The following is a 57,464-nucleotide window of genomic DNA, read 5'->3' on the forward strand; positions in this document are numbered from 1 at the left end:
GTAAATGTCCGGCCGCTCATATAATCACCTCATTAGTTATGTCAGTTATAACCTCTGAGCGTGTCTAAATCTATTAAGCCACTACACAGACACGCTCCCGGCGTGGCTGCGACTCTCACGGGCATCCATGCCCGTTCGCCCGGCCCTTCGTCTCCACTCGGCAATGATTTTTACGCCCCCACCACCTCTGCAAACCATCAAGTATGTGAGGAAATAGTAGGTGGGGGATTCTTTTAGGCGTTCAATGTGCTCACGCGATCTTACGGTTCCATGTGGCAGCAATTTTCATGACTGTTTCAAAACCTAAAAAGAGCCTATCTATTCTTTCCTTACATAGCAGAGCGTTTGCAGAGGAGGCGGGGGCATTAAATTATTGCCGACGAGGGCGCAGGGCCGGGCGAGCACACAGGGATGTGTGCGAGAGGTACAGCCACGCCGGGAGCGTGTCTGTACCGGCCCGATTAGCCCGGAGAACGAAGGAGGGAACCCGCTGCGCGGGCAATAATTCTGCCGGATCACCCAAAAGCGCGGGGATGCAAGGGGCGCGCGCTTACGCGCCCCTTGCGCGGTGGCGGCAGCGGAGCCGCAGAAAGAATGCAGGCGTTTGCCAACGCAACAAACCTCGATCCCCATTAAACTCGGCTGTATAAGCAGACATGAACAACCGAAACATGCCACTTAACCACTTAACCACTTAACCACTTAACCATTAACCATTAACCATTAACGGCAAGGAGTCCGCTGCTTAAGCGGCCTCCTCCTTCTTCCCAAACACCTTCTTCCCCAATAACACCCCCCCGAGAACAATCGCCCCGGCAATCAACCCCACCACCAGGTCAACCGCGCCGGTGATAAGCGTACTGACAAACCCGGTGCTGCCGTGGTTCAGCACATCCACCAGGCTGTGCATAAACGGCAAGCCGTGGGTCAGGATGCTGCCGCCCACCAGAAACATCGCAATGGTGCCGACAATCGACAGCGTTTTCATCAGCAGCGGGGCGGTGTGCAAAATGCCGGTGCCCAGCCCGCGCAGCAGGCGCGTGAACAGGCCGTTGCCTTCCCGCTTGCGCAGGTAAAACCCAACGTCATCCATCCGCACAATACCGGCGACCAGCCCGTAGACGCCCGCTGTCATCACCACGGCAATCAACACCATCACCATCACCTGATCCACAAAGCGCACGTGGGCCACGGTGTTCAGGGAAATCACGATAATCTCAGCAGAAAGAATAAAGTCAGTGCGCACCGCGCCTTTGACCTTCTTCTTCTCCAGTGCCAGCAGCTCTTCCTGGGTTTTTGGCACGTTGGCGCGTGGCGCGGCCTCATGGGCGGCCTCTTTCCCATGGAAAAACTTTTCCGCTATTTTCTCAAAACCTTCGTAACAGAGGTATGCACCGCCAATCATCAGCAACGGCGTGATAGCCCAGGGGATGAAGGCACTGATCAGCAACGCCAGCGGCACCAGAATCGCCTTATTGAGCAGCGAGCCTTTCGCCACGGCCCAGACAACCGGCAGTTCACGGTCAGCTTTCACGCCGCTTACCTGCTGGGCATTCAGCGCAAGGTCATCCCCCAGTACGCTGGCGGTTTTCCGGGCGGCGACCTTACTCATCGCGGCTACATCGTCCAAAATAGAGGCAATATCATCAATCAATGCCAACAGGCTGCTTCCCGCCATGGTGTTCTTCCTTTTCGGTTAATTTGTTCAATATGCCGGATAGTAACAAAAACAGGGTGTAACAAGAAATTACCCGGCGCGTCAGTGTGCCGCTCGCCCTGTGACCGGGCGTCCTTTTAAAGATAGGCGCTGACACCGCTTTCGCCCAGCCGTTACCGGGTAAAGAGATGTTATGGGAAAAAGCGGCAGCCGGACGCAAAATAACCAGAAAATAATATAAGGTTTTTGTGCCCTTTGCCGGTAGCGACAAAATAATCGCGTAATCGATGACGGTTTCACCAAAATAATTGAACAGACCAGTGGGTAAAAAAGTTTTTTTACTCAAGCTCCTTATTTCCTCCACGATACTTGAATTTCTTTACACCGGAGGGGAGGTTTTTTTTGGTAGGTGAACCATAATTACTGCTCTGGAATAACACGCCATAACGAAAAACGTGTAGTAAACGTGTAGTACATATCCGTGCCGGGGAATTCCCTGTCCCGCTCTATACCCTGTGTGCGAAATACATTCTTTGTAAGAAAATCATCTGCAAAAGTATGAGGAGAGTGTCATGAAACTGTTACCTGTCATTACGGCTGCGCTGTTGACGGCCGCCTCGTTCTCTGCCCTGGCGGCGACCGAAGTCAACCGCAGTGAGGCCAGCGGCCTGCAAAGCATGGGCACCGTCACCGTCAGCGGGATCACCGGCTCGCCGGAAGATGCCATCAGCGCCGTACAGCAAAAAGCGATGGACGAAGGTGCCAGCCATTACCGTATCATCGGCATCGATACGCCCAGTGATTCCAGCCAGCAACGCGTTAATGCAGAAATTTACCGCTGAGTCTCTGTTTATTACCGGTTATCCTGACTCTCACACGCCTATTAAGGGTATGAACCTCCCTTAAATAAAAAATCAGGTGGCCATGGGTAAATAAAAAATGCCGTTGCTTGTTTATAAAGGCTATTTTTTATTACGGTTATTTTTTTTATAAAATAGCGGTTGAACCGGTGTAAATAATAACGGGCCGGCGCATTGCATGGAGATAATAAACGGGAAAGTAAGGCGATTCCGGTGTTATTAGAAAGTTCTGAAAAAACAGAGAGGGCCGGGCGTGCTGTCAAAGTGCGCCCGGCCCTCTCTGTTTGGCTTTTGCTGCCGCGCCGCGTGCTGCGATCAATCATTGCGTCTGTGCAGGTAACAGGTATGATTCCGCCTTTCTGAAGATAATGAGAACTGCCCGGCGTAGTGGCAGAAAAGGACAGCAATGACACAACCTATTTTTATGGTCGGTGCCCGGGGGGCAGGCAAAACCACGGTCGGTAATGCCCTGGCGCGTGCACTTGGCTATCAGTTCACGGATACGGATGTGTTTATGCAACAGACCACCGGCCTGAGCGTGGCAGACGTGGTGGCGCGTGAAGGGTGGGTGGGGTTCCGCCGCCGAGAGAGCGACGCACTGAAAGCGGTCACCGCCCCGCATACCGTGGTCGCCACCGGCGGCGGTGCCGTGCTGGCCGCGGAAAACCGTGCCTTTATGCGCGACGCCGGGCGGGTGATTTACCTGCGTGCGCCGGCCACCACCCTGGCCCACCGGCTGGAAGAGTACCCGCTGGATGCCCAGCGCCCGACGCTGACCGGCAAGCCGATCAATGAAGAGATGGTGGAAGTGCTGGCCGCCCGCGAGGCGCTCTATCAGGAGGTGGCCCATCATGTGCTGGACGCCACCGCCAGCCCGGCGGAGATCGTCGCCGCCATCCAGCGCGTGTTACAAACCGAACCCATAAAATAAGCCGCTGCCGGGCCGCCTTCGGCCCGGTTTTCAGAGACTTCCGACCCGCCGCGGCCCACGCCTTCCCGGAATCCTGTCTATACTTACCTTTCGGTGCATAACGAAAGGAATTAACCATGCCTGGACATCCTCCCTATCCGCGCGAAGCGCGCATCGTCCCTGTTGAAAAGGGCGAAGCCGGTAAAACCGTCACCTGGTACGAGCTGCGGGCCGATCACCCGAAACCGGACACCCTGATCAGTGAGCATGAAACGGAATCGGAAGCCCTTGATTCCAAGCGGCGTTACGAAGACGAAAAGATTGACTAGCGGTCATCCGCAATGTGAAAAAAGCCGGCGCTGATGCCGGCTTTTTCATATCACGTTCTTGTGCCGGGAACATCACGGCAGGCGGGTTTGCGCGCCGGATCGCGTAATAGGGCAATAATCTGTGCCGGGCACGAATAATCAGTGACAGCATGCGCTCCCTGATCCTACTATGGCACTTCTATTTTCCAGCCGTGGGGCCAGACTATGTTGAAAGTTAACGACTATTTTTCAGGGAAAGTGAAGTCTATCGGGTACGAGAGCGGCACCATCGGCGATGCCAGCGTGGGCGTGATGGAAGTGGGCGAGTACACGTTCGGCACCAAACAGCCGGAAGAGATGACGGTGATCACCGGCGCATTGCGCGTGCTGATCCCCGGCTCGCCGGACTGGCAGGTATTTATGCCGGGGGAAACCTTCTACGTGCCGGGCCACAGCGAGTTTAACCTGCAGGTCTCTGACACCACCGCCTATCTGTGTAAATACCTGAGCAAATAAGCCGGTTGCCGCAGAAAAAAGCCGCCCACCGGGCGGCTTTTTCATGGCGGACAGGGCGCGGGATCAGCGCTGGGCTTCTCCGCCGAGCGCCTCAACCACGTTGGCAATCAGGGCGGTGAGTTCGCTGGTCATCAGGATGAAGTCCGCGTCAAAGCGGGCGGCCGGGTCATCCCGGTCGATGTCATCATTCTGGTCACGCAGCGCATCCGCGAACTTCAGGCGCTTCAGGCTGCCGTCATCGGCCAGCAGCAATTGCACGCGCTCCTGCCAGTCCAGCGCCAGTTTGGTCACTACTTTCCCGGCTTCGATATGCACGGCGATTTCATCCGTCACCAGGTCCTGCTTCTTGCAGCGGATCACGCCGCCATCTTCCAGCAGCGCCTTCAGCTCCGCCTCTTCCATCAGCGTGAACCCGGCCGGCAACTCCCCGGCGCGTACCCACTCGGTCAGCGTCAGCTCAATCGGTTTTTCCAGGGTCAGCGGCACCACCGGCAGCGAGCCGAGGCTTTTGCGCAGCAGCGCCAGCGTATCTTCGGCTTTCTTGGCGCTGGCGCAGTCGATCATGATCAGGCCGTTCACGGTGTCGATCCACAGGAAGGTCTGGTTGAACCGGCTGAAGGCGCGCGGCAGCAGGGTGTGCAGCACCTCATCTTTCAGGGAGTCTTTTTCGGTCTTCTTCAGCTTGCGGTGCTGTTCCGCTTCCAGCTTGCTGATTTTGGCTTCCAGCGCCTGCTTCACCACCGGCGTCGGCAGGATTTTTTCCTCTTTGCGGGCGCAGATCAGGATCTGGCCATTGGCGCTGTGGGTCAGATCCTCGCTGTGGCCGCCCATCGGCGAAACCCAGCCGGTTTTGGCCATGTCCTGGCTGCCGCACGGGGTAAAGGTGAAGGCACTGAGCTGTTTTTCCATCTCGTCCGCAGAGAGGGTCACCTCACGGCTTAAACGATAAACCATCAAATTCTTAAACCACAACATCGTCTTATCCCTGTCCGGGCGCACAACGGGCGCGCGGTTAATCACAAGCAGGGCGGCATGATACCCAATTGGCAGCCCCCAGTCCTTAAGAAAAATCCCGCGCCGCGGCCGCCGTGAGGGCGGTGTCAGTGCGCCTGCCAGGCGAGGCGCAGCGCGGCCGCCAGCTGGCGCTGGGTATAGGGTTTGCGTAACAGCACGCCGTCAGGCGGGGGGCCGTCGCCGGGCTGCCGCTGGTCCTGCCCGCTGACCAGCAGGGTTGCCAGCGTTGGGTGGTGCGCCCGCGCCCGGCGCACCACCTCCGCGCCGCTTTCACCGGGCAGCATCAGGTCACTTATCAGCAGGCTGATATCCGGGGTTTGCGCCAGCAGCGCCAGCGCCTGCTCACCGTCGCTGCACGCCAGCGTCAGGTAGCCAAGCTGGTGGAGCTGCTCGCACAGCGTCTGGCGCACATCCTCCTCATCCTCCAGCACCAGGATCAGCCGGTCATCCGGCGGGCTGTCCCGCTCGTCGGCCACCGGGGCGGGCGGCGCGGCGGCTTCCGGCGCGCGCGGCAGTTGCAGCCGCACCCGCGTGCCCTCGCCGGGGCGGCTCTCAATCTGCACCCGGCCGCCCGACTGGCGGATAAAGCCATACACCATCGACAGCCCCAGCCCGCTGCCCTGGCCGACGCCTTTGGTGGTGAAGAACGGCTCGAACACCTGCGCCTGCACCTCCTCAGACATGCCGCAGCCGCTGTCTTCCACCTCCAGCGCCACCATCGCCTGCACCCGCCCGCCGGTGCGTTCCACCTGCTGGTTAGCGAGGCGGATCAGGATCTCGCCGCCGCGCCCCTCCATGGCGTCACGCGCATTCATCACCAGATTGAGCAGCGCGTTCTCCAGCTGGTTGGCGTCAATCCACACCGGCCAGAGCGCCGGGGCCGCCTCCACCCGCAGCGCCAGCCCGGCGGGCAGGGCGTGTTGCAGCAACTCGTGCAGGTTCTCCACCAGTTGCACCATGTCGATCGCCTGCGGTTGCAGCGACTGTTTGCGCGAGAAGGCCAGCAGCCGCTGGGTGAGCTGTGCGCCGCGCTCCGCCGCCTTGAGCGAACGGCCGATGCGGGCGGCGGTTTGCGCCGCCAGCGGCTGCTGTTGCGCCAGCTCCAGGCTGCCGATGATCACCGCCAGCAGGTTGTTGAAATCGTGCGCCAGCCCGCCGGTGAGCTGGCCGACCGCCTTCATTTTCTGGCTGTGGACCAGCGCCTGCTCCAGCGCCTTGCGCTCGGTGCGCTCCAGCACCACGTTGACCATGCCGCGATCCGGCAGCGGGCTGAAGCGCAACTCAATCACCCGGCCATCGTTCAGGCGCACCTCCTGCGGGGCGGGCAGGCGGCGGGTCAGCCCGGCGAGCGCCGCCTCCCACGGATGATCCGAGGCCGGGCCGACGCGTCGCAGCAGGGTGCGGTAGTGCTGGCCGCGATGCAGTACGTGCTCATCCAGCCCCAGCAGCAGCGGGTATTGCGGGTTCCACACCACCAGGTGGCCGGTGTTGTCAAAGAGGGCAAAGCCGTCGCGCATCGCCAGAAAGGTGGTTTCCAGTTGGGTGCTTTTCTCTTTCAGCAGGCGCGAGGTGTGCTCCAGCGAGGCGGTATTGCGTGCAAAAACGTTGAACGCCCGCGCCAGATCGCCCAGTTCATCGCGCCGTTGCAGCGCCGGGACGCTGACCTCCCGCTCCCCGTTTGCCAGCCGCGTCATCGCCCCGGCGATCGCCGTGAGGTGGGAGCCGAGGTTTCGGTAGATATAGAGCCCGGCAAACCCGGTGATCACCAGCGCCAGCAGCGCAATCACGCTGATAAACCCGCTGGCGGAATTCAGCTCCTGATGGTTCTGGTGGGTGCGCTGCGCTGAGGCGTCCGCCACGTTCTGCACGTAGTGATTGATGTCCTCATTGAGCATCGCCACCAGCGCCTTAATTTGGTAGGTGTAATAGGCGATCGCCAGGTCGCTCTGTGCCAAATCGGCCGCCAGCGGCGTCAGGCGTGCTGCGGTGTGTTGGAACTGCGCCATCTTTTCCGCCAGCAGCGCATCCGCCGGGGCCGCCGGCCACTGGGCCATCACGCGGTCGATCTGCTCCGTCACCGCCTGCGGGGCCGGGATCTGGATGGCGAGGGTCAGCAGCCGGTTCAATTCAATCGCCAGCTCAGCCGGCAGCGGCGAGGGCGGGCGGCGCACGGCAATCTCAATAATGTGATGCAGCGTGGACTGATCCTGATAGAGCGCACTCAGCAACTGGTTGCGCTGCATATGCCGCTGGTGGCCGAGCAGCAGCAACCGGCTGACGCTCTGTTGCAGCGTGGTGCTGCGGTCGGTGAGGCGCGCCACCAGCGCCGGGTCACGCTGTGCTAACGGGGCAACGGCCAGCCCGCGCAGGGAGTGCTGCAGGGCGAGTTGCGTCTGCTTCAGCCGTGCCGATTCGCTCTGGTACTCCAGCGCGCCCACCACCTGCGACAGCCGCACGGCGGCGGTGGCGACGTTCGCCGTGTCGCGCGCCAGCGCCATGCTGCCGTTCATCTCCGCCAGCGTTTGCGCCTGCGCCTGTTCCTGAATCTTCCCGGCATGGTGGAAGCCAAAGATCGCCACGGCGCTGACCGTGAGTGTCAGCGCCATCACCAGCAGGTTAAACATCAGCAAGCGCCCGCGGGCACCCGCCAGCAAACGGGGGGAGGAGATGGCCATACGGCTCCTGAGGCAGAGAAAGGGACTCGCGCGATAATAAAAGCCCCGGCCGGAAAGATTATGACAAAAATGAACGGCGGCTGACATGCAGCGTTTATCTGGCGGTGGTGAACTGCACTTATCCCGACCTGACAGGAGAGGCCGATGGCCGCCACCCCGATTCTGGAAATGCAACATATCTCACGGCGCTTCGGGCAGTTCTACGCACTGAAGGATGTCAGCCTGACGGTCTACCCCGGCGAAGTTCATGCGCTGATGGGCGAGAACGGCGCGGGCAAAAGTACCCTGATGAAAATCCTGGCCGGGGCCTATACCGCCAGCAGCGGCACCATCCTGATTGACGGCCGGCCGCACCCGATCCGCGGGCCGAAAGATGCGCTGGCCGCCGGTATTACCCTGATCTACCAGGAGATTAACCTCGCGCCTAACCTCACGGTGGCGGAAAACATCTTCCTCGGCAGCGAGCTGCACCGGGGCGGGCTGGTGCGGCGCACGCAGATGGCCGACGAGGCGCAAAAGGTGATTGACCGGCTGGGCGCGCAGTTCCGCGCCACCGACCGGGTGATGACGCTGAGCATCGCCGAGCAGCAGCAGGTAGAGATCGCCCGTGCGCTGCACCGCAACAGCCGCATCCTGGTGATGGACGAACCCACCGCCGCGCTCTCCAGCCGCGAGACCGATCACCTGTTCGGCCTGATCAAACGGCTGCGCGGCGAGGGGATGGCGATCATCTACATCAGCCACCGCATGGCCGAGATTTATGCGCTCTCTGACCGGGTCAGCGTGCTGCGTGACGGGGAGTATGTCGGCAGCCTGACGCGTGACAACCTCAACGCCACCGAGCTGGTGCGGATGATGGTGGGCCGCCCGCTGAGTGACCTGTTCAACAAGGAGGCGCAGCCGGGCACACCGGGGGCGGTGCGGCTGGCGGCAGAGGCGCTGACCGACGGCGGCAAGGTGCACCCCTGCACGCTGAACGTGCGCGCCGGGGAGATCGTCGGGCTGGCCGGGCTGGTGGGGGCGGGGCGCTCCGAGCTCGCCTCGCTGATCTTCGGCGTTCACCCGGCCACCGGCGGCCGGATCCTGATTGATGGCAAACCGGTCAGCATCCGTTCACCGCGTGACGCCATTGCGCTCGGCATCGGCTTTTTGACCGAAAACCGCAAAGAGCAGGGGCTGTTTCTGGAACTGGCCGCGCATGAAAACATCGTGATGGCGACCCTCGGGCGCGACGCCCGTTACGGCCTGCTCAACCGCAGCAAGGGGCGTGACATCGCAGGCGAGGCGATCCGCGCACTGAACATCCGTGTGCCCCATGCGCAGGTGCGCGCCGGGGGGCTGTCGGGCGGCAACCAGCAAAAATTGCTGATCTCACGCTGGGTGGCGATCGGCCCGCGCATCCTGCTGCTGGATGAGCCGACGCGCGGCGTGGATGTCGGCGCCAAGAGTGAAATCTACCGGATGATGAACCAGATGGCCCAACAGGGCGTGGCGATTCTGATGATCTCCAGCGAGCTGCCGGAGATTGTCGGTATGAGTGACCGGGTCTATGTGATGCGCGAGGGCGCATTGGCCGGGGAGCTGGCGGCGCATGAGATCTCGCAGGAGAACATTATGACGCTGGCTACCGGCGTCGCCCTTCCCCAGGAAACCTCCACGTAAGGAATCATGATGATGAGCAAAACAGAGACCGCCGGGGCGAAATCCCCGGCGCTGAAACGGGCACTGCTGGGCGACCTGATGCAAACCGTCGGCATTCTGCCGATTTTGATCCTGATCGTGGCGGTATTCGGCTTTCTCGCCCCTAACTTCTTCACCGATGCCAACCTGCTGAACATTACCCGGCAGGCGTCGATCAACATCGTGCTGGCGGCGGGCATGACCTTTATCATTCTGACCGGCGGCATTGACCTGTCGGTGGGGTCGATGCTCGGGGCCACGGCGGTGGTGGCGATGGTGACCTCGCTGAATCCGGCGCTGGCCACGTTCACCATCCCGCTGGCGCTGCTGGCCGGGCTGCTGATGGGGCTGTTCAACGGCGTGCTGGTGGCCTGGGCCGGGCTGCCGCCGTTTATCGTCACGCTCGGCACCTATACCGCGCTGCGCGGGGCGGCTTACCTGTTCGCCGACGGCACCACGGTGATTAACTCCGATATCAATTTCGAATGGATCGGCAACGGCTACCTGGGGCCGATCCCGTGGCTGATCATCATCGCTTTCGCGGTGATCGCGATTTGCTGGTTCATCCTGCGGCGCACCACCCTCGGCGTACACATCTACGCGGTGGGCGGCAACATGCAGGCGGCGCGGCTGACCGGCATCAAGGTCGGGGTGGTGCTGCTGTTCGTCTATGCGATGAGCGGGCTGCTCTCCGGGCTGGGCGGGCTGATGAGCGCCTCGCGCCTCTACAGCGCCAACGGCAACCTCGGCGTCGGCTATGAGCTGGACGCCATTGCGGCGGTGATCCTCGGCGGCACCAGCTTTGTCGGCGGCATCGGCACCATTACCGGCACGCTGGTGGGTGCGCTGATCATCGCCACGCTCAACAACGGCATGACGCTGATGGGCGTCTCCTACTTCTGGCAACTGGTGATCAAGGGCGCGGTGATCATCATCGCGGTGCTGATCGACAAATACCGCACGCGCCACCACCAGACGGCCTGATGTTTACCCTGAACCCTGTGTACCCTACAAAAACAAGGAAAACCCGATGAAAATCCGCTTCAACGCTGTGATGGGCGCGCTGCTGACCGCAGGCGTGCTGCTCTCTGCGCCGCTGGCGCAGGCAAAAGAACTGAAATCGATTGGGGTGACGGTCGGCGACCTCGCCAACCCGTTCTTTGTGCAGATCACCAAAGGCGCAGAGAAAAAGGCGCGTGAACTGGCGGGCGACGGCGTGAACGTGACGCTGGTCTCCAGCGGTTACGATCTCGGCCAGCAGGTCGGCCAGATCGACAACTTTATCGCGGCGAAAGTGGACATGATCATCCTGAACGCGGCGGACTCCAAAGGCATCGGCCCGGCGGTGAAACGCGCCAAAGAGGCGGGGATCGTGGTGGTGGCGGTGGACGTCGCGGCCGAAGGGGCGGACGCCACCATCACCTCGGACAACACCCAGGCGGGGCAGATCGCCTGTAAATACATCGCAGACCGCCTGAAAGAGAAGGGCAATGTGGTGATCATCAACGGGCCGCCGGTCTCGGCGGTGCAGAACCGGGTTGAAGGCTGTATGACGGAGCTGAAACAGCACCCCGGCATCAAGCTGCTCTCCCATAACCAGAACGCCAAAGGCAGCCGCGAAGGCGGGCTGGAAGTCATGACCTCGCTGCTCTCTGCCAACCCGCACATTGACGGCGTGTTCGCCATCAACGATCCCACCGCGATCGGTGCCGATCTGGCGGCCAAACAGGCGCAACGCAGCGAATTCTTCATCGTGGGCGTGGATGGATCGCCGGACGGCGAAGAGGCGCTGAAACGCAAGAACTCGCTGTTTGTCGCTACCCCGGCGCAAGACCCGCAGGTGATGGCATCGAAAGCGGTGGAGATAGGCTATGACATTCTCCAGGGCAAACCCGCGCCCACCGCGCCGGTGCTGATCCCGGTCACGATGATCGACCGTAACAGCGTCAGCGGCTACAAAGGCTGGACCGTCAGATAACCCGACGCCGGTACGCACGTACCGGCCCTTTCCACCGGCAGGAGGTGCCCACCATGCCTGACCAGAATACCGGGGGCCGCATGGCCCGCTCGCAGGTTAACCAGATCCTGCATGAGACCCGGCAGTTTTTCGCCCGGCAGGATCTGCACCTGCCGCCGTTTGCCCACTTCAGCCCCGAGGCCTGGGCGCAGCAGCCGCAGGAGGCCTGGCAGGAGGTGTTTGATCTGGGCCTCGGCTGGGACGTCACCTGTTTCGGCTCCACCGATTTTTACCAGCGCGGCCTGACGCTGTTCACCCTGCGCAACGGCTCCCCCTCGGGGCAGCCCTATGCCAAATGTTACGCGGAAAAGGTGATGCACTGCCGCGAAGGGCAGGTGACACCGATGCATTTCCATTGGCGCAAGCGCGAGGACATCATCAACCGCAGCGGCGGCAACCTGATTATTGAGCTGTATAACGCGGACGATCCGGCGGGCACGACGATCGATACGCCGCCGGGGCTGGCAAACACGCCGGTGGAGGTGGTCACTGACGGCTACCGCCAGACGCTGCCGCCCGGCAGCCGCATCCGGCTGTCGCCCGGTGAGAGCGTGACGCTGCCGCCGGGCATGTACCACAGCTTTTGGGGCGAAGAAGGGTTCGGCGATGTGCTGGTGGGCGAGGTGTCGATGACCAACGACGACCAGCATGACAACTGTTTCCTGACGCCGCTGGCGCGTTTCACCGCGCTGGAGGAGGATGAGCCGCCGCGCTGGCTGCTCTGCACCGAGTACCGGCGCGGCCTTGACCCGGCCTGACTCTCAGGCAATGTGGCGTGGCGCAACCGCCCGCGCCGGGCGCTGCACGTCAGCGGCAAACACATAGCCCAGCCCGCGGATCGTGCGGATCAGCATCGGCTGGTGGGGATTTGCCTCGATCTTGCGGCGCAGGCGCATGATCAGCACATCCACGGTGCGATCAAACACGTCCAGCGTTTCGCTGTGGGTCAGCTCCAGCAATTGATCGCGGGTCAGTACCTGGCGGGCGTGGGCGATCATCGCCAGCAGCAGCGTATATTCGCCCTGGGTCAGGAAGACTTCCTCCCGTTGCGGGTTGTGCAGGGTGCAACGCTGCTCGTCGAGCCACCAGCCGTTGAACCCCCAGCCACAGGCGGGTGCGGTGGGCGGTGCCACCGTCAGCGCGCCGCTGCGGCGCAGCACCGCCTTGGCCCGCGCCACCACTACCCGGTTATTGAACGGCTTGGCGATGTAGTCATCCGCGCCCATCTCCAGGCCGACCACGATGTCAGATTCCGCGCCGAGGCCGGTCAGCATCATCACCGGCAGGTCAGGACGCAGGCGGCGCAATTGTTGCAGTACCAGCAGGCCGTTGGTGTCCGGCAGGATCAGGTCCAGCAGCACCAGCGCGATGTCCGCGTGCTGCGCGACCTGATGCAGCGCCTCCTCGCCCCGGTGGCAACAGCGCACGGTAAACACATGTTCGCTCAGCACATCATGCAGCAGGTCACAGATGGCCGGGTCATCATCCACAACCAGAATGGCGGGTTTCATGGCAAGACTCCTTGCGGGGTGCCGACGCAGACAACCTTACGTGCCCGGCAGGCAGGCACCGCAAACCGCGCAGGGGTGTTAAAGAAAGGTTAAAACCAGTGTAACCGATGCGCCTGTGGCGTTAATTGCCGGGCACCGGAACTGTGAGCAAACTCTCCTCGCAGGGCGGTTTTTTATCACCCGGTATACCGGTTAACGCCAAATGCAGCCGGACGAGGCATGGGGAAGATTCAGACTGGTCGGGGTTGCCGGTGTGCCATAGCGGCAGCCACTATACTTACCAGCATGACGACCCTGACTACGTTTACTGACTGGGTTTACAACGAGTTTACTGACTCTGTTTATAACTATTTTTATTTACAACTACTGCCCCGGAGAGAAGATCGTGCGAATTGGGATTGATTTAGGCGGCACCAAAATAGAGGCCGTGGCCCTGGCTGATGACGGGCGTGAATATTTCCGTAAACGGATCGACACGCCGCGCCACGATTATGACAAAACGCTGGAGGCGATTGTCGGGCTGGTAACGGACGCGGAAAAAGCTACCGGCGAGCGGGGCAGCGTGGGGATCGGCATTCCCGGCACCCTGTCGCCCTATACCGGCCTGGTGAAAAATGCCAACTCGGTGTGGCTCAATGGCCAGCCGTTCGACAGCGATCTCTCCCGGATACTGCAACGGCAGGTGCGGGTCGCCAATGATGCCAACTGCCTGGCCGTCTCTGAAGCCACCGACGGGGCCGGTGCAGGCAAACACACGGTGTTTGCGGTGATCATCGGTACCGGCTGCGGCGCGGGCATCGCGATCAATGGTGAAGTGCACGCCGGGGGCAACGGCATCGGCGGCGAGTGGGGGCACAACCCGCTGCCGTGGCAGGATGATGACGAACTGCGCTATGCGCGTGAAGTGGCCTGCTACTGCGGCAAACCGGGCTGCATCGAGACCTTTATCTCCGGCACTGGTTTCGCGCAGGATTACCACCGGCTGAGCGGGCAGGCGCAGAAAGGCGCGCAGATCATGGCGCTGGCCGGGCAGGGCGACGCGGTGGCTGAACTGGCGCTCAGCCGGTATGAATTGCGGCTGGCAAAATCCCTGGCGCATGTGGTCAACCTGCTCGACCCGGATGTGATCGTGCTGGGCGGCGGCATGAGCAACGTCGACCGCCTTTACCAGACCGTGCCGCTGCTGCTGAAACAGTGGGTCTTCGGCGGTGAATGCGAAACCCCGGTGCTGAAGGCGAAACACGGTGATTCCAGCGGCGTGCGCGGTGCCGCCTGGCTCTGGCCGCAGGGGCAGTTGCGCTAAGCGGTCAGGGCAAGCCGTTACTCACTCAGCGCGACGGGGAAGGGGGCATCTCTTCGTCGCGGTATTTATTCACAATGCGTGATTATCTTATGAATGTTTCCCCAATTCACGCCGGGCCAGTTCAGCTAAAAAACCGCTACGGCTGTGATATTCACGATGGGCACTGACGTAATCATCAATCCGGGCCAATAAAAACTGCGGCAGCGTAATGTTTAATTTCGTGGCCTTTCCATCATATTTTGTTAAGTCGATATCGACATAAGCCCAAATCCCATCGGTACAGGCGTCATTCTTCAAATGGTCAGCCACGGTTTTTGCTTTATCCGGCGCATGGCCTTGCTCAACCCGGTACGTAAAATAGAGGTCCAGGGCGTTTTGCGCGTCGCTGATCGCGTCGTCAATGGTATCACCCGCAAAATAACAGCCGCTCACGTCCGGCACGAAACCGGAAAAAGAGCCGTCGGCTGCCTGATGGAGATAAAGGGGATATCTCATGCTTACACCTTCTTTTTAGCTTAACGAGCGGCCTGATAACCGCGTCGTGATGTTATTTTAACCCTGCCTGTTTCAGGATGCTGTGAAGCGTTCCTGCCGCCAAATCCTTACGCGGATGGGGAATCACTATCGGCCTGCATTCTCCCGCCTTTTCGAAGATGTAATGGGAGCCATTGGCGCGAACACATTCCCAGCCGAGTGCTTTAATTTTCCTGATAAGTTCATCACTGGACATTTTCCTTCCCTGGGTAATACCCCATCATCGTACTTATAGTTATACCCACCGTCAACACTCATACCCACTGTGGGTTTAGGTGTTTTTTTATGCATTGCTTTCATAAAAGAGCACTCTGCTGCTTGATACGGAATAAAAACTGCGTTACCAGCATGTTCCTACGTGCCATTTAGTGAATATGTAATAATCTGCAAGCACATTCCTCGCACTCCCAGTAATGGGCTGGCGTAAAAAACGTGCTACGCCTGATAAGGGCAACCTACCTGGCTATGCCGTATCACATTGAGCCATAACGGGAGATAACGGTTATGACCCACAACCCCTTGTTAAAGCATCATAAAGCGCCTGACGCAGGCACCACGCCGGACACCTCCGCGGCGTTTCCTGCTGCCGTAACGGCCGCTGAGGTGGCCCCGGTGAGCCGGCCTTCGCTCTACCCGGAGCCGTTCGCCACCCAGATGGCAAAGCGGGAAAAACGGCAACTCGGCGATCAGTTCGGCCTGACGAATTTTGGCGTCAACCTTGCGCGCATTGCACCCGGCGGCACCTCGGCGCTGCGCCATTTCCATACCCGGCAGGATGAGTTCATCTACATCCTGGCCGGGCAGCCGGTTCTGGTGACCAACCGGGGCGAAACGCCGCTGAAGCCGGGCATGTGCGCCGGTTTTAAAGCCGGTAACGGCGATGCCCACCATCTGATCAACCGCACCGCCGGGGAGGTGGTGTATCTCGAGGTGGGCGATCGCAGTGCCGGAGACGACGTGATCTACCCGGACGATGATCTGCTGCTGAAGGAAGACAGCCAGGGCAACCCGCAGTTCCTGCATAAGGACGGCAGCGCGTATTGATCGCGGCAGCGGACGTCAGGGCGGTGGGGCTGCGGCAAAGGCCGCCCGGCCACGAAACCGGGCGGCGCGGCCAACAGCGCCCCTGCGGCGGCCGGTAGGGGCATGCGGCGTCAGAGCACGGCGAACTCTTTGCCGAGGCGGCTGACGCCCAGCCCGTTGACCTTTTTCACCCGGATCTGCACCGGGATGCGCTCTTTCATCGCATCCACATGGCTGATGACGCCGATGGTTTTGCCGGAGGCGTTGAGGTTGTCCAGCGCGTCCAGCGCCGTGTCCAGCGTGTCGGCGTCCAGGGTGCCGAACCCCTCATCCAGGAACAGCGAATCGATGCTGGTTTTGTGGCTGACCAGATCAGAGAGCGCCAGCGCCAGCGCCAGGCTCACCAGGAAACTTTCGCCGCCGGACAGGGTGCGGGTATCCCGCAGGGCATCCGCCTGCCAGGTGTCCACCACCTGAAGCTCCAGCGCATCGCTCTCTTTGCGCTGTAACAGGTAACGGCCATGCAGCCGCTCCAGCTGCTGGTTGGCGAGATAAACCAGATGATCCAGCGTCAGGCTCTGGGCAAAGCGGCGAAACTTGGCCCCGTCGCTGGAGCCGATCAGCGTATTGAGCGCGCTCCAGTCGCGGAACTGCTGCTGGCTTTCGGCAATCTGGTTAAAGAGCTGCTGCTGGTTGCTGCGGCGCTGGCGATCGCTTTCCAGCTGCTGGCGCAACTCGCCCTGCTGCTGGGCGCAGAGCCGCAATTGCTGTTGCAGCGCCGTCAGCTCTGCTTCCAGCGCGCCGCCGTCGGCCTGCGCGGGCAACGTTTCGGGCCGTTGCTGCTGATGCTGCGCCAGGGTGGCCTGGGCCTGTTTCAGCAGGGTTTCCGCTTCCTGCTGTTGCTGTATTAACAGCGCCTTCTGCTGATGCAGCGCATCCCGCTGCGCCTCATCCAGCAGGGCGGCAGTCAGCGCGCTTTCGTCCGCAAATTCGCTGGTGGCCAGCGCGGCGGTAAGCTGCTGTTCGCTCTGCTGTTCACGTCCGGCCAACTGCTGCTGTTGCTGCTCCAGCCCGTCGATCTCCCCGGCCAGCCGGCTCAGGGCGTGCTGCGCCTGCCGGCAGGCCGCTTCGGCCTGTTCGGCGGCCTGGGCGGCGGCCTGCACCTCACGCTGTAAGGCGTCACGCACTGCCGCCACATCACGATCGCCAAACAGATCGCGGCGCTGCTGTTGGGCCTGTGCCTGCTGTGCGGCCAGTGCGCGGCACTGGGCATCCAGCTCGGCCAGACGGGCGGCGGCATCCTCCACCCGCCGCTGTTCACCTTCGCGCCGCGTTTCGGCCTGCTTCAGCGCCAGCGTGAGATCCTGGCGCTCCTGCTGTTGCTGTTGCCACTGCTGAAACTCCTGCTGGCGCTGTGCCAGCCAGGAGGCGTGCTCCCCGCTGCCCGGCGGCATCAGGCCCAGTGCCGCCAGCGCGGCGCTGATCTGCTGGGTTTCATCGGCCAGCGCCTGCTCCTCTTGTGCCTGCCGCGCCTGCTGCTGCGCCCACTGTTTTTGCTGTTCATGGCGGCGCTCATCAAGCAACGCCAGCTGGTGGTGCAGCTGCTGCTGGGCTTGCCGGGCAGCGTTCAGCGCCTCCTGTGCGGTGCGGTGCGCCTGTTGCAGGGTTTCACGTTGCTGCCACTGCTGCTGGAGCTGGTTTTCCTGCTGCTCTTCGTCCGCCAGCCAGGCGCTCAGCGCGGGCTCATCCGCCAGATCCACCGTGAGTGCCAGCAGGGCGCTTAACTGCTGCCAGCGTTGCTGCTGCTCTGCCTGCACCTGACCGGCGCGCGCCAGCTCCTGCTGCAATTGCGCTTCCCGCTCCTGCAGGGACTTCACCCGCGCGCCCAGTTCAATACCGGCGGTTTTTATCGCGTCTACCTGCTGTTCCAGCACCGCCAGCCGTTGCGCCGTCTCAGACAGGACAATGCCCTGGTAATCCGCAATCGCCGGGTGCTCAGTGGCCCCGCACAACGGGCAGGCGTCGCCGGGTTGCAACGCCGCGCGGTGCGCTTCGAAACGCACAATCTGCTCTTCGCGCTTATGCAGCGTTTTCAGGTCAGCCAGGTGCTGTTTTTGCAGTTGATACTGTTGGCGTTTTTCTGCCAGCTGCTGCCCGGCCAGCGTCAGCTGTTGCTGGTTCTCCTGCTGCTGCTGGTGCAGGTGGGCGATCTGCTGGTGGGTCTGGCGTGCCAGTGGCGCCAGCGCAGCAAGCTGACCGCGCACCGGCCGCCGTTCGCGCAATGCTGCCAGACGGGTGCGCAGCGTCTCTTCCGGCCACTGGTGCTCCTGCGCCTGTAACGCCTGCTGGTGGGCGGCAGCCTGTGTTTCTGCCTGTTGCAACGCCTGATCCACCGCTGGTTGCTGCTGCGCCAGCGTTTCGCGCTCCTGGGTCAGGCGGTCAAGCTGCTGCCGGGCGGCGGCCAGTTCCCGCTGAGCGGCCTGCTGTGCCTGCTGTTGGGTCACCTGCTGCTGGAGCTGCGTGCGCCACAGCGGCAGGTTCTCGCCCCACTGGGCATGGTGCGCATGGTCACGGGCATAGGTTTCCAGCGTGGCCAGCCGCACTGCGCCCTGTTCCAGTTGCTGTTGGGTCAGCTGCAACGCCCGGCGGCGTTCCGCCTCCTGCTGAAGCTGAAGCTGATACGCCTGTTGCAGCTCATCATGCTGCCGCGTCAGTTGGGCGAGCTGCGTGTCCAGCGGGGTAACCTGCGCAATCAGCGCTTCCTGCTGCGTCTGCTGCTGTTGCAGGGCGGTGAGCTGTTGGTGCGCCTGTTCATGGCGGGCGAGCAGCGGGGCCAGCGCCTGCTGCTGATCGTGCTGCCGGGCGAGCAGCGCGGTAAGCGTGGCCTGATGCTGAACGCGGTCGGTGCGTGCCTGATCCCGTGCCTGCTGGAGCGGGCGCAGCTTTTCCGCCGGTTCATTGCGCGCCAGCCGCAGCAAATCAGGCTGGGCCTGTTGCCAGTCGGCGCTTGCCTGCTGCTGTTGCCGGAGGCACTGTGCCAGTGCCTGCTGGTGGGCATGATCCTGGTTGATCCAGGCGATCCCACGCTGCAACACGGCGGCCTGTTGCCCCTGACGGGTTTCCTGTTCCGCCAGCGTCGCCAGCTGGCCGGTGAGCTGCTGCTGCTGTTCGTCCGTCAGCAGTTCGATACCGGCCGCACGGTGGTGCAGGGCATCCAGATCGCTGCGCGCCTGTTTGTGCTGTTCAAATACCCGTTCAGAGAGCTGGCCATAAATTTCCGTGCCGGTCAGCTCCTCCAGCAGTTCCGCGCGGTCATTGGCATCGGCATTCAGGAAGGCGGCGAACTGCCCCTGTGACAGCATCATCGATTTGGTAAACCGGCCGAAATCCAGCCCGGTGATCTGCGCCACGGATTCCAGCTTGTCACGCACTTTGTCCGCCAGGATTTTGCCGTCCGCCACCCGCGCCAGTTCTACTTTTGGGGCCTGCAGGTTGCCGTCCGGCGCATTTTTGGCGCGGCGCTGGCTCCAGAAGGCGCGGTAGGCCACGCCCCTGACCTCAAATTCCACCTCCGCCAGGGATTCGGCGGTGTGGCGGGTCATCAGCTCATTGTGGCTCGGGGTCACCGTGAGGCGCGGCGTCTGGTGGTAAAGCGCCAGGCAGATGGCATCCAGCAGGGTGGTTTTGCCGGCACCGGTGGGGCCGGTAATGGCAAACAGGCCGTTGCTGGCGAACGGCTCCTGCGTAAAGTCGATTTTCCATTCGCCTTGCAGCGAGTTGAGGTTTTTCAGCCGGAGGCTCAGAATTTTCATGCAGATTGCACCCCTTCGTTGGCTTCACGCACCTCTTCCACCACCGTGCGGAACATCTGGCGCATTCTGGCGCAATGTTCGCTATCGGCGTCAGTTTCCAGCGCCATCCGCCGGTCAAACACCTCTGTCACGGACAGCTCCGTCAGCGTCTCTTTGGCCTGCTGGGCCAGGGCGCTCTGGCGCTGGGCTTTGTTGCGGCGCAGCAACACCACCTCCACCGGCAGCGGGTCGGTCAGCTGCTGGATGCGGCGCTGGATGTCACTCAGGTAATCCTGGGTGGCGACTTCAATGTCCAGCCACACCGGGCGCGCCGGGTCGGCGTTGCTAAACGCCTGTAACTGCTGTTCAATTTCCGCCAGCGAGCCTTTGACAATCGCCATCGGCTGGTGCACCGGCACCGGCAGGGTCTCTACCGAGGCCAGTGTTGCGCCGTCAAACTCCAGCAGGTAGACGCTTTTGGTGTTATTGGCTTCGTCAAAGCTGAGCGGAATGGGTGACCCGCTGTAGCGGATATGGTGGCTTTTCGCCACGCACTGGGCGCGGTGGATATGGCCGAGGGCGATGTAGTCCACCGGCGGGAACGCCTGAGCAGGGAAGGCGTCCAGCGTGCCGATGTAGATGTCACGCACCGAATCCGTGGTGGAGACGCCCACGGTGGTCAGGTGCCCGGTGGCGATAATCGGCAGCGGCAGGCCGAGTTCGTCGCGCCTGGCCAGCGCCGCCTGGTGCAGGCTGTGGTAATGGGCGGCAATCGCCTCCTGCAGCGCGAGCTGTTTCTCACTGCCGGACTGGCCGGCGCGGCTGTGCAGCAGGTCACGCGGGCGCAGGAACGGAATGGCACAGAGCAGCGCGCCGGGGGTGCCGTCATGCCGGTTCAGCACACAGAGCTGGGGGCTGTGGTCGGCCTTCACATTGGCGATCACCGTGGTATTCAGGCAGGAGAGCAGCTCCCGCGACTCGTTCAGCGTGGCCACGGAATCATGGTTACCGCCCAGCACAATCAGCTGGCAGCCGGTGCGCTGCAACGCTACCACAAAGCGGTTATAGAGCTGGCGGGCATAGCTCGGCGGTGCGCCGGTATCAAAGATATCCCCGGCGACCACCACGGCATCCACCTGGTGGGCGTCAACCTGTTCAATCAGCCAGGTCAGGAACGCCTGGTGCTCCGCTGCGCGGCTCTTGGTGAAAAAGACCTGGCCAAGATGCCAGTCAGATGTATGAATCAGGCGCATAACACTCTCGCTTCGTATTGCCTGCCCCGGAGGGCGGAGGAGGCTGATTATAAACGCCGTCGCGGCGCCATGTCGTGGGGGAAACCGGACAGTGTTTGCGAGGCACTTTCCAACTCCGTCATTTTATTGCCCACCGGGCTACACTTAACGGTAAGGTATGACCAATTCCCGTGATGAATGGACGCGGTAAACTTATTCATAAATGTGTCATAAAACTGACGCATAATGGCGGCCGCACACAAACGTGATCGCTAACCTATTGGCAGGATTGACGATGGCAAGACGTATTTTGGTGGTTGAGGATGAAGCCCCGATTCGGGAGATGGTCTGCTTTGTTCTGGAACAGAACGGCTACCAGCCGCTGGAAGCGGAAGATTTTGACAGCGCGCTGAACCGGCTGGCAGAACCTTTCCCCGATCTGGTGCTGCTCGACTGGATGCTGCCGGGCGGCTCCGGGTTGCAATTTATCAAGCACATGAAACGTGAAGCGATGACGCGTGACATCCCGGTGATGATGCTGACCGCGCGCGGTGAAGAGGAAGACCGGGTGCGTGGGCTGGAAGTGGGCGCGGATGATTACATCACCAAACCCTTCTCACCCAAAGAGCTGGTGGCGCGCATCAAGGCGGTGATGCGGCGCATCTCGCCGATGGCGCTGGAAGAGATGATTGAGATGCAGGGGCTGAGCCTTGACCCTTCATCACACCGGGTGATGGCAAATGAATCCCCGCTGGAAATGGGCCCCACGGAGTTCCGGCTGCTGCATTTCTTTATGACCCACTCAGAGCGGGTCTACAGCCGTGAGCAACTGCTGAACCATGTCTGGGGCACCAACGTGTATGTGGAAGACCGGACAGTGGACGTGCACATCCGCCGCCTGCGCAAGGCGCTGGAGAGCAGCGGCCACGATCGCATGGTGCAGACCGTCCGCGGGACGGGTTACCGATTCTCAACGCGCTACTGATGCCGCGGCGGAGACCATAACGTGCTGGAACGTCTATCCTGGAAGGGGCTGGCGCTGGAACTGGCGCTGTTTTGCCTGCCCGGCCTGCTGCTGGGGCTGCTGTTTGGCGGCCTCTCCTGGTGGCTGCTGGCCAGCGTGCTGGGCGCTCTGTGCTGGAATTACTATAACCAGCTCCGGCTCTCGTACTGGTTATGGCTGGACCGCAGCATGACGCCGCCCACCGGCCGCTGGAGCTGGGAGCCGGTCTTCTATGGTCTCTATCAAATGCAGCTGCGTAACCGGCGGCGGCGGCGCGAGCTGGCGCTGCTGATTAAGCGTTTCCGCAGCGGTGCGGAATCCCTGCCGGATGCGGTGGTGCTGACCACGGAAGAGGGCATGATCTTCTGGTGCAACGGGCTGGCCCAGCAACTGCTGGGGCTGCGCTGGCCGGAAGATAACGGCCAGAACATCCTTAACCTGCTGCGTTACCCGGAATTTACCCGCTACCTGCAAGGCGAAACCTTTACCCGCCCGCTGACGCTGGTGCTGAACAACGGCCACCATGTGGAGTTCCGCGCTATGCCCTATTCCGAAGGGCAATTGCTGATGGTGGCGCGTGACGTCACCCAGATGCGCCAGCTGGAAGGGGCGCGGCGCAACTTTTTCGCCAACGTCAGCCATGAGCTGCGCACGCCGCTGACGGTGCTGCAGGGCTACCTGGAGATGATGGGCGAGGAGACGCTGGAAGAGCCGCTGCGCAGCAAGGCACTGCACACCATGCAGGCGCAGACCCGCCGGATGGACGGGCTGGTGCAGCAACTGCTGACGCTGTCAAAAATCGAGGCCGCGCCGCCGCCGGATATGCAGGAGCGGGTGGACATCCCGCGGATGTTGCGCCAGTTGCAGCCTGAGGCGCAGGCGCTGAGCAATAACCAGCACCAGATCGAGTTCCGCATCAATGAAGCGCTGAAGGTCTTCGGCAATGAGGACCAGCTGCGCAGCGCCGTCTCTAACCTGGTGTATAACGCCGTGAACCATACGCCGCCCGGCACGCGTATTGAGGTCTCCTGGCAGCGTACCGCGCAGGGCGCGCAGTTTCTGGTAAGTGATAACGGGCCGGGGATCGCCGCTGAGCACCTGCCGCGCCTGACGGAGCGTTTCTACCGGGTGGATAAGGCGCGCTCGCGCCAGACCGGCGGCAGCGGGCTGGGGCTGGCGATCGTCAAACATGCGCTGAACCACCACGACGCGCGGCTGGAGGTGCTGAGTGAGCCGGGCGAAGGCACCCGCTTTATGTTTACCCTGCCAAAACGGCTGATTGTGCCGGATGCATTGACTCAGGGCGCGACACAGACATAATTACCCGCTTCAGCCCCCTTGAGCCACACAACCCATGATTTCACGGCATTGCCGGCAGGCCCTGGCCTGCCTTCTGTTTCTGCTGCCGGTTGCCTTTTTCTGCCTGCCGGTGTCGGCTGCTGTCCCGGAGCCCGGCCAGGCTGCACCCGCCAACCGGATGCTTTCCGGCAACCTGTCCAGCGTCGGGTCTGACACGCTCGCCACCCTGATGGCGTTGTGGGGCGAGGGCTTCTCCCGCCGCTACCCTGGGGTGAATTTACAGATTCAGGCGGCCGGTTCTTCAACGGCACCCACCGCACTGGCTGCCGGGGCCGCCCAGTTGGGGCCGATGAGCCGGCCGATGAAAAATGCGGAAATCGCCTCGTTCCGCCAGCGGTACGGCTACCCGCCGCTGGCGGTGCCGGTGGCGGTGGATGCGCTGGTGGTGCTGGTCAATCAGGATAACCCGCTGACCGGCCTGACCTGGGACCAGCTGGATGCGATTTTTTCCGTGACGCAACGCTGCGGGGAGACGGGGCAGTTACGCCGCTGGGGGGATGTCGGCCTCGGCGGCAGCTGGGCTGAGCGCCCCTTTGCGCGCTATGGCCGTAACTCCGCTTCCGGCACCTATGGCTATTTCAAATTGCGTGCGCTGTGCGGCGGGGATTTCCTGCCGCAGGTCAACGAGTTGCCCGGTTCCTCGTCCGTGGCGCAGGCGGTGGCCGGCACGCTGAACAGCATCGGCTATGCCAGTATCGGCTTTCACACCAGCGGGGTGAAGGCGTTGCCGCTGGCTGAGGATGGCCGGCACTTCATCCAGCCCACCGCGGACAATGTGCGCAACGGCCACTATCCGCTGACCCGCTTCCTGTACATCTACGTGAATAAAGCGCCGGGCCAGCCGCTGGAGCCGCTGACGGCCGCCTTCTTCAGCCATGTGCTGTCAGAGGCCGGGCAGCGGGTGATCACCCGCGACGGTTACCTGCCGTTGCCGCCGGACAAGCTGCGCGAAGTGCGTGAGCTGCTGGGGCTGGCAGAATAGCGGGGACGCGGCGCAGCCACACGTGGGCGTGCCTGCCTGCTCAGCCGGGCTGGCTGGGGTAAACCGCCAGCGTCAGGTACTGTTTGCCTGAAAGGATGATCGCGCCGGTAAGGGTTTCCTGGTACTCCTCGCGCAGGCTCAACCGGTGGAGTAACTGTTCACCGCTGCTGTTAATTCTGAAGGTCTCCGGCGTATCGCCGGGGTTGAACAGCCGGATAATCAAGGCATTATCCGGCCCCGGTTTGCACATGCTCATAAAAATACGCGGGTTATCGATCGCCAGTTTCATCGCCGCCGCAGGTGCCGGTTGGTCAGGCAACGGGATGGTAAAGCGTTCCAGCCGCTCTTCAAACGTGTTCAGGCTCTGGACGTGATAAGTCAGATGATGTTCACGGTATTTTTTCACCGCGCTGTACAGGGCGGCCTCATCCATCCGGTGGTCGTCAAAAATCAGCGCGTAATCAAATGCCATGGGTTGCTGCATCAGCGCATCCGGCGTGTACACCACCTTATTGTTGATGCCGGAGGCCCGCCCCGGCCGCCACTGGGTGTCATCTTTACCCAGCAGCCCTACGCTGCGAAACAGGGTAAACGCAATGCTGTTCTCCTCCGGCAGCACCTCATACTCTTTCATGCCTTTGGTCATCACGCCGAAAACGCAGCGCGCATCTTTCAGGTAGACCAGGTTCTCCAGGGTATGGATCGGCACCGGTTTTTCGACAAAGCCCGCTTCCCGCCAGGTCGGCACATAGCGGCCCGCCGTTTCGCGCCGGAGAACCGAATAGCCCTGATCGGCATAGGAATACACGGGCCGTTCAACCGGTGTTTTTATCTGCACCCGCAGGCGGTGTTCCGTCTGGGTGTTGTGCAGGTCGTGATGCACCCGGATCGCCGGGTCATTGTGGCGCAACTCAAGCCGGGTCCGGATGGTCAGCGGCTGATCCTGTTGGCCCGCCTTGCGCTCTGCCATCCCTTGCGGCAGGCATAACACCGACTCCAGCGTCATGCGGGAAACCAGTGGGCCACGCTCTGTGGCGATAAGCCTGAAGGTGTTAAAGAGAAGTGGGCGCTCACTTTCAAGGGGTGAGAAATCGAATTCGTCGCCGTCATCCCCTTCATCAACAAAAGTGAGCAGATCCTCAATCCGCTGGTGAAGCCGGATATGCTCCAGCGACAATTTTCCGGCGTGGAAGGTGATCCGGTAGTGGCCGTTTTCAATGTGGGTCGCGGGCAGCGTGGTGAGCGGGGTGGCGGGTTCATCAATGTTCTCTTCATCGACCACATACGCCTGATAGCCCAGCCCTGCCGTGGGGAAAGGGGTGAACAGAATTTCGCTGCGGTAGTAGTTGTCTGCCGGCTCCAGCTTTTCGCCCTGCGCCGTGACAATCACTTTTTTACCGCCGTCTATCGCCTCCTGCCGGAGCAGGGTGCAGCACACCGGTGTGCCGTTATGCCGCAGGGTGAAGTGCGGGCTGCGGGTAAAGAGCACGGCGCTGACCAGCTGGTCGAGCGGGTGAATATCGCAGTTGAACACCACCAGCAGGTTAGCCTGGCCCAGCTGGCGGGTAATCTGATGGCTGAGTTTCTTTTTCAGCAGGTTAATCAGGCTCAGCGCGGAACGCTCGACGCTGATCAGGCGCTGTTTAATGTCGTGGTTGACCGGATCGGCATTCGTCGCTTCCAGGCCGTTGTGCGCATGGGCCGAGAAAACCGTTTTCCACAGGGTGTCCATCAGGCGTGCAGGGCAGGTGATGCCATACAGGGAAGCCAGTGAGGCCAGCGGCTCAAGCTGGTCCAGCATCAGGTGCTCCGTCTGCCAGCTCTGTTGTTTGATGTCGTAGCGGGTGGAGTGGCAGGTGCGGTGAATCCGTGATTTCTGGCACCCGACCAGTTCACCGTCGATAATGTGCGGGAAGTCCGTGTCCGCCCAGGCGTCTTCCATATAGGTTTCATAATCGGCCAGTGTGAAGTGATAGCCCGTCTGGCAGCGGTTCAGCGCAGCGACGGTGGCCGGGAAGTCAGCGTTCGCCAGTACCTGATCGCCGCCTGCGGGCAGGAGTAGTTTGTCGGTGCCTTGGTTCATGGCGGAAAGCTGGTCGAGGATCGGTAATAACCGTTGTTCAAGGTAATCCGGCTGCGCGCTTAAAAATTTCCCCGGCCCGTAGCCAAAATAGAGATAATTTGTCGCGATCATGGCCTGGTTGGGCGCGCGCCAATAGAAATTCAACTCACCGTTTAATTGGTCGGTGTAAATACCGCGCTGTAATACACAATAGGTGATGCCGAGATCGGTAAAAAAGGCGGGCAGCCAGGCGTGCTGGCCAAAAATATCGGGCAGGTAACCAATATTCATGCTGTGACCAAAGTGCCCGGCTATTTTGGTGCCGTATACCAGGTTGCGGATCAGGGATTCGGTGCGGATCAGCAGGGAATCACATTGGGTATACCAGGGGCCGACCATTAACCGCCGCGCACGGATTAACGCCTCTATACGTGCGCTATTTTCCGGCCTGATCGCCAGATACTCTTCAATCACGCAGGCGAGGCCATCAAAGGTATAACTGGGAAAGGCCGGGTCGCGCTCCAATACATTGATCAGGTAATCCATATTCTCAATTAACAGAATATGGGAATCCTCGCAGGTGAAATACCATTCTGCATCCCAGTGGGAATGTGGGACGACATAAACCTCTTTCTTTGCCATCGGTTACTCCTGTTTTTCGATGCGCATTTTCCCTGCTCTGATCAGGGCATAGCGGACAAATACGTTGGTGAACGCAATAAACAGCACCCCGGCCACCAGGCCAAAAAGATAGGCGGGTAAGTTTTCCACCAGCGGCCAGCCCCAGACGGCAGGCAGCGGATACCATTGCACCGAGCCTAAGCTGATGGCCGTCACCGCCCCGATCACCGCGCCGCAGATATTAATTGAGATGGTAATAAAGGGGTTTTTCAGCATAAACGGAATCGCCCCTTCACCAATTGCCAGAAAGCCGAGAATTAATGAGGTGGTGCCGGTGACGCGCTGGTTTTCATCAAATACCCGCTGCCTGACCAGGTATTTATCAATCAATGTCGCCAGCCCGATGCCGATGGGCGGAATTACAATGCCCAGCACCCGGGAGGTTAACGGATAGATGTGATCGGCCGCCAGGCCAATGGCAATCGCCCCCGCGGATTTATTCACCGGGCCGCCTAAATCAAAGGCGGTGAGGGAGGCAATAATGACCGCCAGCATCAAGGCACCGGAATTGCCGTGCGCAATAATGGTTTGCTGAAGAAAGTGGTTGATGCCGCCAAATACCGGATCGACGAAATAAAGGTTAATAAAAAAGATCACCAGTACCGTCAGCCCCGGCACAATCAGCATCGGTTTCATTGCCTGGACGTTTTTATGCAGCCGGATATGTTTATTCAGGTAATCCGCCACCACGCCGGCCACCAACCCCAGTATTAACGCGCCGAGAAAACCCGAGGGAATACCGCCGCCCACTGACCAGAAGAGATAGTGCAGGCCACCGGCAAACGCACCGCCAATAAAGCCCGGTACCAGGCCGGGGCGATCGGCAATGCTGTACGCCATGTACGCGGAAAATACCGGGTACATAAATTTCATGATCATATTTCCATACAGCGTCAGGGTGTGGAACACCACAAACAGGTGGCGGGGGTGGGTGGCATACGTGGCATCACTGATGTTGACCACGCCAAACAGGCTGGCCCCCACCTGCCCGATGCCGATCATCAGCCCGGCAGCCACAATCACCGGGATCATGTAGGAGATACCGCTGGAGACGCCCTGATAGAGCCGGGCGGGAAACGATGTTTTGGCGCTGCCCACAGCGGGCGCGTCCCCAGCGCTCACCGCCAGAATGCCGTCCGGATGATGTAGTACGCGGTCTATCAGGCCGTCGGCATTTTTTAACGGTTCCGAAACGCTGGTGGAGACATATTTTTTACCGTTAAAGCGCGCCTTGCCTTTGGGCGGCAGCGTCGCGGCGAAGATGACGCCGTCCGCCTGCCGGATCTGTTCAGCCGTGACCTCATCCTCCACGCCGTTCGCGCCCTGTTTTTCGCTCAGAACCCGGATGCCGCGTGCCGCACCGGCTTTTTCCAGCGCCTCGGCAGACATATAGGTATGGGCAATACCGGCCGGGCAGGAGGTGATGACAATCAGGCTCGGTTGCCGGGCATCCGCGAGGTGTGGTTTGCCGGCAGGAGCGTTGCTGTCCAGAATCGCCAGAAATTCAGCCGGGGTCGCGGCCGCCTTTAACGCAGCGACGTGGGTTTCTTCCATTAACAACAGGCTCAGGGAGGAGAGCAGCCGCAGGTGTGCGTCCGGGTCACCGCCGGGCACTGCCAGCAGAAACACCAGATCCACCTTGTCCTCGCCGTCCATGGTCGGCCAGTCTGCTACCGGCTGGGCCAGCCGTACTGCGGCAAACGCCGGTCTGGTAACCACAGGCGATTTGCCGTGGGGAATCGCAATGCCCTGCTCAAAACCGGTTTCAGAGAGCTGTTCCCGCTGCCACACGGCCTCGAGAAACGCTTTCTCATCGCTGACCACGCCCTGTTCAGCCAATAACCGGCAGAGGTGCGCCAGAATCTCAGCGCGATGCTGCCACGGTTTATCCAGCAAAATCATGCTGTCACGAGTAATGCTGCTTAATACCATACCTCCCCCTGACGCCCGACGCGGCGCGGCTGCGTTTCTCTCTCCCTGCATGTCTGTGTGGCGGCATACAGCACGTGCAGATTAATCGATTAACCCCACAATGAAAGTGTGGTTAACGCGATTAACCCGCCATTCTGCGCAATCAGGGGGCTTTACCGGGGCAGGCTGTGAATCAGGTCACAGGGAAGTTCAGCCAGAAAAGGTTATTCGATTAATCAACGGAAAACCGGAGCGTTCAGGAAGCAAGGCAGATGAAAAAAGGGGCGTGTCCGCATCAACATGAATTTCTTTCATGTGACATGAAAATTCCTCGTTTGCTGTTAAGCCGCGCTCATGACAAATTGGCCTTCAAGCCATGTAGACGTCCAGAAGTCTGATGTCACGCAGCGTAATTATTCAAATTTGAAATAATTCGCTTTAAAAATAGTTAACTTTATAAATTAGTTAGCCTGCCGAAATCATTTGATTGCTGCCTTCAGGCCGCAATGCTCAGGAGCCAGAGATGCCAAATACCCAACCTGCTTTTTCTGCTGACGTCGTCGGCAGCCTGCTGCGCCCGGCCGCTGTGAAACAAGCCCGCCTGCAATTCCAGGCCGGTGAGATTGATGCCGCCCAACTGCGCCAGGTGGAAGATGATGAGATCCGCCATGCGGTGGCGAAGCAGCGTGAGCTGGGCCTGAAAGTGGTCACTGACGGTGAATTCCGCCGCGCCTGGTGGCACTTCGATTTCTTCGAGGGCCTGGATGGCGTAGAGCCTTACGAAGCCGATCAGGGCATTCAGTTCAACGGCGTGCAGACCAAAACCCGCAGCATCAAAGTCACCGGGAAGCTGGGCTTCAGCAACCACCCGATGCTGGAGGATTTCCGTTTCCTGCAAAGCATCGCCGGGGACGCGGTCGCGAAAATGACCATCCCGAGCCCGAGCGTGCTGCATTTCCGTGGCGGCCGCAAAGCGATCAGCCATGAGGTTTACCCGGATCTGGCCGTCTATTTCGACGATCTGGCGCAGACCTACCGTGACGCGATCAAAGCCTTCTATGACGCCGGCTGCCGCTATCTGCAACTGGATGACACCGTGTGGGCCTACCTCTGCTCGGATGACCAGAAGCGCCAGATGCGTGAGCGCGGCGACGATCCGGCGCAGCTCGCCCAGACCTATGCGGATGTGCTTAACAAGGCGATTGCCGGTAAGCCGGACGATCTCACCATCGGCCTGCATGTCTGCCGCGGGAATTTCCGCTCTACCTGGATTTCTGAAGGCGGTTACGAGCCGGTGGCCGAGCTGCTGTTCGGCACCGTTAACATCGACGCGTTCTTCCTGGAGTATGACAATGAGCGTTCCGGGGGCTTTGAGCCGCTGCGCTTCCTGAAGCCGGGCAAACAGCAGGCGGTGCTGGGCCTGGTCACCACCAAAAACGGTGAACTGGAAGATCCGGCGGTGATTGAGCAGCGCATCCGTGAGGCGGCGCAATATGTGCCGCTGGAACAGCTCTGCCTGAGCACCCAGTGTGGTTTCGCCTCCACGGAAGAGGGCAACAGCATCACTGAAGATCAGCAGTGGAAAAAGCTGCAACTGGTGATTGATACCGCTAACCGCGTCTGGTAAGCCGCTGATGCTGCCTGCGGATTGTGTATGAAATAGCCATATCATGACGGTTTCATGCAGGTTCGCAGGCAAAGTGTCACAGTTTGTGTGCTGCTTGTTTAAATAATATACAAATCATGTAGTGGAGATCAGAGCATAAACCGCATGATTATCTGCTTATGAAATTTTATATAGTCAATGACTCTGCTTTTTTGATCCCGTCTTGTCTTCCTGCGCTATAAACGTTTAACTTAGCCCCCGTTGTTGCGCTACACCGCCTGCAATACGTCAATTTTCCGCCTTTATCGGTGCGTGGTCACTTCCCGCATGGAGAGCTGCTGCAAGAGGCAGCCGACGCCCCGTATAGACCTCTGACGATAAAAACAATTTTGGCAACCGGATGCTGAGAACAGGCTTTTGCCTGCGCCAGCCCGCGACAATCGGGTAACTCTTTTTTCCTTTGAACAGGCAACACGACACAACATGACTCATCGTTTAGCAAGTAAAGATATTCTGGCGCTGGGGTTTATGACCTTCGCGCTGTTTGTCGGCGCAGGGAATATCATTTTTCCGCCGATGGTAGGGTTGCAGTCCGGCGAGCACGTCTGGTGGGCCGCCCTCGGCTTTCTGATCACGGCAGTGGGCTTGCCGGTAGTCACCGTGGTGGCGCTGGCCCGTGTCGGCGGCGGCATTGACGCGCTGAGTACGCCGATTGGCCGTAAGGCCGGTCTGCTGCTGGCGACCGTCTGCTACCTGGCGGTTGGCCCGCTGTTCGCCACCCCGCGCACCGCGACGGTCTCTTTTGAAGTGGGGATCGCCCCGCTGACCGGTGACGGCGCGATGCCGCTGCTGGTCTATAGCCTGATTTACTTTGCGCTGGTGATCGCCATTTCCCTTTATCCGGGCAAACTGCTGGACACCGTCGGCCATGTGCTGGCCCCGCTGAAGATGGTGGCGCTGGCTATCCTGGGTATCGCTGCGGTGCTGTGGCCGGCAGGCCAGCCGATTCCGGCGACCGAAGTCTACCAACAGGTGCCGTTCTCTACCGGCTTCGTCAATGGCTACCTCACCATGGACACGCTGGGCGCACTGGTGTTCGGCATCGTGATTGTTAACGCGGCGAAATCGCGCGGCGTGAGTGATGCGGGCCTGTTGACCCGTTACACCATTCTGGCCGGCCTGATTGCCGGTGTCGGCCTGACGCTGGTCTACCTCTGCCTGTTCAAACTGGGTGCGGGCAGCGGCGTGCTGGTGCCGGATGCGCAAAACGGCGCGGTCATTCTGCATGCCTATGTGCAGAACACCTTTGGCGGTATCGGCAGCACCTTCCTCGCGGCGCTGATCTTCCTGGCCTGTATGGTGACGGCGGTGGGCCTGACCTGCGCCTGTGCCGAGTTCTTTGCCCAGTACCTGCCGTTCTCCTACCGGACGCTGGTGTTCGTGCTGGGGCTGTTCTCAATGGTGGTCTCCAACCTCGGCCTGAGCCAGTTGATCCAGATCTCCATCCCGGTACTGACGGCCATCTACCCGCCGTGTATCGTGCTGATTGTGCTGAGCTTTACCCTGCGTATGTGGAACCGTACGCCACGTATTGTGGCACCGGTGATGCTGGTCAGCCTGATCTTTGGTATTATCGACGCCATCAAAGCTTCCGCCCTGCATGTGGCGTTGCCGGCCTGGACAGAACACCTGCCGCTGGCATCCCAGGGGCTGGCCTGGTTGCCGCCATCACTGCTGATGCTGGTACTGGCCGGGGTTTATGATCGTGCCGCCGGTGAGCGCAACGTCACTGCCCATCAATGATGTGATGATGTCTGCGTAACCGTTCCGATGCCACGGGCCCTCCCGTGGCATTTTTGCGTTAACGATCCGGCGCTTTTCCGGCAACCGGGCCGTTTTCACCTTTTTGTTTTTGGTTCACTTACAGGTTTAAAAGTACATGGAACAACCAGCCAACAAGCTCAAACGAGGCCTGAGCACGCGGCATATTCGTTTTATGGCCCTGGGCTCTGCCATCGGTACCGGGCTGTTTTATGGGTCGGCGGATGCCATCAAAATGGCCGGGCCGAGCGTGCTGCTGGCTTACCTGATTGGTGGGGTCATCGCCTTTATCATCATGCGTGCGCTGGGCGAGATGTCCGTCAATAACCCGCAGGCCAGCTCCTTCTCCCGTTATGCCCAGGATTACCTCGGCCCGCTCTCCGGCTACATCACCGGCTGGACTTACTGCTTTGAGATCCTGATTGTGGCGATTGCCGATGTCACGGCATTCGGCATTTATATGGGCGTCTGGTTCCCGGAGGTGCCGCACTGGATCTGGGTACTGAGCGTGGTGCTGATCATCGGCGGCATCAACCTGATGAGCGTGAAGGTGTTCGGCGAGCTGGAGTTCTGGTTCTCGTTCTTCAAGGTGCTGACCATCATCATCATGATTGTGGCGGGCATCGGCATCATCGTCTGGGGCATCGGCAACGGCGGCCAGCCGACCGGCATCCATAACTTGTGGAGCAACGGCGGCTTCTTCAGTCACGGCATTATGGGGATGATCCTCTCGCTGCAACTGGTGATGTTTGCCTATGGCGGCATTGAGATTATCGGCATCACCGCCGGTGAGGCCAATGACCCGAAAACCTCCATCCCGAAAGCGATCAACTCCGTGCCGTGGCGCATCCTGGTGTTTTACGTCGGGACGCTGTTCGTGATTATGTCGATCTACCCGTGGAACCAGGTGGGGACGCAGGGCAGCCCGTTTGTGCTGACTTTCCAGCACATGGGCATCACCATTGCGGCCGGTATCCTGAATTTCGTGGTGATCACCGCCTCGCTGTCGGCAATCAACAGTGACGTGTTCGGCGTCGGGCGGATGCTGCACGGCATGGCGGAGCAGGGCCACGCGCCGAAAATATTCGCCAAAGTCTCGAAGCGCGGCATTCCGTGGGTGACGGTGGTGGTGATGATGCTGGCGATGCTGGTGGCGGTCTACCTTAACTACATCATGCCGGAGAACGTCTTCCTGGTGATCGCATCGCTTGCGACCTTTGCCACGGTGTGGGTCTGGATCATGATTCTGTTCTCACAGATCGCGTTCCGCCGCAGCCTGAGCAAAGAACAGGTTGCCGCGCTGGCCTTCCCGCTGCGTGGCGGCATCGCGACCTCCCTGGCGGCAATTATTTTCCTGGTGTTCATCATCGGGTTGATTGGTTACTTCCCGGATACGCGGATTTCCCTCTATGCGGGCCTGGTCTGGGTAGTGCTGCTGCTGGTGGGCTACGCCTGGAAAGTGAAATTCCAGCGCCGCGTGGCGGCACAGACACGCACTGAGTAACCGGCGGTAAGGCTCTCCGCCCCCACCCTCATCCCCGGATTTTATGCCGGTCAGATGAGGGCGGGAATTGCCGGGCATGGCATGGTGAACGCATTGATGTGTTTACCAATCTGGAGAAACTATGCTCAATGCCTGGCACCTGCCTGTTCCCCCGTTTACGGCCCTTCGCGGCGATTTCCTCTACCTGACCCTTTGGCTGGAATGCGACACCGCGCCTGAACAGGTGTTGCTGCGCGCCGAACCGGACAACGAGGAGTGGCTTCAGGCCATGACAGCGCGCCGGATGGGGAAATATTACCGCTACCAGGCCGTGCTGGCGCTGAACGAGGGGCAACCCGCCCGCCGTTACTGCTTCAAACTGATCTGGCCCGGCCGGCAGTGCTGGGTTGGCCCGCTGGGCGTGAGTGAGCTGCAACCCGGTGCGCTCGGCCAGTTCTCCCTCCTGGTGCCCGATTCCGGCCCGGAGTGGGTGAGCGATCAAATCTTCTACCAGATTTTCCCCGACCGTTTCGCTGCCGGCGGCGGTGACCACGCGATCCAGAGCGGCAGCTACGACCACCATGCTGAAAAGCGTAAGGTTACGCGCCATGCGTGGGACGACCCGATTGTGGCAGAAGGTTCGCCCTCGGCGTTCTATGGCGGCGATCTGGACGGCATCGTCAGCAAATTACCCTACCTGCAAAAACTGGGCGTCACCGCGCTCTACCTGAACCCGGTGTTTACCGCGCCCAGCGTGCATAAATATGACACCGAAAACTACTATCAGGTTGACCCCTATTTTGGCGGCGACGCGGCGCTGGTGCGGCTGCGTGAGCAGACGCGGGAGGCCGGCATGCGGCTGATTCTGGACGGCGTGTTCAACCATACCGGCGACTCCTGTGCCTGGTTTGACCGCCACCAGCAGCACGCCGACGGCGCCTGCCACCATAAAGACTCCCCGTACCGCGACTGGTACAGCTTCTGGCCGGACGGCAGCACCCGCGACTGGAAAGGCTTCAGCAGCCTGCCCAAGCTTAATTATGCCAGCCCCGGTGTGGTGGAGCAGATCTACCGCGGGCCGCAGAGCGTAGCACGCTACTGGCTGCGCCCGCCTTACAGCATCGACGGCTGGCGGCTGGATGTAATCCATATGCTGGGCGAAGAGGGCGGCGCGAAAAACAACCTGCACCACCTGGCCGGCATCAAACAGGCGATCCGTGAAGAGAACCCGGAGGCCTATATTCTCGGCGAGCACTTTGATGATGCGCGCGACTGGCTGCATGCCGGGGTTGAGGATGGCGCGATGAACTACCGCGGCTTTGCCGTGCCGGTACGCGCCTTTCTGGCCGGCATCGACAATGCCGGCCACCCCATCTCCCTGACGGCACAGACCTGTGCGGAGTGGATGGAGGGCTACCGCGCCGGGCTGCCGCATCAGGTGCAGTTGCGGCAGTTTAACCAACTCGACAGCCATGACACCCCCCGTTTTCTCACCCTGCTCAACGGCGATCTGGCGCGGATGGCAATGGCGGTGGTGTGGCAGTTCACCTGGATTGGCGTGCCGTGCATCTACTATGGGGATGAAGTCGGGCTGGATGGCGGCAATGACCCGTATTGCCGTAAGACGTTCCCCTGGCAGAAAGATCGCTGGAATACCGATCTGCTGGCGCTTTATACCCGGATGGCGAAACTGCGCCAGCGCAGCAAAGCCTTGTGCCGGGGCGGCTGTCAGGTGCTGTACGCCGAGGGGAATACGCTGGTGTTCCTGCGGGTTTACCAGCATGAGCAGGTGCTGGTGGCGCTGCAACGCGGCCCGGCCGCCAGCGGGGTATTACCGCTGACGCCGTTGTTACAGGCGGGCGAGTGGAAAGCGCTGGAAGGTGAGGGAGTGCTTACTTCGGAATTGGACCAGCTCCGCCTGTCGCTGCCGGAAGAGAGCGTGACGGTATGGCGCAGCCGCAGTAAAAGCTGACCGCCGCCGCAAAACTCTGCTTTTAAAAACGTCCCCTTCTAAATACGGACTCCTCTAAAAAAAGCGGGCCTGCACCGGCCCGCTTTTTTCTTTTACGTGCCGGTATCAGTAGCCGATAGCGGCCCCGGCCGGGCGGCGCACATCATTGGCCCCGTACAGATAGCCTTCACGCACTTTGCCGGAAACCGCCGAGTCATTGCCGGAGTTGGCCGGGGAGACGCCCGCCGCACCCGGCAGGCCGACCATAATCAGCTCGGCTGCGCCCCATGGGGTTTGCTCCACCATCTTGTAGCCGCGTTGTGCCAGCAGGGCCAGGGTATCCGCAGAGAGGCCGCGCTGCTCGTAATAGACTTCATCCGGCAGCCACTGGTGGTGAATGCGCGGCGCATCTACTGCTTCCTGCGGAGCCATGCCGTAATCGATGATATTGATCGCCGCCTGCAGGGTAATGCTGATAATGCGCGACCCGCCCGGCGAGCCGAGCACCAGGAAGATTTTTCCGTCTTTGGTCACCAGTGACGGGCTCATCGATGAAAGTGGGCGCTTACCGGGGGCAATGGCATTACGGCTGCCCTGCACCAGGCCATAAAGATTCTGCTCACCCACTTTGGTGGTGAAATCATCCATTTCGTCGTTGAGGAAAAAGCCGGTACCCGGTGCGATCACCACCGCGCCGAAGCGGCCATTTACCGTGTACGTGGTGGAGACCGCGTTGCCTTGCTGGTCAACGATGGAGTAGTGGGTGGTTTCCGGTTTCTCATGCGGCATCATGCCCGGCTGCACGTTTTCAGACGGGGTGGCGCGTTCCGGGTCGATCTGCTTGCGGATCTCACCGGCGTAACTTTTGCTGGTCAGGCGGCCGATGGGGTTGGTGACAAACGCCGGGTCGCCGAGGTAGGTGTTGCGGTCCATATAGGCGTGGCGCATCGCTTCGGTCAGCACATGAATTGAGGCGGCGGAATTGAAGCCCATCTCTTTCAGGTTGTAGCCCTCAATGATGTTGAGGGTCTCGCACAGCGTCGTGCCGCCGGAGCTGGGCGGCGGCGAGGAAACAAACTTATAGCCGCGATAGCTACAGGTGAGCGGGGCGGTTTCGCTGATCCGGTAGTCGGCAAAGTCTTTGGCGGTGAGTAACCCACCGCCTTTTTTCGCCGCGGCTTCGACGGCCGCCGGGATATGCCCTTTATAGAAGGCGTCCGGCCCGCGCTGGGCAATCGCCTCCAGCGTGTTGGCCAGATCTTTTTGCACCAGCCGGTCGCCCGGTTGCAGTGCGCTGCCGTCCGGGCGCAGGAAAAGCCGCGCCGCTTCCGGGTCGTCATGGAAGCGCTTGACGGTGGTGTCCAGCACGTCGGTATCCGCGCGGGTCAGCACAAAGCCCTGGCGCGCCAGCCTGATGGCCGGCTCCATGACCTGGCGGCGCGTCAGCTTGCCATATTCGCGCTGTGCGGTGTCCAGCCCCAGCACCGTGCCGGGCACCCCGGCGGCCAGGTAGCCATACAGCGAGGCATCTTTACGGACTTTGCCCTGTGCATCCAGGTACATGTCCGCGCTGGCGGCGGCCGGGGCGGTCTCCCGGAAGTTGATAAAGGTGTCTTTGCCGTCCGCCAGGTGGATTGTCATAAAGCCGCCGCCGCCGATGTTACCGCAGCAGGGGTTCACCACCGCCTGCGCATAGCCCACGGCCACGGCGGCATCAATCGCATTGCCGCCCCTTTTCAGGATATCCACCCCAATCTGGGAGGCCAGATATTGCGAGGAGACCACCATCCCGTGCTGCGCCTCAACGGCCGGCATCGACGCGGCATGCAGGCTGCCGCTCACCAGCAGTGCCAGCGCACTCAGCGGCGCTGTCCATTTTCCTAACCCCATATTCCCTCCTGTCTGTGCTGATATTATCGTTATAGGTGCAAGCCACTGCCCACCGGTAAAAGCGCTGCAAATGTCGCGCCAGGCCGGCGGCCGTTAACGTGCTTTATCAGCGTAGCGGGAAACAGGCAAGGAAGTAGCAGAAAACACGAGAGAAATCGTCATGTTGCCGGGCAGGGCGGCAACAGGGAGGGGCAGGGGTGACCTGAAAAGGGGCAGACGTAAAAAAACCGGCGGGCAAAGCCGGCCGGTTTTTATCCTGAATGCGCACCGGCCGGGCTCTCACCCGGCCGGTGAACAGATTACAGGTTAGTGGCGTTCTCAGACAGGTACTTGGCCACGCCGTCCGGAGAGGCGCCCATGCCAACTTTCCCTTTTTCCCACTGAGCCGGGCACACTTCGCCGTGCTCTTCGTGGAATTGCAGCGCGTCTACCATGCGCAGCATTTCGTCGATGTTACGGCCCAGCGGCAGGTCGTTAACAACCTGGTGACGCACGATGCCGTCTTTGTCGATCAGGAAGGAACCACGCAGCGCAACGCCTGCGTCCGGGTGCTCGATACCGTACGCTTTCTGGATTTCACGCTTAACGTCAGCAACCATCGCGTATTTCACTTCACCGATGCCGCCTTTATCAACCGGGGTTTTACGCCATGCGTTGTGAACGAACTCGGAGTCGAAGGAGATACCAACCACTTCCACGCCACGGTTCTGGAATTCAGCGTAACGGTTGTCGAAGGCGATCAGTTCAGACGGGCAAACAAAGGTGAAGTCCATTGGCCAGAAGAAGACAACGGTAGGTTTGCCAGCGGTGTGTTTTTTGAAGTTGAAGTTTTCAACGATTTCACCACTGCCCAGAACGGCAGCAGCGGTAAAGTCTGGGGCTGGGCGAGTTACCAGGACCATAATTACTCCTGTAATATCAAGTTAAAGGACAGTTTATGAATAAGACGAAGGCAGTATAGGGATTTAGACAGGGTGAATAAAGGGTGAAAGACCAATCATTCAGATAGCTTCCGGCTATTAATGCAAGTTGTAAAATCTATCTCGCTTTAACAATAACCCTTAAAAAATCCTGCCTTAACGTGCGCCGTCATAACTGGCGATGACGCGCTTTTTCCATCATCTGCGGGTAGAAATCGAAGAATATTGCCTCAAACTGCGGGTAATTGCGCTCAATGTCAACAAAAGACCCTTTCAGCTGATGCAGGCGCGGGCGGCGTGCCGCCATGCCGGCCAGTACGTTGGCGATAAACGGCAGGCCGGCATAGCGCTCCAGCCAGCGTTCCGGCCAGAGTACCCGGTTCAGCTGCTGAAAACCTTCCGGCAGGGTAGGTAGATTGGGTGAAATTTGACCTTGCGCATAATTCACAAAGGCCGGCAGGGTATAATCCGCCTCCAGTTTTTGCCAGTGCAGGGCCAGAAAATGGTCCCACATCACGTCCATGGTAATGGGCGCGACCCGGCGGTATTCCTCACTGAACAGGCGGCGTGCCTCCCTGACGGCCGGCAGGCTGTCGGTCAGGGAATCTACCCGGCGGTGCATGCGGATGCCTTCAACCACCGCCTGATCATAAAGATGCGTGGGATCACCGCGGACGAAATCAGCGGCCAGGTTTCCGGTCAGTGAGCTGTGGGCCAGATGGGCCAGATGCAGATGGGCAAGAAAATTCATTCCGGCAGTATAACCATTTCAGGCGCCGGACGCCCTTAATTGTTGCAGCCGGGCGGTGCTGGCTCTAGACTAAGCCGCCTGTTTTTCACGTGAAGTAGAGTGTTATGCGCGTCGCTGATTTTTCGTTTGAACTCCCTGAATCCCTGATTGCCCGCTATCCGCAAGCCCAGCGCAGCGGCTGCCGGCTGCTCTCCCTGGACGGCCCCAGCGGTGACCTGACGCACGGCGTCTTCACTGACCTGCTGGAGACGCTGGAACCGGGCGACCTGCTGGTATTCAACAATACCCGTGTGATCCCGGCGCGGATGTTCGGGCGTAAAGTCAGCGGCGGTAAAATCGAGGTGCTGGTGGAGCGCGTGCTGGATGACCACCGCGTGCTGGCCCATGTGCGCGCCTCCAAAGCGCCGAAGCCGGGCGCTGAGCTGCTGCTGGGAGATGACGAAAGTATCTCCGCGACCATGGTGGCCCGCCACGATGCCCTGTTTGAACTGCGCTTCAACGATGAACGCGATGTGTTCAGCGTGCTGAACGCTGCCGGGCATATGCCGCTGCCGCCCTATATTGACCGCCCGGATGACGAAGCGGATCGCGAGCTTTACCAGACGGTGTACAGCGCCAGACCGGGTGCCGTGGCCGCCCCCACGGCCGGGCTGCACTTTGACGAGCCGCTGCTGGCCGCACTGAAAGAGAAGGGCATCGAGATGGCCTTCGTGACCCTGCACGTCGGGGCCGGTACCTTCCAGCCGGTGCGGGTGGAAAGCATCGAAGACCACATCATGCACGCCGAATATGCGGAAGTGCCGCAAGAGGTGGTGGATGCGGTGCTGGCCTGCAAGGCGCGCGGCAAACGCGTGGTGGCCGTGGGCACGACGTCAGTGCGCTCGCTGGAGAGCGCCGCACAGGCAACGCAGGATGGCCTGATCGCGCCGTTCTTCGGCGACACCAAAATCTTTATCTATCCCGGTTATGAGTATCAGGTGATCGACGCGCTGATCACCAACTTCCACCTGCCGGAATCCACGCTGATTATGCTGGTGTCGGCCTTCGCCGGGTATACCCAGACGATGAATGCCTACCATACCGCGGTGGCGGAACAGTACCGTTTCTTCAGTTACGGCGATGCGATGTTCATTACCCGTAACCCGCTGGCCCCGCAACAGGCGGCAGGCCGGTAATACCCGGCCCGGCGCGTCATGCGCCGGGCTTACTCTTTCCGGGGCGTGTGGCTCCGGAGTCAACCTCATCAGACTGTTTCTCTGATGCCGGAGGCACTGTGAAGTACGAATTAATCAAGAAAGAGGGTCGCGCCCGCCGCGGCCGTTTGGTGTTTGATCGCGGCGTGGTCGAAACTCCGGCCTTTATGCCGGTCGGCACCTACGGCACCGTGAAAGGCATGACGCCGGAAGAAGTCAAAGAGTCCGGCGCGCAGATCCTGCTCGGCAACACCTTCCACCTCTGGCTGCGTCCGGGGCAGGAGATCATGAAACTGCACGGCGACCTGCATGATTTTATGCAGTGGCACGGCCCGATCCTCACCGACTCCGGTGGCTTCCAGGTCTTCAGCCTGGGGGCGATGCGCAAAATCAAGGAAGAGGGCGTGTATTTCCGTAACCCAATCAACGGTGACCCGGTGTTCCTGAGCCCGGAAAAGTCGATGGAGATCCAGTACGACCTCGGCTCTGACATCGTGATGATTTTCGATGAATGCACTCCGTACCCGGCCGACTGGGACTACGCCAAACGCTCCATGGAAATGTCACTGCGCTGGGCGGCCCGCAGCCGTAAGCGCTTTGACGAACTGAACAATAACAATGCGTTGTTCGGGATTATTCAGGGCAGTGTTTACGAAGATTTACGAGATGTCTCCGTAAAAGGGCTGGTAGAGATCGGCTTTGATGGTTACGCTGTGGGCGGCCTGGCGGTCGGTGAGCCGAAAGAGGATATGCACCGCATCCTGGAGCACGTTTGCCCGCAGATCCCTGAGGACAAACCGCGCTACCTGATGGGAGTCGGCAAACCGGAAGACCTGGTGGAAGGCGTGCGCCGCGGCATCGATATGTTCGACTGCGTGATGCCGACGCGCAATGCGCGTAACGGCCACCTGTTCGTCACCGAAGGGGTGGTGAAAATCCGCAATGCCAAGCATAAAGAGGACACCTCGCCGCTGGATCCGGAATGTGATTGCTACACATGTCGCAATTACAGCCGCGCCTACTTGCATCATCTGGACCGTTGCAACGAAATACTCGGTGCGCGTCTGAATACCATCCATAACCTGCGTTATTACCAGCGCGTCATGGCCGGTTTACGCCAGGCAATTGATGAAGGGAAGTTAGCGCAGTTTGTCACTGATTTTTATCAGCGCATCGGCAAGCCCGTTCCGCCGCTGGATGCCTGATTTCAGCAACTGCTTTCGATAACATTGATTTCGATAACAATGAGGGAATTTTAATGAGTCTGTTCATTTCTGATGCGGTAGCCGCCGCTGGCGCACCGGCCGGACAGTCAAGCCCGTACTCGCTGGTGATTATGCTGGTGGTATTTGGCCTGATTTTCTACTTCATGATCCTGCGTCCGCAACAAAAACGCGGCAAGGAACACAAAAAGCTGATGGAGTCGATCGGCAAAGGTGATGAAGTGCTGACCAACGGTGGGCTGATTGGCCGCGTGGCCAAAGTCTCTGAGACCGGCTACATCGTGATTGCGCTGAATGAAACCACAGAAGTGACGATTAAGCGTGACTACGTAACCGCCGTTCTGCCGAAAGGTACGATGAAGGCTCTGTAATTGAATTTTCCCTAAGGGAACTGCCGTGTTAAACCGATATCCTTTGTGGAAGTATCTGATGTTGATCGTCGTGATCCTCATCGGTTTGCTTTATGCGCTTCCCAACCTTTATGGTGAGGATCCGGCTGTGCAGATTACTGGCGCTCGGGGCTCCGACGCCAGTATGGCCACGCTGGACCAAGTCAAAAGTGCGCTCGATAAAGACCAGATCGCGAGCAAATCCATCGCCCTGGAAAATGGCGCCATCCTTGCCCGCTTCAAAGATACCGACGTTCAGCTGCGGGCACGTGAAGTGCTGACCAACGTGCTGGGCGACAAATATGTCATCGCGCTCAACCTGGCCCCGGCCACCCCCACCTGGCTCTCTGCCATTGCAGCCGAACCGATGAAACTCGGCCTCGACCTGCGCGGCGGCGTTCACTTCCTGATGGAAGTGGATATGGAGACGGCGATGGGCAAGCTGCAGGAACAGACGATGGACTCCCTGCGCAGCGACCTGCGTGACAAAAACATCCCTTACGCCACGGTACGCAAGCTGGCTGATAACGCCGTGGAAGTGCGCTTCCGTGATGCCGCCACCCGCGACAGCGCGATAAGCTACCTGACGCCGCGCCACCGTGACCTGGTGCTGAATGCCTCCGGCGACAACGCGCTGCGTGTGGTAATGACCGATGAACGCCTGCGCCAGTCGCGTGAAGACGCGGTGCAGCAGAACATCAATATCCTGCGCAACCGTGTGAACCAGCTGGGCGTTGCAGAGCCGCTGGTACAGCGCCAGGGCGCTGACCGCATCGTGGTTGAACTGCCGGGCATCCAGGACACTGCGCGTGCCAAGGAGATCCTGGGCGCGACCGCGTCTCTGGAGTTCCGTCTGGTGAACACCAACGTTGACGCCAGCGCGGCCGCGTCCGGCCGTGTACCGGGTGACAGCGAAGTGAAAAACACCCGTGAAGGCCAGCCGATTGTGCTGTACAAGCGTGTGGTGCTGACCGGTGACCACATCACCGACTCCACCTCCAGCATGGGCGAATACAACCAGCCGCAGGTCGACATCTCGCTCGACAGCGCAGGCGGTTCCGCCATGTCCAACTTCACCAAGGACAACATCGGCAAGCCGATGGCGACCCTGTTTGTGGAGTACAAAGACAGCGGCAAGAAAGACGCCAATGGTCGCGGCATTCTGGTGAAACAGGAAGAAGTGATCAACGTGGCGACGATCCAGTCCCGCCTGGGTAACCGCTTCCAGATCACCGGCATCAACGATCCGAACGAAGCCCGCCAGCTTTCGCTGCTGCTGCGTGCCGGGGCGCTGATTGCGCCAATCCAGATCGTGGAAGAGCGCACCATCGGCCCGACCCTGGGGATGCAGAACATCCAGCAGGGGCTGCAGGCCTGTCTGTGGGGCCTGGTGGCGTCCATCGTGTTTATGGTGGTCTACTACCGTAAATTTGGTGTGATCGCGACCAGCGCGCTGATTGCCAACCTGATCCTGATTGTCGGCATTATGTCCCTGCTGCCGGGGGCGACCCTGACCATGCCGGGCATCGCGGGTGTCGTGCTGACGCTGGCCGTGGCCGTGGATGCGAACGTACTGATTAATGAGCGTATCAAGGAAGAGCTGAGGAACGGGCGTTCCGTTCAGCAGGCGATCCATGAGGGCTATAAAGGCGCGTTCTCCAGTATTATTGATGCCAACGTGACGACGCTTATCACCGCCATCATTCTTTATGCGGTCGGCACCGGGTCGATTAAAGGGTTTGCCATCACCACCGCTATCGGTGTGGCGACCTCGATGTTTACATCGATCGTCGGAACCCGTGCCATCGTCAACCTGCTTTACGGCGGCAAACGCATTAACAAGCTGTCTATCTGAGGAGTGCGTTGTGGCACAACAATATACTGTTGAACAACTGAATTACGGCCGTAAAGTCCATGACTTTATGCGCTGGGACAACGTGGCGTTCTGTATCTCCGGCCTGCTGTTGATTGCGTCGGTGATCATTATGGGCGTGCGCGGGTTCAACTGGGGCCTGGATTTCACCGGCGGTACGGTGATCGAGATCAGTCTCAGCCAGCCGGCCAACCTGGACACGATGCGTGAGTCGCTGGAGAAAGCAGGCTTTGCCGATCCGGTGGTGCAGAACTTCGGCAGCAGCCGTGACGTGATTGTGCGTATGCCGCCGGTCAGCGGCAATGCCGGGCAGGAGCTGGGCAACAAGGTGATCTCGCTGGTAAACAGCCAGATTGACAAGAGTGCCTCGGTCAAGCGTATTGAGTTCGTCGGCCCAAGCGTGGGCAACGATCTGGCGCAAGCCGGCGGCATGGCCTTGCTGATCGCGCTGATCTCCATCCTGGTTTACGTCGGCTTCCGCTTCGAGTGGCGGCTGGCACTGGGTGCTGTCCTGGCGTTGGCGCATGACGTCATTATCACCATGGGGATCCTGTCTCTGTTCCGCATTGAGATCGACCTGACTATCATCGCCTCGCTGATGTCGGTTATCGGTTACTCGCTGAACGACAGCATCGTGGTCTCTGACCGTATCCGTGAGAATTTCCGCAAGATCCGTCGCGGCAATGCTTACGAAATTACCAACGTGTCACTGACCCAGACCCTGAGCCGTACCATCATGACCTCCGCTACCACGCTGGTGGTGGTGCTGATGCTCTACATCTTCGGCGGCGCGCTGCTGGAGGGCTTCTCCCTGACCATGTTGATCGGGGTGTCGATCGGTACGGTCTCCTCAATTTATGTGGCCTCAGCGCTGGCGCTGAAGCTTGGCATGAAGCGTGAGCACATGCTGCAACAGAAAGTTGAGAAGGAAGGGGCCGATCAGCCGACTATCCTGCGCTGATCCTCCTCCGCTACCCAGTAAAAACCCCGCTATGCGGGGTTTTTTTATGGGGAAACGCCTGCATTACGGGGCGGACGGTGTGGCCTCAGGCGACGCGGTTTCAGACGATGTCACCTCTGTGGAAGGCGCCGCAGGGGTGACATCCCGCAGGCGGATAAAGCCCAGCTGTTCCGGCGCCTGGCCGCTGAAACGCAGCTCCAGGGTCTGCTCCGTTTTCGGCAGCAAAGAAGGGCTGACCGTCACCGGCTGGGAGAGCATATCCACCAGCAATGGCTTGCCGGTGGTCGGGTCAAGCGGGCCCCAGTCCACGGTGGCGGTAAACGCGGGCAGGGAGGTGCCGGACAGGGCGCGGATATGCAGCAAGGCCTGCGAGCCGCTGGCTTCCGGGGCTACGTGGCTCAGAGAGACGCTGAGTTCACCGGCGGCGCTTTTCAGCGCGGCCGGGCTGTTGGCCGCCGGCAGCACATAGACCCCGTCAGTAGAATTGCGGTTCAGCTGGCTCTGCTGCTCCAGCGCGGTGGCCTCGTCGGTCAGCGCCTGTAGCTTCTGGTTGAGCTGAACCACCTCTGATTTGAGTTTCGGTACCTGTGGGTTTTGCGCGCATGCGCTTAACAGCACGGCGGAGGCCAGTAAGGCCATACGGCATAACGGGCGGGGACGAAGCTTGAGGTAACTGATTGTCATCATGGTAATTTCCTTTTCCAGATTCACTCTCTAAAGCGTAGCCTTCCCGGCGAGGAAAGTCATGCAAAACGCCGGTGCGGCACCGTAAACACCAACCAGGCGTCAACAAATAGGCATCGGCCTTTGTAGTCCGCAGAGTTCGCGGTAAACTGGGCACCCGTCAGAAATGCTAATCAGGAAGTTCCATGCACTGTCCATTTTGTGCCGCCGTTGATACGAAAGTGATCGATTCACGTCTGGTTGGTGATGGCTCGCAGGTGCGCCGCCGTCGCCAGTGTCTGGTGTGCAGCGAACGTTTTACGACGTTTGAAGTGGCTGAACTGGTGATGCCGCGGGTGATTAAAAGTAACGACGTGCGCGAACCCTTCAATGAGGACAAGCTGCGCAGCGGCATGCTGAAGGCGCTGGAAAAGCGCCCGGTCAGCTCCGACGACGTAGAGATGGCCATCAGCCACCTGAAATCCCAGTTGCGCGCCACCGGCGAGCGTGAGGTGCCGGCTAAAATGGTCGGCGGCCTGGTGATGGATGCGTTAAAGCGGCTCGATAAAGTGGCCTATATCCGTTTTGCCTCGGTTTATCGCAGTTTTGAGGATGTCCGCGAATTTGGCGAAGAGATCGCCCGCCTGCAAGATTAAGGAAGCCTATGCAGCACGATGAATTTTACATGGCGCGGGCATTTGAGCTGGCTCGTCTGGGGCGCTTTACCACTACCCCGAACCCTAACGTAGGCTGTGTGATCGTGCGCGACGGCGTGATCGTCGGCGAAGGCTATCACCTGCGTGCCGGTGAGCCGCATGCGGAAGTGCATGCCCTGCGCATGGCCGGTGAAAAGGCGCGTGGTGCCACGGCCTATGTGACGCTGGAGCCGTGCAGCCACCACGGCCGCACGCCGCCCTGTTGCGATGCGCTGATCGCCGCCGGCGTCAGCCGGGTGGTGGCCGCGATGCAGGACCCTAACCCGGAAGTGGCCGGGCGCGGCCTCTACCGGCTGAAACAGGCCGGCATTGAGGTGCGCCATAATGTGATGCTGGAGGAAGCCGAAGCGGTGAACCGCGGTTTCCTGAAGCGGATGCGCACCGGTTTCCCCTATTTACAGCTGAAAATGGGCGCGTCGCTGGATGGCCGCACCGCGATGGCCTCGGGCGAAAGCCAGTGGATCACCTCGCCGGAAGCCCGGCGTGATGTGCAGCGTTTTCGTGCGGAGAGTTCCGCCATCCTCAGCAGCAGCGCCACCGTGCTGGCTGATGACCCGGCGCTGACCGTGCGTTGGGGCGAGCTGGACAGCGCACTCCGTGAGCGTTACCCCTCACCGCAGGCCGCTCAGCTGTCTGCCGCCCACCCGGCGGATGCTGCCTCGCTGCGCCAGCCGCTGCGGGTGATCATCGACAGCCAGAACCGCGTAACGCCTCAGCATCGCCTGATTACCCAGCCGGGGCAGAGCCTGCTGGCCCGCGTGCAGGCCGACCATCACGCCTGGCCGGAAAACGTGGAACAGTGGCAGGTGCCGGAGCGTGATGGGCGCATTGATCTGGTGGTAATGATGATGTTGCTGGCAAAACGACAGGTGAATTCGGTGTGGGTCGAAGCCGGGGCAGGGCTGGCCGGGGCGCTGTTACAGGCCGGGCTGGTGGATGAGCTGATTGTCTATCTTGCCCCTAAAATGCTGGGTGACACCGCGCGCGGCCTGTGTGCCCTGCCGGGGCTGAGCGCGCTGGCAGACGCGCCGCAATTCGCGTTCAGTGAGGTGCGGCAGGTTGGCCCGGACTTGCGGCTGCGGCTGAAACCGATGTGACATCATGGCCGTACCTGCGCCAAACCACCGGGAAGAAATCGTTTGCCCGGCATGTGAAGTAAAAACCGCATGCGCAGGCAAGGAAAGAGTGTGATAGAATCCGCCCCCCTGCGGGGTATTGAACCCAAATTAAGGAAAGCGTATGAACGTTATCGAAGGTGTTGTTGCGACTCCTGACGCACGTGTGGCGATTGCAATTGCTCGTTTTAATAATTTCATTAATGACAGTCTGCTGGAAGGCGCCATTGATGCCCTGAAACGCATTGGTCAGGTTTCTGAAGACAATATCACCATCGTTTGGGTTCCGGGCGCGTATGAGCTGCCGCTGGCCGCCCGCACGCTGGCGAATACCCAGCGCTATGACGCGATTATCGCGCTTGGCACGGTGATCCGCGGGGGCACCGCCCACTTCGAATATGTGGCAGGTGAATGCAGTTCCGGTCTGGCAAGCGTTGCCATGACCAGCGAAATTCCAGTGACCTTTGGCGTGCTGACCACCGAAAGCATCGAACAGGCCATCGAGCGCGCTGGAACCAAAGCGGGTAACAAAGGGGCAGAAGCTGCCCTGACCGCACTTGAAATGATCAATGTCATCAAGGCCATCAAGGCCTGAATTTAGTTAAGGGGATTTCCGTGAAACCTGCAGCCCGCCGCCGCGCCCGTGAATGTGCCGTCCAGGCGCTTTACTCCTGGCAAGTGTCTAAAAATGACATTGCCGACGTTGAATTACAGTTCCTGGCTGAGCAAGATGTCAAAGATGTCGACATTGCCTATTTCCGTGAGCTGTTGTCCGGCGTGGCAGTCAATGCGGCCAGCCTGGATGCCCTGATGGCACCTGTGTTGTCCCGCCAGCTCGATGAGCTGGGCCAGGTGGAGCGCGCGGTACTGCGTATTGCGCTGTTCGAGCTGAGCAAGCGTGAAGACGTCCCCTACAAAGTGGCCATCAACGAAGCGATCGAACTGGCGAAAACCTTCGGCGCTGAAGACAGCCACAAATTCGTCAACGGCGTGCTGGATAAAGTCGCCCCGACAGTGCGTAGAAAACGCTGATCGTGACGGCAGTGCCGGTACACAAAACGCCATAAGGCCGGTTATCCGGCCTTTCTTATTTATCTCACGCGTTGGAATTGACTATGGCTTGCGGTGAATTTGACGTGATTGCCCGTTATTTTGACCGGTATAAACACAGTCGCCGGGATGTGCAGTTAGGCATTGGTGACGATTGTGCCTTGCTGACAGTAGCGGAGAAACAGGTGCTGGCGATCAGCACTGATACGCTGGTGGAAGGTACGCACTTTCTGCCCACCATCGACCCGGCCGATCTGGCGTACAAAGCGCTGGCGGTTAACGTCAGCGATCTGGCGGCAATGGGCGCAGACCCGGCCTGGCTGTCGCTGGCGCTGACGCTGCCGAAGGTGGATGAGCCGTGGCTGGCTGCCTTCAGTGACAGCCTGTTTGAACAGCTCAACTACTACGGCATGCAGCTGATTGGCGGCGATACCACCCGCGGCAGTCTGAGCCTGACCCTGACGGTACACGGCCTGGTGCCGGCCGGGCGCGCCCTGACGCGCAGCGGCGCGCGCGTCGGCGACTGGATCTATGTCAGCGGCACCCTGGGCGACAGCGCCGCCGGGCTGGCGCTGCTGCAAGACCGCCTCACGGTCACCGACGACGACGATCGCCGGGCGCTGCTGGCGCGCCACCTGCGGCCCCAGCCGCGGGTGCTGCACGGGCAGGCGCTGCGCGATCTCGCCAATGCGGCCATCGACATTTCCGACGGGCTGATATCAGACCTCGGGCATATCCTCAAAGCCAGCGCCTGCGGTGCCCGTATTGATTTGGACGCCATTCCCTATTCGGACGCCATGCAGCGCCAGGTCACCCCGGAACAGGCGCTGAAGTGGGCGCTGACCGGCGGCGAGGATTACGAGCTCTGCTTTACCGTGCCGGAAATCAACCGTGGGGCGCTGGATGTGGCGCTTCATCATGCCGGTGCGCCCTTTACCTGCATTGGCCAGCTGGCCCCGCAATCCGAAGGCATTCAGTACCTGCGCGGCAACCGGCCGGTTGAGCTGGGCTGGCAGGGTTTCGATCACTTTATGGACCAATAGTCATGGCAAAACCAATGAAACCGTCGCTGCAGGCGACGGAACAGGCGTTGGATGACGCCATTGACCAGATGGACGCAGCGAAAAAGCGGCTGCGGATGCGCAACCCGTGGCACCTGCTGGCGACCGGGTTCGGCAGCGGCCTGTTCCCATGGGGGCCGGGCACCGCCGGGTCGGTCGCGGCGATCCCGTGCTGGATGCTGCTGACCTACCTGCCGTGGCAGGTCTATTCGATGGTGGTGATGTTCAGCATCTGCATCGGTATTTATCTCTGCCACCAGACCGCGAAAGACATGGGCGTGCACGATCACGGCAGTATTGTCTGGGATGAGTTTGTCGGCATGTGGATTACCCTGATGGCGATCCCGGTGCGGAGCTGGCAGTGGGTGCTGGCCGGTTTTGTGGTGTTCCGGATTTTCGACATCTGGAAACCCTGGCCGATCCGCTGGTTTGACCGCAATATTCATGGCGGCATGGGCATCATGATAGATGATGTGATCGCCGGGGTTATTTCGGCGCTGGTCATCTACCTGATTGGCCACCACTGGCCGTTCTGACCGGTGAAAAAGAGAAAACGGGCACCCAGGCGCCCGTTTTTTTATGGCAGTTTTTAGGATGTGGAATGAAGGTTACTTAAAGCCGGTCACGGCATGCGGCTGGTAAGCGCGCTCCAGCGCCGTGATTTCGTCCGCCGTCAGCGCCAGATCCAGCGCGGCGATGGCATCGTCCAGATGGCCCGGCCGCGACGCACCGATAATCGGTGCCGTGACCACCGGTTTCGCCAGCAACCAGGCCAGTGCCACCTGCGCACGCGGTACGCCCCGGTTTTCAGCAATCGCCGCCACCTGGGCAGCAATCTCCGCATCTGCCGCTTCCGTGGCAGCGTAGAGGCTTTTGCCATACTCGTCGGTTTCTGAGCGGGCGGTGGTTTCCCCCCATGGGCGGGTCAGCCGGCCGCGCGCCAGCGGGCTCCAGGGCAGCACGGCGATACCTTCCTCCGCGCACAGCGGGTGCATCTCCTTCTCTTCTTCGCGCTGCAGCAAATTATACTGGTCCTGCATCGAAACAAACCGTGCCCAGCCCCGTTCGCTTGAGAGATCCAGCGCCTGACGGAACTGGGCGGCATGCATCGACGACGCGCCGATAAAGCGCACTTTGCCGGCCTTGACCACCTCATCCAGCGCCGCCAGCGTCTCTTCAATCGGCGTGTCGTAGTCCCAGCGGTGGATCTGCAACAGGTCAATATAGTCGGTGCCGAGGCGCGTCAGGCTGTCATCGACCGATTGCAGAATCGCAGCGCGCGACAGGCCGCCCTTGAGGTTACTGAGCGGGAAAAAGACCTTGGTCGCCAGCACGATCTCGTCGCGCCGGGCGAAATCGCGCAGCGCCCGGCCCACGATCTCCTCGCTGCTGCCGTCGGAGTAGCTGTTGGCGGTATCAAAGAACGTGATACCCGCCTCAATGGCCTGTTTCAGCAGCGGGCGGCTCTGCGCTTCCGGCAGCGTCCAGGGGTGATTGCCGCGGGACGGCTCCCCGTAAGTCATGCAGCCGAGGCAAAGGCGTGACACCTTCAGGCCGGTGTTGCCGAGTGTGGTGTATTTCATGAGATCTCCCTGAGAATAAAAGCAATGAGGCGAATGCTTAACGGTAGCCGGGAATGGCGGGGATGGCGAATACAAGAGAGGGAAAAGAGGAAACCGGGGCGCAGGGCGCGCCCCGGTCAGGCCGGTCAGGCCAGCCAGCTGTTGATGCGGCGCTCAATACCGGCCGCATCAAGGCCATAGTCAGCCCGCACCTCGTCCTGCGTGCCCTGCGGGATAAACTCATCCGGCAGGCCGAGCGTCAGCACCGGCACCAGGCAACGTTTCGCCATCAGCAGTTCAATCACCCCGCTGCCGGCCCCGCCCATGATGGCGTTCTCTTCCAGCGTCACCAGCACCTCGTGGCTCGCGGCCATTTCCAGCACCAGCGCGTCGTCCAGCGGCTTAACAAAACGCATGTCCACCAGCGTGGCATTCAGCGCTTCGGCGGCTTTCTGCGCCTCCGGCAGCAGGGTGCCGAAGTTAAGAATCGCCACTTTTTCGCCTTCACGGCGTACCACGCCTTTGCCGATCGGCAACATCGCCAGCGGCTCGCAGATCGCCCCGGTGCCGTTGCCGCGCGGGTAGCGTACCGCCACCGGCCCGTCGGCATAGTGGTAGCCGGTATGCAGCATCTGGCGGCATTCGTTCTCATCGCTGGGCGTCATGATTACCATGTTCGGGATGCAGCGCAGGAAGGAGAGATCAAACGCGCCCTGGTGGGTCTGGCCGTCAGCCCCGACAATGCCGCCGCGATCGATGGCGAACAGCACCGGCAGCTTCTGGATCGCCACATCGTGAATCACCTGGTCGTAGGCGCGTTGCAGGAAGGTGGAGTAGATCGCCACCACCGGCTTGTAGCCGCCAATCGCCAGCCCGGCAGCGAAGGTCACCGCGTGCTGCTCGGCAATCGCCACATCAAAGTATTGTGCCGGATATTCGCGGGAAAATTTCACCATGCCGGAGCCTTCGCGCATCGCCGGGGTGATCGCCATCAGCGTGCTGTCCTGCGCGGCGGTTTCGCACAGCCAGTCGCCAAAGATTTTGGAGTAGGTCGGCTGGCCGCCCGCGCTTTTCGGCAGGGTGCCGGTGGCCGGGTCAAACTTCGGTACCGCGTGCCAGCTGATCGGGTCATTTTCCGCCGGGGCGTAGCCTTTGCCCTTTTTGGTCATGATGTGCAGCAGTTGCGGGCCTTTCAGGCCGCGCATGTTTTTCAGCGTCTGCGCCAGTGCCTGCACGTCATGCCCATCGACCGGGCCGATGTAGTTAAAGCCCAGCTCCTCAAACAGCGTGCCCGGCACCACCATGCCTTTCAGGTGCTCTTCGGTGCGGCGCATCAGCTCTTTGATCGGCGGCAGGCCGGAGAGCACTTTTTTACTGCCTTCACGCAGGCGCGAGTAGAGCTTGCCGGAGAGCAGCTGGGCCAGGTGGTTATTCAGCGCGCCGACGTTCTCAGAGATCGACATCTCGTTGTCGTTCAGGATAACGAGCATATCGGAGTTGATGTCGCCCGCGTGGTTCATCGCCTCAAACGCCATACCGGCGGTGATCGCTCCGTCACCAATCACGCAGACGGTGCGGCGGCCTTTGCCTTCACGCTCCGCCGCCACCGCCATGCCCAGCCCGGCGCTGATGGAGGTGGACGAGTGGCCGACACACAGCACGTCATATTCACTTTCATCCCGCCACGGGAAGGGGTGCAGGCCGCCTTTCTGGCGAATGGTATTGATGCGGTCACGGCGGCCGGTCAGGATCTTATGGGGATATGCCTGGTGGCCGACGTCCCACACCAGGTGATCGAACGGTGTGTTATAGACGTAGTGCAGCGCCACCGTGAGTTCAACGGTGCCGAGGCCGGAGGCGAAGTGGCCGCTGGACTGGCTGACGCTGTCGAGAAGGTACTGACGAAGCTCATCGCACAGCTTGGGTAAACTTTCTTTAGGCAACAGGCGCAACTCTTCAGGAGTGTGCACCATGGCCAATGTCGGATAATTAGCGAGATTAAGACTCATCAGATACTCGTATCAGAGGGTTTACGATACTCATCAGTTATCGCGTTCAATAATAAAACTGGCCAGCGCCTGCAGCGGGGCGGTGTTATATGATTCAGCCGCCAGCGGGGCCAGGGCAGCCAGGGCATCCTGATACAGGTCCCAGGCTTTGGTCTGGGCCTGTTCCAGCCCCAGCAGGGCAGGGTAGGTACTTTTGCCCAGTTGCTGGTCTGCGCCCTGACGTTTGCCGATTTTATCGGTGTCGCCAATCACATCCAGAATATCGTCCTGTACCTGGAAGGCGAGGCCAATCGCCTGCGCATAGCGGTCAAGCAGCGGCAGCGCACGGCGGCCGGGCTCTCCGGCGGCATAGGCACCGAACCGCACGGCGGCGCGGATCAGGGCGCCGGTTTTATGGCGGTGGATCTGCTCCAGAGCGGCGAGGTTAACCTGTTGACCTTCAGCGGCCAGATCGAGCGCCTGCCCGCCGGCCATACCTGCCGCCCCACTGGCGGTCGCCAGTTCAGAAAGCATGCTTAATCTATCATGGATAGCCACGCCCGGCATCGGCGCATCGGCCAGAATGGAAAATGCCAGGGTTTGCAGCGAATCGCCGGCCAGAATGGCACACGCCTCACCAAACTTAATATGGCAGGTGGGCTGGCCGCGGCGCAGGTCATCGTCATCCATGGCCGGCAGGTCGTCATGGATCAGGGAATAGGCGTGGATAGATTCCACCGCCGCGGCAGGGGCATCCAGCGCGTCAGCCATAATTCCGAACATCTCACCGGTGGCATACACCAGATAGGGGCGCAGGCGTTTGCCGCCCAGCAGCGCACCGTGGCGCATCGCTTCCACCAGTTGGGGATCGGGGCTGTGGCGCGCCGCGATATAGCCGTTCAGCGCCTGATCAATGCGTTGCTGGCACGCCTGAAGGCGCGCAGGAAAATCGGTCACAACCGCCTGTGATTCGTCGTAGGCCATAAAAATTACTCAGAGTCCGGGGTAAAAGGAGCCAGCGGGGCATCAGGATCGTTGTCGTTCTCCAGCAGGATCTGTACCCGCTGTTCAGCCTGTTGCAGGGTTTGCTGCCCCTGACGTGCCAGTTGCACGCCGCGTTCAAATTCATTCAACGCCTCTTCCAGCGGCAAATCACCAGACTCAAGACGGGTAACAATCTGCTCCAGCTCGCCGAGGGCGGCTTCAAAATTGGCGGGTGGTACGGCTTTTTTTGGCATAGTTCTCTTTTACTGTCATCAGTTGGGCGGCGCGGCCGGTGGCATCACACCGCGCTCAGCGCAGGGCGCAGGCATAGGCGTTATTCGTCGCATAAAGTGCATGGTTTTGCGCGCAGCGTATCCCGTAATGATGATATACTGCGCGGCTTGAACAGTAGGGGGACGGCTGCGGGATCGCCCGCCATGACTCACTTTCTGATTTTAGATCGTTATTCACACATTGACGACCTACTCATTCACACCTTAAATGAAAGACCGCCATGAAGTTTATCATTAAATTGTTCCCGGAAATCACCATCAAGAGTCAATCAGTGCGTTTGCGCTTTATTAAGATTCTTGCCAGCAACATCCGCAACGTGCTGAAGGACCTGGATGAGACACTGGCGGTGGTGCGCCACTGGGATAATATCGAAGTCCGCAGCAAAGATGAAAGCAAGCGTGAACTCCTCTGTGACGCCCTGACCCGTATTCCCGGTATCCACCATGTGCTGGAGGTGGAAGAGCGTGAGTATACCGATCTGCATAACATCTTTGAGCAGACGCTGGAAGCCTATCGTGCTGAGCTGGAAGGGAAAACCTTTTGTGTGCGCGTGAAGCGCCGCGGCAAGCACGAATTTACTTCCGGCGACGTGGAGCGCTACGTCGGCGGCGGCCTGAACCAGCACATTGACTCCGCGCGCGTGAACCTGACGCAGCCGGAGGTCACGGTGAAGCTGGAAGTCAATGACGACAAACTGGTGCTGATTAAAGCGCGCCACACCGGCCTGGCCGGTTACCCGATCGGCACCCAGGAAGATGTGATGTCCCTGATTTCCGGTGGGTTTGACTCCGGCGTCTCCAGCTATATGCTGATGCGCCGCGGCTGCCGCGTACATTACTGCTTCTTCAACCTCGGCGGCGCAGCCCATGAGATTGGCGTGAAGCAGGTGGCGCACTACCTGTGGAGCCGCTTCGGCAGCTCGCACCGCGTGCGTTTTGTGGCGATCGACTTCGAGCCGGTGGTGGGTGAGATCCTGGAGAAGGTGGATGACGGCCAGATGGGCGTGGTGCTCAAGCGCATGATGGTGCGTGCTGCGTCCCAGGTGGCGGAGCGCTACGGCGTGCAGGCGCTGGTAACCGGTGAGGCGTTAGGCCAGGTCTCCAGCCAGACCCTGACCAACCTGCGGTTGATCGATAACGCCAGTGACACCTTGATCCTGCGCCCGCTGATTTCGCATGATAAAGAGCACATCATCAAGATTGCGCGTGAAATCGGTACCGAAGATTTTGCCAAGACCATGCCGGAGTATTGCGGCGTGATCTCCAAAAGCCCGACGGTGAAAGCGGTGAAAGGCAAGATTGAGGCAGAAGAAGCGCTGTTTAACTTCGAGATCCTCGACCGGGTGGTGAGTGAGGCGAAAAACGTGGATATCCGCGAAATCGCTGAGCAGACCCAGGAGCAGGTGGTGGAAGTGGAAACCGTTGCTGCCTTCGCGCCGACCGACGTGCTGCTGGACATCCGCTCCCCGGATGAACAGGATGACCGCCCGCTGGCGGTAAGCGACGTCGAGGTGAAACCGCTGCCGTTCTACAAACTCAGCACCCAGTTCGGCGATCTCGACCAGAGCAAAACCTATCTGCTCTACTGCGATCGCGGGGTGATGAGCCGCCTGCAGGCGCTTTACCTGCGTGAACAGGGCTTTGGTAACGTGAAAGTCTATCGCCCGTAACGTAGCGGGCAGAAAAAAACCGGGCTGCCGCAAGGCACCCGGTTTTTTTTATGGCGCTGTATTCTGGTGGTCAGGCGTTGTTCTGGGCGGGCAGGTGATCCTGGTAATCATAAATGCCCGGCGCCAGCACCAGTTGCGCCGCCACTTCGGCCGCTTTGGCTTTCCCCAGCAGCAAATCAATCAGCTTCAGCGCAAAGTCCATCGCGGTGCCCGGCCCCTGGCTGGTCAGCAGCCGCACGCGCGGATCGTACACCACCCGTTTGTCCATCCACTTCTCCGGGCTGATTTTCTCTTTCAACGCCGGGAAGCCGGTCATGTTGGCGATCGGGAAAAGCTGATGGTGCTCCAGCACCAGCGCCGGGGCGGCACAAATCGCGGCCACCAGCTTGCCGCTGGTGTGCATCTGCCGCACCTTTTCCACCAGCAGCGGGCTGTCGCGGAAACACTCCGCACCGGGGCCGCCGCCGGGCAGCACAATGGCGTCATGCGGGTCATCTGCCACCGCGACCAGCGTGGTGTCGGCCAGCAGGCGTACCCCGCGTGAACAGATGATTTCGCGCGCGCCGTCCCCGGCGACGCTGGCGGTAGTGACCGTGGCACCGGCGCGTACCAGCAGATCGATCACGGTGACGGCTTCGGTCTCTTCGCTACCAGGTGCCAGGCAGACCAGAATGGTTACGCTCATACTCATTTTCCTTCTGTTTAATCTGTTCAAATAGCCGGGCATTCTCCGGCAACTGCACCCCGTGGCTGCGGGCGCGGCGCAGCAGATAACCGGTAATGTAATCGATCTCGGTGTGGCGTTGGGCGCGCACGTCCTGCAGCATTGAGGAGTGGTTGGCGGCCGTGCGCTCAATTACATCATAGACATAGGCCAGCAGCGACTCGGTTGACGTGTGAAACCCCTCCATCACCATCACCTCTGCGGCTTCCCGGCAGAGGCGTTCAATCTGCGCCGGGTAGGCGGTGAGCTCACCATTGGTACAGCCGTACAGGGCGGTAAGCGGGTTAATCACGCAGTTGACCGCCAGCTTTTTCCAGTTTGCTGCGGCAATAACATCGTGCCAGGCGACATCCGGCAGGGCCTGGTGCAGCGTCTCTGCCAGGTGGCTCATCTCCCGCCCGCGTGGGGAGGAGGGACCGATGTGGGTAATGCCGCCGGCCACATGCAGAATAGCCCGGCCATCCCGCCGGGCGGCATGGGTGGTGACACCCTGCAAAATCGGCAGGTTGTTGGCGGGCAGCTCATCCTGTGCGCCCATGCCGTTATGC

General features: G+C 60.4%; 51 protein-coding genes (1 of these 51 running past the window's edge). 29 read left to right on the forward strand and 22 right to left on the reverse strand.

All coding sequences use genetic code 11. From position 1 onward, the window contains the following. Positions 1-745: 745 nt before the first annotated feature. Both CYR55_RS07715 and CYR55_RS23305 read right to left on the reverse strand, forming a co-directional pair. Positions 746-1,678: a DUF808 domain-containing protein gene (locus CYR55_RS07715; RefSeq protein ID WP_101815583.1), complete on the reverse strand. Its 933-nt coding sequence runs from the start codon at positions 1,676-1,678 to the stop codon at positions 746-748. Continuing rightward, a complete protein-coding gene (locus CYR55_RS23305; RefSeq protein ID WP_146000964.1) occupies positions 1,647-2,003 on the reverse strand; it encodes a hypothetical protein in 357 nt (118 codons plus the stop codon). Before CYR55_RS23305 ends, CYR55_RS07715 begins: the two co-directional genes overlap by 32 nt. A gap of 226 nt (positions 2,004-2,229) precedes the next feature. On the opposite strand from CYR55_RS23305, the gene CYR55_RS07720 reads away from it, so the two are divergent. Continuing rightward, positions 2,230-2,499, forward strand: coding sequence for a YdgH/BhsA/McbA family protein (locus CYR55_RS07720; RefSeq protein WP_101815584.1), 270 nt, complete (start codon positions 2,230-2,232; stop codon positions 2,497-2,499). A 41-nt stretch (positions 2,500-2,540) separates the two neighbouring features. Here the strand turns inward: CYR55_RS07720 and CYR55_RS23310 are convergent, their stop codons facing one another. Next, a complete protein-coding gene (locus CYR55_RS23310; protein ID WP_146000965.1) occupies positions 2,541-2,840 on the reverse strand; it encodes a hypothetical protein in 300 nt (99 codons plus the stop codon). Between the two features lie 83 nt (positions 2,841-2,923). Between CYR55_RS23310 and aroL the strand changes: the two genes are divergently transcribed. The 3 genes from aroL (at position 2,924) to ppnP (ending at position 4,251) form a co-directional block, all read left to right on the forward strand. Beyond that, entirely contained in the window at positions 2,924-3,448 is a 525-nt protein-coding gene (gene aroL, locus CYR55_RS07725; protein ID WP_101815585.1) for a shikimate kinase AroL, read from the forward strand. Between the two features lie 116 nt (positions 3,449-3,564). Beyond that, entirely contained in the window at positions 3,565-3,756 is a 192-nt protein-coding gene (locus CYR55_RS07730) for a YaiA family protein (RefSeq protein ID WP_101815586.1), read from the forward strand. Between the two features lie 204 nt (positions 3,757-3,960). After that, positions 3,961-4,251 carry a pyrimidine/purine nucleoside phosphorylase gene (gene ppnP, locus CYR55_RS07735; protein ID WP_101815587.1) on the forward strand — a complete coding sequence of 97 codons (291 nt, stop codon included), beginning with the start codon at positions 3,961-3,963 and terminating at the stop codon, positions 4,249-4,251. Positions 4,252-4,314: 63 nt separating this feature from the next. Here the strand turns inward: ppnP and rdgC are convergent, their stop codons facing one another. Together rdgC and CYR55_RS07745 are read right to left on the reverse strand one after the other, a co-directional pair. Continuing rightward, positions 4,315-5,226: a recombination-associated protein RdgC gene (rdgC, locus tag CYR55_RS07740; RefSeq protein ID WP_101815588.1), complete on the reverse strand. Its 912-nt coding sequence runs from the start codon at positions 5,224-5,226 to the stop codon at positions 4,315-4,317. A gap of 125 nt (positions 5,227-5,351) precedes the next feature. Next, positions 5,352-7,940, reverse strand: coding sequence for an ATP-binding protein (locus tag CYR55_RS07745; RefSeq protein WP_101815589.1), 2,589 nt, complete (start codon positions 7,938-7,940; stop codon positions 5,352-5,354). Between the two features lie 144 nt (positions 7,941-8,084). Between CYR55_RS07745 and CYR55_RS07750 the strand changes: the two genes are divergently transcribed. The 4 genes from CYR55_RS07750 (at position 8,085) to CYR55_RS07765 (ending at position 12,395) form a co-directional block, all read left to right on the forward strand. Further along, positions 8,085-9,602, forward strand: a complete 1,518-nt coding sequence (locus tag CYR55_RS07750; RefSeq protein ID WP_101815590.1) for a sugar ABC transporter ATP-binding protein — start codon at positions 8,085-8,087, stop codon at positions 9,600-9,602. Positions 9,603-9,611: 9 nt separating this feature from the next. Next, positions 9,612-10,604 carry an ABC transporter permease subunit gene (locus CYR55_RS07755; protein WP_165699546.1) on the forward strand — a complete coding sequence of 331 codons (993 nt, stop codon included), beginning with the start codon at positions 9,612-9,614 and terminating at the stop codon, positions 10,602-10,604. 70 nt (positions 10,605-10,674) lie between these two features. Continuing rightward, positions 10,675-11,598 (forward strand): ABC transporter substrate-binding protein, encoded by a 924-nt coding sequence (locus tag CYR55_RS07760; protein ID WP_101815783.1) that lies wholly within the window; start codon positions 10,675-10,677, stop codon positions 11,596-11,598. An 80-nt stretch (positions 11,599-11,678) separates the two neighbouring features. Further along, positions 11,679-12,395, forward strand: a complete 717-nt coding sequence (locus CYR55_RS07765) for a D-lyxose/D-mannose isomerase (RefSeq protein ID WP_101815784.1) — start codon at positions 11,679-11,681, stop codon at positions 12,393-12,395. Positions 12,396-12,398: 3 nt separating this feature from the next. Here the strand turns inward: CYR55_RS07765 and CYR55_RS07770 are convergent, their stop codons facing one another. After that, a complete protein-coding gene (locus CYR55_RS07770; RefSeq protein WP_101815591.1) occupies positions 12,399-13,148 on the reverse strand; it encodes a response regulator in 750 nt (249 codons plus the stop codon). Positions 13,149-13,533: 385 nt separating this feature from the next. Here CYR55_RS07770 and mak point away from each other — a divergent pair, with 385 nt between their 5' ends. After that, the gene (gene mak / locus CYR55_RS07775; RefSeq protein ID WP_101815592.1) at positions 13,534-14,451 is read left to right on the forward strand and encodes a fructokinase; all 918 of its coding nucleotides are present in this window, start codon (positions 13,534-13,536) and stop codon (positions 14,449-14,451) included. A gap of 87 nt (positions 14,452-14,538) precedes the next feature. On the opposite strand, the gene CYR55_RS07780 is transcribed toward mak, so the two are convergent. Continuing rightward, positions 14,539-14,946, reverse strand: a complete 408-nt coding sequence (locus tag CYR55_RS07780; protein WP_101815593.1) for a type II toxin-antitoxin system HicB family antitoxin — start codon at positions 14,944-14,946, stop codon at positions 14,539-14,541. Between the two features lie 52 nt (positions 14,947-14,998). Then, positions 14,999-15,181 (reverse strand): type II toxin-antitoxin system HicA family toxin, encoded by a 183-nt coding sequence (locus CYR55_RS07785; RefSeq protein WP_101815594.1) that lies wholly within the window; start codon positions 15,179-15,181, stop codon positions 14,999-15,001. Positions 15,182-15,489: 308 nt separating this feature from the next. Here CYR55_RS07785 and CYR55_RS07790 point away from each other — a divergent pair, with 308 nt between their 5' ends. Next, complete coding sequence (locus tag CYR55_RS07790; protein ID WP_101815595.1) at positions 15,490-16,029, forward strand: cupin domain-containing protein; 540 nt, start codon at positions 15,490-15,492, stop codon at positions 16,027-16,029. Positions 16,030-16,139: 110 nt separating this feature from the next. On the opposite strand, the gene CYR55_RS07795 is transcribed toward CYR55_RS07790, so the two are convergent. Then, a complete protein-coding gene (locus CYR55_RS07795) occupies positions 16,140-19,820 on the reverse strand; it encodes an AAA family ATPase (RefSeq protein ID WP_101815596.1) in 3,681 nt (1,226 codons plus the stop codon). After that, positions 19,817-21,052 (reverse strand): exonuclease subunit SbcD, encoded by a 1,236-nt coding sequence (gene sbcD, locus CYR55_RS07800; protein ID WP_101815597.1) that lies wholly within the window; start codon positions 21,050-21,052, stop codon positions 19,817-19,819. The genes CYR55_RS07795 and sbcD overlap by 4 nt, the downstream gene beginning before the upstream one ends. 274 nt (positions 21,053-21,326) lie before the next feature. Here sbcD and phoB point away from each other — a divergent pair, with 274 nt between their 5' ends. Genes phoB through CYR55_RS07815 form a run of 3 tightly spaced genes read left to right on the forward strand, consistent with a single transcriptional unit; the run spans position 21,327 to position 24,375 of the window. Continuing rightward, positions 21,327-22,016: a phosphate response regulator transcription factor PhoB gene (phoB, locus tag CYR55_RS07805; protein WP_101815598.1), complete on the forward strand. Its 690-nt coding sequence runs from the start codon at positions 21,327-21,329 to the stop codon at positions 22,014-22,016. Between the two features lie 21 nt (positions 22,017-22,037). Continuing rightward, positions 22,038-23,354, forward strand: a complete 1,317-nt coding sequence (gene phoR / locus CYR55_RS07810) for a phosphate regulon sensor histidine kinase PhoR (protein ID WP_101815599.1) — start codon at positions 22,038-22,040, stop codon at positions 23,352-23,354. Between the two features lie 34 nt (positions 23,355-23,388). Continuing rightward, the gene (locus CYR55_RS07815) at positions 23,389-24,375 is read left to right on the forward strand and encodes a PstS family phosphate ABC transporter substrate-binding protein (RefSeq protein WP_101815600.1); all 987 of its coding nucleotides are present in this window, start codon (positions 23,389-23,391) and stop codon (positions 24,373-24,375) included. A 40-nt stretch (positions 24,376-24,415) separates the two neighbouring features. On the opposite strand, the gene CYR55_RS07820 is transcribed toward CYR55_RS07815, so the two are convergent. Further along, positions 24,416-27,079, reverse strand: coding sequence for a glycoside hydrolase family 38 N-terminal domain-containing protein (locus CYR55_RS07820; RefSeq protein ID WP_101815601.1), 2,664 nt, complete (start codon positions 27,077-27,079; stop codon positions 24,416-24,418). 3 nt (positions 27,080-27,082) lie between these two features. Beyond that, positions 27,083-29,050 (reverse strand): PTS fructose transporter subunit IIABC, encoded by a 1,968-nt coding sequence (locus CYR55_RS07825; protein ID WP_101815602.1) that lies wholly within the window; start codon positions 29,048-29,050, stop codon positions 27,083-27,085. Between the two features lie 502 nt (positions 29,051-29,552). Between CYR55_RS07825 and CYR55_RS07830 the strand changes: the two genes are divergently transcribed. The 4 genes from CYR55_RS07830 to malZ all read left to right on the forward strand — a co-directional run bounded on the left by CYR55_RS07830 (position 29,553) and on the right by malZ (position 35,911). Further along, positions 29,553-30,656: a cobalamin-independent methionine synthase II family protein gene (locus CYR55_RS07830; RefSeq protein WP_101815603.1), complete on the forward strand. Its 1,104-nt coding sequence runs from the start codon at positions 29,553-29,555 to the stop codon at positions 30,654-30,656. A 462-nt stretch (positions 30,657-31,118) separates the two neighbouring features. Next, positions 31,119-32,438 (forward strand): branched-chain amino acid transport system II carrier protein, encoded by a 1,320-nt coding sequence (brnQ, locus tag CYR55_RS07835; protein WP_101815604.1) that lies wholly within the window; start codon positions 31,119-31,121, stop codon positions 32,436-32,438. A 136-nt stretch (positions 32,439-32,574) separates the two neighbouring features. Further along, positions 32,575-33,960: a proline-specific permease ProY gene (proY, locus tag CYR55_RS07840; protein ID WP_101815605.1), complete on the forward strand. Its 1,386-nt coding sequence runs from the start codon at positions 32,575-32,577 to the stop codon at positions 33,958-33,960. A gap of 121 nt (positions 33,961-34,081) precedes the next feature. Next, positions 34,082-35,911, forward strand: coding sequence for a maltodextrin glucosidase (gene malZ / locus CYR55_RS07845; RefSeq protein ID WP_101815606.1), 1,830 nt, complete (start codon positions 34,082-34,084; stop codon positions 35,909-35,911). Positions 35,912-36,016: 105 nt separating this feature from the next. On the opposite strand, the gene ggt is transcribed toward malZ, so the two are convergent. From ggt to CYR55_RS07860, 3 genes are all read right to left on the reverse strand, one after another. Next, entirely contained in the window at positions 36,017-37,780 is a 1,764-nt protein-coding gene (ggt, locus tag CYR55_RS07850; RefSeq protein WP_101815607.1) for a gamma-glutamyltransferase, read from the reverse strand. A 299-nt stretch (positions 37,781-38,079) separates the two neighbouring features. Next, positions 38,080-38,682, reverse strand: coding sequence for a peroxiredoxin C (locus CYR55_RS07855; protein ID WP_101815608.1), 603 nt, complete (start codon positions 38,680-38,682; stop codon positions 38,080-38,082). 187 nt (positions 38,683-38,869) lie between these two features. Continuing rightward, positions 38,870-39,451 (reverse strand): acyl carrier protein phosphodiesterase, encoded by a 582-nt coding sequence (locus CYR55_RS07860; protein WP_101815609.1) that lies wholly within the window; start codon positions 39,449-39,451, stop codon positions 38,870-38,872. Positions 39,452-39,555: 104 nt separating this feature from the next. Here CYR55_RS07860 and queA point away from each other — a divergent pair, with 104 nt between their 5' ends. From queA to secF, 5 genes are all read left to right on the forward strand, one after another. Beyond that, positions 39,556-40,626 (forward strand): tRNA preQ1(34) S-adenosylmethionine ribosyltransferase-isomerase QueA, encoded by a 1,071-nt coding sequence (gene queA / locus CYR55_RS07865; protein WP_101815610.1) that lies wholly within the window; start codon positions 39,556-39,558, stop codon positions 40,624-40,626. Positions 40,627-40,724: 98 nt separating this feature from the next. After that, positions 40,725-41,849 (forward strand): tRNA guanosine(34) transglycosylase Tgt, encoded by a 1,125-nt coding sequence (tgt, locus tag CYR55_RS07870; protein WP_101815611.1) that lies wholly within the window; start codon positions 40,725-40,727, stop codon positions 41,847-41,849. Between the two features lie 53 nt (positions 41,850-41,902). After that, positions 41,903-42,238: a preprotein translocase subunit YajC gene (gene yajC, locus CYR55_RS07875; RefSeq protein WP_072926556.1), complete on the forward strand. Its 336-nt coding sequence runs from the start codon at positions 41,903-41,905 to the stop codon at positions 42,236-42,238. A 25-nt stretch (positions 42,239-42,263) separates the two neighbouring features. Further along, entirely contained in the window at positions 42,264-44,111 is a 1,848-nt protein-coding gene (secD, locus tag CYR55_RS07880) for a protein translocase subunit SecD (protein ID WP_101815612.1), read from the forward strand. Positions 44,112-44,121: 10 nt separating this feature from the next. Continuing rightward, entirely contained in the window at positions 44,122-45,090 is a 969-nt protein-coding gene (gene secF, locus CYR55_RS07885) for a protein translocase subunit SecF (protein WP_101815613.1), read from the forward strand. A 63-nt stretch (positions 45,091-45,153) separates the two neighbouring features. On the opposite strand, the gene CYR55_RS07890 is transcribed toward secF, so the two are convergent. Continuing rightward, positions 45,154-45,774, reverse strand: coding sequence for a SadB/YajI family lipoprotein (locus CYR55_RS07890; protein WP_101815785.1), 621 nt, complete (start codon positions 45,772-45,774; stop codon positions 45,154-45,156). A gap of 185 nt (positions 45,775-45,959) precedes the next feature. On the opposite strand from CYR55_RS07890, the gene nrdR reads away from it, so the two are divergent. From nrdR to pgpA, 6 genes are all read left to right on the forward strand, one after another. Then, a complete protein-coding gene (nrdR, locus tag CYR55_RS07895; protein ID WP_072926550.1) occupies positions 45,960-46,409 on the forward strand; it encodes a transcriptional regulator NrdR in 450 nt (149 codons plus the stop codon). Positions 46,410-46,417: 8 nt separating this feature from the next. Further along, on the forward strand, positions 46,418-47,566 hold the full coding sequence (gene ribD / locus CYR55_RS07900; protein WP_101815614.1) for a bifunctional diaminohydroxyphosphoribosylaminopyrimidine deaminase/5-amino-6-(5-phosphoribosylamino)uracil reductase RibD: 1,149 nt from the start codon (positions 46,418-46,420) through the stop codon (positions 47,564-47,566). 142 nt (positions 47,567-47,708) lie between these two features. Next, positions 47,709-48,179 (forward strand): 6,7-dimethyl-8-ribityllumazine synthase, encoded by a 471-nt coding sequence (gene ribH / locus CYR55_RS07905; RefSeq protein ID WP_072926545.1) that lies wholly within the window; start codon positions 47,709-47,711, stop codon positions 48,177-48,179. Positions 48,180-48,199: 20 nt separating this feature from the next. Beyond that, entirely contained in the window at positions 48,200-48,616 is a 417-nt protein-coding gene (gene nusB, locus CYR55_RS07910) for a transcription antitermination factor NusB (RefSeq protein ID WP_101815615.1), read from the forward strand. Positions 48,617-48,699: 83 nt separating this feature from the next. After that, entirely contained in the window at positions 48,700-49,677 is a 978-nt protein-coding gene (gene thiL / locus CYR55_RS07915) for a thiamine-phosphate kinase (protein ID WP_101815616.1), read from the forward strand. 68 nt (positions 49,678-49,745) lie between these two features. Beyond that, positions 49,746-50,231 (forward strand): phosphatidylglycerophosphatase A, encoded by a 486-nt coding sequence (gene pgpA / locus CYR55_RS07920; protein WP_101815786.1) that lies wholly within the window; start codon positions 49,746-49,748, stop codon positions 50,229-50,231. A 72-nt stretch (positions 50,232-50,303) separates the two neighbouring features. Here the strand turns inward: pgpA and CYR55_RS07925 are convergent, their stop codons facing one another. From CYR55_RS07925 to xseB, 4 genes are all read right to left on the reverse strand, one after another. Next, entirely contained in the window at positions 50,304-51,278 is a 975-nt protein-coding gene (locus tag CYR55_RS07925; RefSeq protein ID WP_101815617.1) for an aldo/keto reductase, read from the reverse strand. Positions 51,279-51,403: 125 nt separating this feature from the next. Further along, on the reverse strand, positions 51,404-53,266 hold the full coding sequence (gene dxs, locus CYR55_RS07930; RefSeq protein WP_101815618.1) for a 1-deoxy-D-xylulose-5-phosphate synthase: 1,863 nt from the start codon (positions 53,264-53,266) through the stop codon (positions 51,404-51,406). Positions 53,267-53,299: 33 nt separating this feature from the next. Further along, the gene (gene ispA / locus CYR55_RS07935) at positions 53,300-54,229 is read right to left on the reverse strand and encodes a (2E,6E)-farnesyl diphosphate synthase (RefSeq protein ID WP_101815619.1); all 930 of its coding nucleotides are present in this window, start codon (positions 54,227-54,229) and stop codon (positions 53,300-53,302) included. 5 nt (positions 54,230-54,234) lie between these two features. Further along, complete coding sequence (gene xseB / locus CYR55_RS07940) at positions 54,235-54,483, reverse strand: exodeoxyribonuclease VII small subunit (RefSeq protein WP_101815620.1); 249 nt, start codon at positions 54,481-54,483, stop codon at positions 54,235-54,237. A 260-nt stretch (positions 54,484-54,743) separates the two neighbouring features. Here xseB and thiI point away from each other — a divergent pair, with 260 nt between their 5' ends. Continuing rightward, complete coding sequence (gene thiI, locus CYR55_RS07945; protein WP_101815621.1) at positions 54,744-56,192, forward strand: tRNA uracil 4-sulfurtransferase ThiI; 1,449 nt, start codon at positions 54,744-54,746, stop codon at positions 56,190-56,192. Positions 56,193-56,262: 70 nt separating this feature from the next. On the opposite strand, the gene yajL is transcribed toward thiI, so the two are convergent. Together yajL and panE are read right to left on the reverse strand one after the other, a co-directional pair. Next, positions 56,263-56,877, reverse strand: a complete 615-nt coding sequence (gene yajL, locus CYR55_RS07950; protein WP_101815622.1) for a protein deglycase YajL — start codon at positions 56,875-56,877, stop codon at positions 56,263-56,265. Then, positions 56,840-57,464, reverse strand: the 3' portion of a protein-coding gene (gene panE / locus CYR55_RS07955) for a 2-dehydropantoate 2-reductase (protein WP_101815623.1). The gene runs 287 nt beyond the window's last position; 625 of the gene's 912 nt are visible here — the last part of the coding sequence; its start codon lies off the right edge, out of view; the stop codon is at positions 56,840-56,842. The genes yajL and panE overlap by 38 nt, the downstream gene beginning before the upstream one ends.

The organism is Chimaeribacter californicus (assembly GCF_002858675.1).
GTDB lineage: Bacteria > Pseudomonadota > Gammaproteobacteria > Enterobacterales > Enterobacteriaceae > Chimaeribacter > Chimaeribacter californicus.

What these genes read in the sequence shown, in the direction of transcription:
- CYR55_RS07860 (WP_101815609.1), bottom strand. Translation starts at nt 39,451, where the DNA reads ATGAATTTTCTTGCCCATCTGCATCTGGCCCATCTGGCCCACAGCTCA.
- CYR55_RS07815 (WP_101815600.1), top strand. Translation starts at nt 23,389, where the DNA reads ATGATTTCACGGCATTGCCGGCAGGCCCTGGCCTGCCTTCTGTTTCTG.
- thiL (WP_101815616.1), top strand. Translation starts at nt 48,700, where the DNA reads ATGGCTTGCGGTGAATTTGACGTGATTGCCCGTTATTTTGACCGGTAT.
- ppnP (WP_101815587.1), top strand. Translation starts at nt 3,961, where the DNA reads ATGTTGAAAGTTAACGACTATTTTTCAGGGAAAGTGAAGTCTATCGGG.
- CYR55_RS07855 (WP_101815608.1), bottom strand. Translation starts at nt 38,682, where the DNA reads ATGGTCCTGGTAACTCGCCCAGCCCCAGACTTTACCGCTGCTGCCGTT.
- CYR55_RS07820 (WP_101815601.1), bottom strand. Translation starts at nt 27,079, where the DNA reads ATGGCAAAGAAAGAGGTTTATGTCGTCCCACATTCCCACTGGGATGCA.
- CYR55_RS07830 (WP_101815603.1), top strand. Translation starts at nt 29,553, where the DNA reads ATGCCAAATACCCAACCTGCTTTTTCTGCTGACGTCGTCGGCAGCCTG.
- CYR55_RS07780 (WP_101815593.1), bottom strand. Translation starts at nt 14,946, where the DNA reads ATGAGATATCCCCTTTATCTCCATCAGGCAGCCGACGGCTCTTTTTCC.
- CYR55_RS07890 (WP_101815785.1), bottom strand. Translation starts at nt 45,774, where the DNA reads ATGACAATCAGTTACCTCAAGCTTCGTCCCCGCCCGTTATGCCGTATG.
- ggt (WP_101815607.1), bottom strand. Translation starts at nt 37,780, where the DNA reads ATGGGGTTAGGAAAATGGACAGCGCCGCTGAGTGCGCTGGCACTGCTG.
- CYR55_RS07730 (WP_101815586.1), top strand. Translation starts at nt 3,565, where the DNA reads ATGCCTGGACATCCTCCCTATCCGCGCGAAGCGCGCATCGTCCCTGTT.
- aroL (WP_101815585.1), top strand. Translation starts at nt 2,924, where the DNA reads ATGACACAACCTATTTTTATGGTCGGTGCCCGGGGGGCAGGCAAAACC.
- rdgC (WP_101815588.1), bottom strand. Translation starts at nt 5,226, where the DNA reads ATGTTGTGGTTTAAGAATTTGATGGTTTATCGTTTAAGCCGTGAGGTG.
- CYR55_RS07785 (WP_101815594.1), bottom strand. Translation starts at nt 15,181, where the DNA reads ATGTCCAGTGATGAACTTATCAGGAAAATTAAAGCACTCGGCTGGGAA.
- nrdR (WP_072926550.1), top strand. Translation starts at nt 45,960, where the DNA reads ATGCACTGTCCATTTTGTGCCGCCGTTGATACGAAAGTGATCGATTCA.
- xseB (WP_101815620.1), bottom strand. Translation starts at nt 54,483, where the DNA reads ATGCCAAAAAAAGCCGTACCACCCGCCAATTTTGAAGCCGCCCTCGGC.
- CYR55_RS07760 (WP_101815783.1), top strand. Translation starts at nt 10,675, where the DNA reads ATGGGCGCGCTGCTGACCGCAGGCGTGCTGCTCTCTGCGCCGCTGGCG.
- yajC (WP_072926556.1), top strand. Translation starts at nt 41,903, where the DNA reads ATGAGTCTGTTCATTTCTGATGCGGTAGCCGCCGCTGGCGCACCGGCC.
- malZ (WP_101815606.1), top strand. Translation starts at nt 34,082, where the DNA reads ATGCTCAATGCCTGGCACCTGCCTGTTCCCCCGTTTACGGCCCTTCGC.
- queA (WP_101815610.1), top strand. Translation starts at nt 39,556, where the DNA reads ATGCGCGTCGCTGATTTTTCGTTTGAACTCCCTGAATCCCTGATTGCC.
- CYR55_RS07715 (WP_101815583.1), bottom strand. Translation starts at nt 1,678, where the DNA reads ATGGCGGGAAGCAGCCTGTTGGCATTGATTGATGATATTGCCTCTATT.
- sbcD (WP_101815597.1), bottom strand. Translation starts at nt 21,052, where the DNA reads ATGCGCCTGATTCATACATCTGACTGGCATCTTGGCCAGGTCTTTTTC.
- pgpA (WP_101815786.1), top strand. Translation starts at nt 49,746, where the DNA reads ATGGACGCAGCGAAAAAGCGGCTGCGGATGCGCAACCCGTGGCACCTG.
- CYR55_RS07755 (WP_165699546.1), top strand. Translation starts at nt 9,612, where the DNA reads ATGATGAGCAAAACAGAGACCGCCGGGGCGAAATCCCCGGCGCTGAAA.
- CYR55_RS07750 (WP_101815590.1), top strand. Translation starts at nt 8,085, where the DNA reads ATGGCCGCCACCCCGATTCTGGAAATGCAACATATCTCACGGCGCTTC.
- brnQ (WP_101815604.1), top strand. Translation starts at nt 31,119, where the DNA reads ATGACTCATCGTTTAGCAAGTAAAGATATTCTGGCGCTGGGGTTTATG.
- CYR55_RS07770 (WP_101815591.1), bottom strand. Translation starts at nt 13,148, where the DNA reads ATGAAACCCGCCATTCTGGTTGTGGATGATGACCCGGCCATCTGTGAC.
- CYR55_RS07765 (WP_101815784.1), top strand. Translation starts at nt 11,679, where the DNA reads ATGGCCCGCTCGCAGGTTAACCAGATCCTGCATGAGACCCGGCAGTTT.
- CYR55_RS07745 (WP_101815589.1), bottom strand. Translation starts at nt 7,940, where the DNA reads ATGGCCATCTCCTCCCCCCGTTTGCTGGCGGGTGCCCGCGGGCGCTTG.
- phoB (WP_101815598.1), top strand. Translation starts at nt 21,327, where the DNA reads ATGGCAAGACGTATTTTGGTGGTTGAGGATGAAGCCCCGATTCGGGAG.
- CYR55_RS07825 (WP_101815602.1), bottom strand. Translation starts at nt 29,050, where the DNA reads ATGGTATTAAGCAGCATTACTCGTGACAGCATGATTTTGCTGGATAAA.
- CYR55_RS07790 (WP_101815595.1), top strand. Translation starts at nt 15,490, where the DNA reads ATGACCCACAACCCCTTGTTAAAGCATCATAAAGCGCCTGACGCAGGC.
- CYR55_RS23310 (WP_146000965.1), bottom strand. Translation starts at nt 2,840, where the DNA reads ATGATTGATCGCAGCACGCGGCGCGGCAGCAAAAGCCAAACAGAGAGG.
- CYR55_RS07925 (WP_101815617.1), bottom strand. Translation starts at nt 51,278, where the DNA reads ATGAAATACACCACACTCGGCAACACCGGCCTGAAGGTGTCACGCCTT.
- thiI (WP_101815621.1), top strand. Translation starts at nt 54,744, where the DNA reads ATGAAGTTTATCATTAAATTGTTCCCGGAAATCACCATCAAGAGTCAA.
- yajL (WP_101815622.1), bottom strand. Translation starts at nt 56,877, where the DNA reads ATGAGCGTAACCATTCTGGTCTGCCTGGCACCTGGTAGCGAAGAGACC.
- dxs (WP_101815618.1), bottom strand. Translation starts at nt 53,266, where the DNA reads ATGAGTCTTAATCTCGCTAATTATCCGACATTGGCCATGGTGCACACT.
- ribH (WP_072926545.1), top strand. Translation starts at nt 47,709, where the DNA reads ATGAACGTTATCGAAGGTGTTGTTGCGACTCCTGACGCACGTGTGGCG.
- ribD (WP_101815614.1), top strand. Translation starts at nt 46,418, where the DNA reads ATGCAGCACGATGAATTTTACATGGCGCGGGCATTTGAGCTGGCTCGT.
- proY (WP_101815605.1), top strand. Translation starts at nt 32,575, where the DNA reads ATGGAACAACCAGCCAACAAGCTCAAACGAGGCCTGAGCACGCGGCAT.
- CYR55_RS07795 (WP_101815596.1), bottom strand. Translation starts at nt 19,820, where the DNA reads ATGAAAATTCTGAGCCTCCGGCTGAAAAACCTCAACTCGCTGCAAGGC.
- CYR55_RS07720 (WP_101815584.1), top strand. Translation starts at nt 2,230, where the DNA reads ATGAAACTGTTACCTGTCATTACGGCTGCGCTGTTGACGGCCGCCTCG.
- ispA (WP_101815619.1), bottom strand. Translation starts at nt 54,229, where the DNA reads ATGGCCTACGACGAATCACAGGCGGTTGTGACCGATTTTCCTGCGCGC.